Origin of the sequence: Lentzea aerocolonigenes (assembly GCF_000974445.1) — a bacterium.
Classification (GTDB): domain Bacteria; phylum Actinomycetota; class Actinomycetes; order Mycobacteriales; family Pseudonocardiaceae; genus Lentzea; species Lentzea aerocolonigenes.
Window position 1 is genome coordinate 56,818 of record NZ_BBOJ01000012.1, and the last position, 56,620, is coordinate 113,437.

At 69.9% G+C, this 56,620-nt stretch carries 56 protein-coding genes and 1 pseudogene (2 of these 57 running past the window's edge); 20 read left to right on the plus strand and 37 right to left on the minus strand.

The window, feature by feature from the left end:
- The 6 genes from AOM45_RS23015 to AOM45_RS23040 all read right to left on the minus strand — a co-directional run.
- Positions 1-378 carry the 5' portion of a choice-of-anchor B family protein gene (locus tag AOM45_RS23015; RefSeq protein ID WP_030467153.1) on the minus strand. Its footprint begins 1,275 nt before the window's first position, so the window shows 378 of its 1,653 coding nt (coding positions 1-378); its start codon is at positions 376-378; its stop codon lies beyond the left edge, outside the window.
- A gap of 138 nt (positions 379-516) precedes the next feature.
- Positions 517-1,563 carry an ABC transporter ATP-binding protein gene (locus tag AOM45_RS23020; RefSeq protein ID WP_030467154.1) on the minus strand — a complete coding sequence of 349 codons (1,047 nt, stop codon included), beginning with the start codon at positions 1,561-1,563 and terminating at the stop codon, positions 517-519.
- Complete coding sequence (gene modB / locus AOM45_RS23025; RefSeq protein ID WP_030467155.1) at positions 1,560-2,357, minus strand: molybdate ABC transporter permease subunit; 798 nt, start codon at positions 2,355-2,357, stop codon at positions 1,560-1,562. Before modB ends, AOM45_RS23020 begins: the two co-directional genes overlap by 4 nt.
- The gene (gene modA / locus AOM45_RS23030) at positions 2,354-3,106 is read right to left on the minus strand and encodes a molybdate ABC transporter substrate-binding protein (RefSeq protein WP_030467156.1); all 753 of its coding nucleotides are present in this window, start codon (positions 3,104-3,106) and stop codon (positions 2,354-2,356) included. The genes modB and modA overlap by 4 nt, the downstream gene beginning before the upstream one ends.
- A 2-nt stretch (positions 3,107-3,108) precedes the next feature.
- Positions 3,109-3,507, minus strand: coding sequence for a TOBE domain-containing protein (locus AOM45_RS23035; protein ID WP_030467157.1), 399 nt, complete (start codon positions 3,505-3,507; stop codon positions 3,109-3,111).
- Positions 3,508-3,808: 301 nt separating this feature from the next.
- Positions 3,809-4,345: a MarR family winged helix-turn-helix transcriptional regulator gene (locus tag AOM45_RS23040; protein ID WP_030467158.1), complete on the minus strand. Its 537-nt coding sequence runs from the start codon at positions 4,343-4,345 to the stop codon at positions 3,809-3,811.
- Between the two features lie 117 nt (positions 4,346-4,462).
- Between AOM45_RS23040 and AOM45_RS23045 the strand changes: the two genes are divergently transcribed.
- The 5 genes from AOM45_RS23045 to AOM45_RS23065 all read left to right on the plus strand — a co-directional run bounded on the left by AOM45_RS23045 (position 4,463) and on the right by AOM45_RS23065 (position 8,050).
- On the plus strand, positions 4,463-4,843 hold the full coding sequence (locus tag AOM45_RS23045) for a DoxX family protein (protein ID WP_030467159.1): 381 nt from the start codon (positions 4,463-4,465) through the stop codon (positions 4,841-4,843).
- 125 nt (positions 4,844-4,968) lie between these two features.
- Positions 4,969-5,847, plus strand: coding sequence for a DODA-type extradiol aromatic ring-opening family dioxygenase (locus tag AOM45_RS23050; RefSeq protein WP_030467160.1), 879 nt, complete (start codon positions 4,969-4,971; stop codon positions 5,845-5,847).
- A gap of 136 nt (positions 5,848-5,983) precedes the next feature.
- A complete protein-coding gene (locus tag AOM45_RS23055; RefSeq protein ID WP_030467161.1) occupies positions 5,984-6,592 on the plus strand; it encodes a GTP cyclohydrolase II in 609 nt (202 codons plus the stop codon).
- Between the two features lie 11 nt (positions 6,593-6,603).
- Positions 6,604-7,551 (plus strand): NADP-dependent oxidoreductase, encoded by a 948-nt coding sequence (locus tag AOM45_RS23060; RefSeq protein WP_030467162.1) that lies wholly within the window; start codon positions 6,604-6,606, stop codon positions 7,549-7,551.
- Positions 7,552-7,585: 34 nt separating this feature from the next.
- Positions 7,586-8,050 (plus strand): cytidine/deoxycytidylate deaminase family protein, encoded by a 465-nt coding sequence (locus AOM45_RS23065; protein WP_030467163.1) that lies wholly within the window; start codon positions 7,586-7,588, stop codon positions 8,048-8,050.
- Positions 8,051-8,117: 67 nt separating this feature from the next.
- On the opposite strand, the gene AOM45_RS23070 is transcribed toward AOM45_RS23065, so the two are convergent.
- The 8 genes from AOM45_RS23070 to AOM45_RS23105 all read right to left on the minus strand — a co-directional run bounded on the left by AOM45_RS23070 (position 8,118) and on the right by AOM45_RS23105 (position 17,862).
- On the minus strand, positions 8,118-8,453 hold the full coding sequence (locus AOM45_RS23070; protein WP_030467164.1) for a sunset domain-containing protein: 336 nt from the start codon (positions 8,451-8,453) through the stop codon (positions 8,118-8,120).
- Between the two features lie 8 nt (positions 8,454-8,461).
- On the minus strand, positions 8,462-9,427 hold the full coding sequence (locus AOM45_RS23075) for an OmpA family protein (protein WP_030467165.1): 966 nt from the start codon (positions 9,425-9,427) through the stop codon (positions 8,462-8,464).
- 88 nt (positions 9,428-9,515) lie between these two features.
- Complete coding sequence (locus tag AOM45_RS23080) at positions 9,516-11,024, minus strand: trypsin-like serine peptidase (protein ID WP_156093775.1); 1,509 nt, start codon at positions 11,022-11,024, stop codon at positions 9,516-9,518.
- 20 nt (positions 11,025-11,044) lie between these two features.
- On the minus strand, positions 11,045-12,235 hold the full coding sequence (locus AOM45_RS23085) for a serine/threonine-protein kinase (protein ID WP_051783165.1): 1,191 nt from the start codon (positions 12,233-12,235) through the stop codon (positions 11,045-11,047).
- A gap of 155 nt (positions 12,236-12,390) precedes the next feature.
- Entirely contained in the window at positions 12,391-13,524 is a 1,134-nt protein-coding gene (locus AOM45_RS23090) for a S1 family peptidase (RefSeq protein WP_030467167.1), read from the minus strand.
- A gap of 158 nt (positions 13,525-13,682) precedes the next feature.
- Positions 13,683-14,783: a zinc-binding dehydrogenase gene (locus tag AOM45_RS23095; protein ID WP_030467168.1), complete on the minus strand. Its 1,101-nt coding sequence runs from the start codon at positions 14,781-14,783 to the stop codon at positions 13,683-13,685.
- A complete protein-coding gene (locus AOM45_RS23100) occupies positions 14,780-15,193 on the minus strand; it encodes an acyl-CoA thioesterase (RefSeq protein ID WP_081902051.1) in 414 nt (137 codons plus the stop codon). Before AOM45_RS23100 ends, AOM45_RS23095 begins: the two co-directional genes overlap by 4 nt.
- Positions 15,194-15,204: 11 nt before the next feature.
- Positions 15,205-17,862, minus strand: coding sequence for a helix-turn-helix transcriptional regulator (locus AOM45_RS23105; RefSeq protein ID WP_081902052.1), 2,658 nt, complete (start codon positions 17,860-17,862; stop codon positions 15,205-15,207).
- A 183-nt stretch (positions 17,863-18,045) separates the two neighbouring features.
- Between AOM45_RS23105 and AOM45_RS23110 the strand changes: the two genes are divergently transcribed.
- Positions 18,046-18,897, plus strand: a complete 852-nt coding sequence (locus AOM45_RS23110) for a poly(ethylene terephthalate) hydrolase family protein (RefSeq protein WP_030467171.1) — start codon at positions 18,046-18,048, stop codon at positions 18,895-18,897.
- Between the two features lie 46 nt (positions 18,898-18,943).
- Here the strand turns inward: AOM45_RS23110 and AOM45_RS23115 are convergent, their stop codons facing one another.
- Positions 18,944-19,438: a hypothetical protein gene (locus tag AOM45_RS23115; protein WP_030467172.1), complete on the minus strand. Its 495-nt coding sequence runs from the start codon at positions 19,436-19,438 to the stop codon at positions 18,944-18,946.
- Positions 19,439-19,548: 110 nt separating this feature from the next.
- Between AOM45_RS23115 and AOM45_RS23120 the strand changes: the two genes are divergently transcribed.
- The 4 genes and pseudogenes from AOM45_RS23120 (at position 19,549) to AOM45_RS23135 (ending at position 25,225) form a co-directional block, all read left to right on the plus strand.
- Positions 19,549-20,943, plus strand: a complete 1,395-nt coding sequence (locus AOM45_RS23120) for a sensor histidine kinase (protein ID WP_051783168.1) — start codon at positions 19,549-19,551, stop codon at positions 20,941-20,943.
- Between the two features lie 18 nt (positions 20,944-20,961).
- Positions 20,962-22,683, plus strand: coding sequence for an ArnT family glycosyltransferase (locus tag AOM45_RS23125; RefSeq protein ID WP_030467174.1), 1,722 nt, complete (start codon positions 20,962-20,964; stop codon positions 22,681-22,683).
- A pseudogene (locus AOM45_RS23130) lies at positions 22,680-23,402 on the plus strand (dolichyl-phosphate beta-glucosyltransferase); the annotation flags it as partial. The gene AOM45_RS23125 and the pseudogene AOM45_RS23130, both read left to right, overlap by 4 nt.
- A 14-nt stretch (positions 23,403-23,416) precedes the next feature.
- Entirely contained in the window at positions 23,417-25,225 is a 1,809-nt protein-coding gene (locus AOM45_RS23135; protein ID WP_030467176.1) for a mannosyltransferase YkcB-related protein, read from the plus strand.
- Between the two features lie 43 nt (positions 25,226-25,268).
- On the opposite strand, the gene AOM45_RS23140 is transcribed toward AOM45_RS23135, so the two are convergent.
- From AOM45_RS23140 to AOM45_RS23155, 4 genes are read right to left on the minus strand one after another with little or no spacing between them, the layout of a single operon-like run.
- Positions 25,269-25,784 (minus strand): hypothetical protein, encoded by a 516-nt coding sequence (locus AOM45_RS23140; protein ID WP_030467177.1) that lies wholly within the window; start codon positions 25,782-25,784, stop codon positions 25,269-25,271.
- Positions 25,777-26,871, minus strand: a complete 1,095-nt coding sequence (locus tag AOM45_RS23145; RefSeq protein ID WP_030467178.1) for a hypothetical protein — start codon at positions 26,869-26,871, stop codon at positions 25,777-25,779. Before AOM45_RS23145 ends, AOM45_RS23140 begins: the two co-directional genes overlap by 8 nt.
- 16 nt (positions 26,872-26,887) lie before the next feature.
- Positions 26,888-27,277, minus strand: coding sequence for a FixH family protein (locus tag AOM45_RS23150; protein WP_030467179.1), 390 nt, complete (start codon positions 27,275-27,277; stop codon positions 26,888-26,890).
- Entirely contained in the window at positions 27,274-28,611 is a 1,338-nt protein-coding gene (locus AOM45_RS23155; protein ID WP_030467180.1) for a DUF8832 domain-containing protein, read from the minus strand. The genes AOM45_RS23150 and AOM45_RS23155 overlap by 4 nt, the downstream gene beginning before the upstream one ends.
- Before the next feature lie 135 nt (positions 28,612-28,746).
- On the opposite strand from AOM45_RS23155, the gene AOM45_RS23160 reads away from it, so the two are divergent.
- A complete protein-coding gene (locus AOM45_RS23160) occupies positions 28,747-29,889 on the plus strand; it encodes a sensor histidine kinase (RefSeq protein ID WP_030467181.1) in 1,143 nt (380 codons plus the stop codon).
- On the plus strand, positions 29,880-30,536 hold the full coding sequence (locus tag AOM45_RS23165; RefSeq protein WP_030467182.1) for a response regulator: 657 nt from the start codon (positions 29,880-29,882) through the stop codon (positions 30,534-30,536). The genes AOM45_RS23160 and AOM45_RS23165 overlap by 10 nt, the downstream gene beginning before the upstream one ends.
- Before the next feature lie 4 nt (positions 30,537-30,540).
- Here AOM45_RS23165 and AOM45_RS23170 read toward each other — a convergent pair whose 3' ends face one another.
- From AOM45_RS23170 to AOM45_RS23185, 4 genes are all read right to left on the minus strand, one after another.
- Entirely contained in the window at positions 30,541-31,155 is a 615-nt protein-coding gene (locus AOM45_RS23170) for a hypothetical protein (protein WP_030467183.1), read from the minus strand.
- 88 nt (positions 31,156-31,243) lie between these two features.
- Positions 31,244-31,888, minus strand: coding sequence for a response regulator transcription factor (locus AOM45_RS23175; RefSeq protein WP_030467184.1), 645 nt, complete (start codon positions 31,886-31,888; stop codon positions 31,244-31,246).
- A complete protein-coding gene (locus AOM45_RS23180) occupies positions 31,873-32,922 on the minus strand; it encodes a hypothetical protein (RefSeq protein ID WP_030467185.1) in 1,050 nt (349 codons plus the stop codon). Before AOM45_RS23180 ends, AOM45_RS23175 begins: the two co-directional genes overlap by 16 nt.
- On the minus strand, positions 32,915-34,021 hold the full coding sequence (locus AOM45_RS23185) for a sensor histidine kinase (protein ID WP_236703806.1): 1,107 nt from the start codon (positions 34,019-34,021) through the stop codon (positions 32,915-32,917). Before AOM45_RS23185 ends, AOM45_RS23180 begins: the two co-directional genes overlap by 8 nt.
- Before the next feature lie 131 nt (positions 34,022-34,152).
- On the opposite strand from AOM45_RS23185, the gene AOM45_RS53655 reads away from it, so the two are divergent.
- A complete protein-coding gene (locus AOM45_RS53655) occupies positions 34,153-35,742 on the plus strand; it encodes a LuxR family transcriptional regulator (RefSeq protein ID WP_051783169.1) in 1,590 nt (529 codons plus the stop codon).
- Positions 35,743-35,843: 101 nt separating this feature from the next.
- Entirely contained in the window at positions 35,844-36,464 is a 621-nt protein-coding gene (locus AOM45_RS23195) for a class I SAM-dependent methyltransferase (RefSeq protein WP_030467188.1), read from the plus strand.
- Between the two features lie 349 nt (positions 36,465-36,813).
- On the opposite strand, the gene AOM45_RS23200 is transcribed toward AOM45_RS23195, so the two are convergent.
- The 3 genes from AOM45_RS23200 to AOM45_RS23210 form a co-directional block, all read right to left on the minus strand.
- The gene (locus AOM45_RS23200) at positions 36,814-37,080 is read right to left on the minus strand and encodes an ATP-binding protein (protein ID WP_030467189.1); all 267 of its coding nucleotides are present in this window, start codon (positions 37,078-37,080) and stop codon (positions 36,814-36,816) included.
- Between the two features lie 12 nt (positions 37,081-37,092).
- On the minus strand, positions 37,093-38,490 hold the full coding sequence (locus tag AOM45_RS23205) for a type 1 periplasmic-binding domain-containing protein (protein ID WP_162185646.1): 1,398 nt from the start codon (positions 38,488-38,490) through the stop codon (positions 37,093-37,095).
- 71 nt (positions 38,491-38,561) lie between these two features.
- Positions 38,562-40,280 (minus strand): hypothetical protein, encoded by a 1,719-nt coding sequence (locus AOM45_RS23210; RefSeq protein ID WP_030467191.1) that lies wholly within the window; start codon positions 40,278-40,280, stop codon positions 38,562-38,564.
- A 1,600-nt stretch (positions 40,281-41,880) separates the two neighbouring features.
- Between AOM45_RS23210 and AOM45_RS23215 the strand changes: the two genes are divergently transcribed.
- Together AOM45_RS23215 and AOM45_RS23220 are read left to right on the plus strand one after the other, a co-directional pair.
- Positions 41,881-43,419, plus strand: a complete 1,539-nt coding sequence (locus tag AOM45_RS23215) for an NACHT domain-containing protein (protein WP_051783174.1) — start codon at positions 41,881-41,883, stop codon at positions 43,417-43,419.
- Positions 43,420-43,926: 507 nt separating this feature from the next.
- Positions 43,927-44,475: a class I SAM-dependent methyltransferase gene (locus AOM45_RS23220; protein ID WP_051783176.1), complete on the plus strand. Its 549-nt coding sequence runs from the start codon at positions 43,927-43,929 to the stop codon at positions 44,473-44,475.
- On the opposite strand, the gene AOM45_RS23225 is transcribed toward AOM45_RS23220, so the two are convergent.
- The 5 genes from AOM45_RS23225 to AOM45_RS23245 all read right to left on the minus strand — a co-directional run bounded on the left by AOM45_RS23225 (position 44,456) and on the right by AOM45_RS23245 (position 48,430).
- On the minus strand, positions 44,456-45,682 hold the full coding sequence (locus AOM45_RS23225) for a hypothetical protein (RefSeq protein WP_030467193.1): 1,227 nt from the start codon (positions 45,680-45,682) through the stop codon (positions 44,456-44,458). The two genes, AOM45_RS23220 and AOM45_RS23225, sit on opposite strands and share 20 nt — an antisense overlap.
- Before the next feature lie 38 nt (positions 45,683-45,720).
- Positions 45,721-46,353, minus strand: coding sequence for an HIT family protein (locus AOM45_RS23230; RefSeq protein ID WP_030467194.1), 633 nt, complete (start codon positions 46,351-46,353; stop codon positions 45,721-45,723).
- Positions 46,354-46,365: 12 nt separating this feature from the next.
- Positions 46,366-46,989 (minus strand): hypothetical protein, encoded by a 624-nt coding sequence (locus AOM45_RS23235; RefSeq protein WP_051783178.1) that lies wholly within the window; start codon positions 46,987-46,989, stop codon positions 46,366-46,368.
- Position 46,990: 1 nt separating this feature from the next.
- A complete protein-coding gene (locus AOM45_RS23240) occupies positions 46,991-47,431 on the minus strand; it encodes an NUDIX domain-containing protein (protein ID WP_051783180.1) in 441 nt (146 codons plus the stop codon).
- A 630-nt stretch (positions 47,432-48,061) separates the two neighbouring features.
- Positions 48,062-48,430: a MarR family transcriptional regulator gene (locus AOM45_RS23245; RefSeq protein WP_059362657.1), complete on the minus strand. Its 369-nt coding sequence runs from the start codon at positions 48,428-48,430 to the stop codon at positions 48,062-48,064.
- A 339-nt stretch (positions 48,431-48,769) separates the two neighbouring features.
- Between AOM45_RS23245 and AOM45_RS49735 the strand changes: the two genes are divergently transcribed.
- Positions 48,770-49,168 carry a DUF418 domain-containing protein gene (locus AOM45_RS49735; RefSeq protein WP_081902057.1) on the plus strand — a complete coding sequence of 133 codons (399 nt, stop codon included), beginning with the start codon at positions 48,770-48,772 and terminating at the stop codon, positions 49,166-49,168.
- 6 nt (positions 49,169-49,174) lie between these two features.
- Complete coding sequence (locus tag AOM45_RS23255; protein WP_030467198.1) at positions 49,175-49,621, plus strand: hypothetical protein; 447 nt, start codon at positions 49,175-49,177, stop codon at positions 49,619-49,621.
- Positions 49,622-49,637: 16 nt separating this feature from the next.
- Here the strand turns inward: AOM45_RS23255 and AOM45_RS53845 are convergent, their stop codons facing one another.
- Positions 49,638-49,769: an RICIN domain-containing protein gene (locus AOM45_RS53845; protein WP_081902075.1), complete on the minus strand. Its 132-nt coding sequence runs from the start codon at positions 49,767-49,769 to the stop codon at positions 49,638-49,640.
- Positions 49,770-49,875: 106 nt separating this feature from the next.
- Between AOM45_RS53845 and AOM45_RS23260 the strand changes: the two genes are divergently transcribed.
- Positions 49,876-50,628, plus strand: a complete 753-nt coding sequence (locus AOM45_RS23260; protein ID WP_030467199.1) for a maleylpyruvate isomerase family mycothiol-dependent enzyme — start codon at positions 49,876-49,878, stop codon at positions 50,626-50,628.
- 5 nt (positions 50,629-50,633) lie between these two features.
- Here the strand turns inward: AOM45_RS23260 and AOM45_RS23265 are convergent, their stop codons facing one another.
- From AOM45_RS23265 to AOM45_RS23285, 5 genes are all read right to left on the minus strand, one after another.
- A complete protein-coding gene (locus AOM45_RS23265) occupies positions 50,634-53,720 on the minus strand; it encodes a PA14 domain-containing protein (RefSeq protein ID WP_051783186.1) in 3,087 nt (1,028 codons plus the stop codon).
- Between the two features lie 181 nt (positions 53,721-53,901).
- Positions 53,902-54,168 (minus strand): DUF6510 family protein, encoded by a 267-nt coding sequence (locus AOM45_RS23270; protein ID WP_030467201.1) that lies wholly within the window; start codon positions 54,166-54,168, stop codon positions 53,902-53,904.
- 13 nt (positions 54,169-54,181) lie between these two features.
- On the minus strand, positions 54,182-54,922 hold the full coding sequence (locus tag AOM45_RS23275; RefSeq protein ID WP_030467202.1) for a ferredoxin reductase: 741 nt from the start codon (positions 54,920-54,922) through the stop codon (positions 54,182-54,184).
- On the minus strand, positions 54,892-55,491 hold the full coding sequence (locus tag AOM45_RS23280; protein ID WP_030467203.1) for a sulfite oxidase-like oxidoreductase: 600 nt from the start codon (positions 55,489-55,491) through the stop codon (positions 54,892-54,894). The genes AOM45_RS23275 and AOM45_RS23280 overlap by 31 nt, the downstream gene beginning before the upstream one ends.
- Before the next feature lie 43 nt (positions 55,492-55,534).
- On the minus strand, positions 55,535-56,287 hold the full coding sequence (locus AOM45_RS23285; RefSeq protein ID WP_030467204.1) for an SDR family NAD(P)-dependent oxidoreductase: 753 nt from the start codon (positions 56,285-56,287) through the stop codon (positions 55,535-55,537).
- 34 nt (positions 56,288-56,321) lie between these two features.
- Between AOM45_RS23285 and AOM45_RS23290 the strand changes: the two genes are divergently transcribed.
- Positions 56,322-56,620 carry the 5' portion of a crotonase/enoyl-CoA hydratase family protein gene (locus AOM45_RS23290; protein ID WP_030467205.1) on the plus strand. The gene runs 472 nt beyond the window's last position, so 299 of the gene's 771 nt are visible here — the first part of the coding sequence; the start codon lies at positions 56,322-56,324; its stop codon lies off the right edge, out of view.

Sequence of the window (56,620 nt, forward strand, 5' to 3'; positions counted from 1 at the left end):
CGGCGCGGTCGGGGTGCTCACGTCGACGAACGCGGTGCCGTTGGTGCGGCCGACGATCGCGTACTCCTTGCCGGAGGACGAGTCGGTCCAGCCCCAGATGTCGTTGCCGTTGCCGCCGCCCATCGACGACAGCGGCAGGACGCTGAGCAGGTCCACGTTCTTGCAGGGGTAGATGTCGGCCTTGCCGTCGACGCACGGCACACCGGCCGCGGTGTTCGTGACGGCGTGCCGCTCGGCGGGCTGGTAGTCGGCCATGAACGCTCTGGCCGCCGCCTGTCCTTCGGGGGTGTCGGGATCGTGCGCGGACGCACCCGACATCGTGAGGGCGATCGCCGATGCCGTCAGCACCGCGAGCGCCCCCAGGCGCAAGGTCTTCATGAAGTTGGGCTCCTCACGGAAATCCCGGCCGCTCAGGACGCGGACGGGTGCAGGGTTTCCGATCAGCCCGAAGGTAGAAGCTCGCGGTGACGGCTATGAACCCCCGATCGTCTGATCTTCGGGGAGAACTTCCACAGCTCAGACCGGGTACGTGTGCGTCTCGGTCGCCTTCACCGCCGCCCACAACCGATCGCCGGGCCGCAGCCGCAGGTCGGCGACCGTGGCCGTGGTGACGTCCGCGAGCACGGCCGGTGCACCGTCGAGCCGCACGCGGGTCGTGTGCGCGTGCGGCTCGATGCCCGCGACCGTCACCGGCCAGACGTTGCGCGGGCTTCCCGACGGCTGGGCCGAGTAGAGGCTGACGGCGGTGGGAGGGAACGCGATGTGCACCGCGCCCCAGGCGGGCTCGGCGATGGTGAGACGTCCGCCGCCGTCGAGCTCGACCGTCGTGCCGGTCGCGGTGCCGCGGTAGAAGTTCAGGCCCACGAGCTGCGCCACGTAGTCGGTGCGCGGACGGCGGGCGACCTCCGCCGGTGGACCTTCCTGCACGGCGCGGCCGTTCTCCAGGATGATTAGGCGGTCGGCCAGCACCATCGCGTCCAGCGGATCGTGGGTGACGAGGAGCGTGTGACCGGCGTAGTCGGCGAGGTGGCGGCCGAGCTCGGCGCGCACCTGCAGGCGGGTGGCGGCGTCCAGCGCGGCCAGCGGTTCGTCGAGCAGCAACAGGCTCGGGCCGGTGGCGAGGGCGCGGGCGAGCGCGACTCGTTGCGCCTGCCCGCCGGACAACGAGCGGGGCTTCACGTGGGCGTGGCCGTCGAGACCGACGCGGCCGAGCCACTCCCGCGCGATCGTGCGGGCTTCGGCCTTGCGGGTGCCGCGGGCGCGCAGTCCGAACGCGACGTTCTCCAGCGCGCTCAGGTGCGCGAACAGGAGGTAGTCCTGGAAGACCACGCCGATCGGCCGTTCTTCCGGTGGCACGAATGCGTCCGATCCGTCCCAAGTGGACTCCGCGAGTGCGATCCTGCCGTTCGTCAACGGCAGCAGGCCCGCGAGCGCGCGCAACGCCGTGGACTTGCCCGCACCGTTGGGACCGAGCAGCGCGACCACCTCGCCGGGCCCGATGGTGAGCCCGAGGTCGAGGTCGAACGTTCCGCGCGTCACGCGCAGCTCGGCGGTGAGCGTCATGACGGCCCGCTGATCCACCGGTCGCGCAGACCGGCCAGCACACCGACGGACACCAGCAGCAGCACGACACTCAGCACGATCGCCGCGTCCGGATCGGACTCCAGCGCGAGGTAGACGGCGAGCGGCATGGTCGTGGTCTCGCCGGGGAAGTTGCCGGCGAACGTGATCGTCGCACCGAACTCCCCCAGCGCCCGCGCCCAGCACAGCACCGCGCCCGCCACCACGCCGGGCAGCACCGACGGCAGCGTCACGCGCCGGAACGTCAGCCACCGCGACGCGCCGAGGGTCGCCGCCGCCTCCTCGTACCGCGGATCGGCCGCCCGCAGCGCGCCTTCCACGGAGATCACCAGGAACGGCATCGCCACGAACGCCTCGGCCACCACCACTCCGGCCGTGGTGAACGGCAGCGAGATCCCGAACCACGCGTCGAGGTACTGCCCGACCAGACCCTTGCGGCCGAGCACCAACAACAACGCCACACCACCGACGACCGGTGGCAGCACGAGCGGAACCGTCACCAACGCGCGCAAGAACCCGCGTCCGGGCAAGCCACTGCGCGCGAGCAACCACGCCAGCGGGATGCCCAGCGCGAGGCAGCAGATCGTGGCGAGGGAGGCGCAGACGAGCGAAAGCCGCAGCGCCTCACCGACTTCCGCGCTCAGCAACGTCGGCAGCGACGTCCACGGTGTCCTGACGAGCAGCCCTGCCAGCGGGACGAGCAGGAACGCCAGTCCGAGCACCGCGGGCAGGACGAGGACGACGGGCAGCCGCCCTCGGACCTGACGCCGTGTCACGGGCTGCCGAAACCGGCCGCGCCGAGCACCGCGCGTCCCTTGTCCGACAACACGAACTCGACGAACGCCTTGGCCGCGGCCGCGTTGGGCGCCTTGGCGAGCGGCGCGATCGGATAGTCGTTGACGGCCTGGCTCGCCTCGGCGAAGGTGACGCCCTCGACCTTGTCACCGGCGGCCTTGACGTCGGTCCGGTAAACCAGCGCGCCGTCGACCTCACCGAGCGAGACTTTGGTGAGCACCGCCTTGACGTCCTGCTCCAGCGTGTCCGGCGCGGGTGTCACCTTCGCGATCTCGAAGACCTTCTTCGCCGCCGCGCCGCACGGCACCTGCTCGGCGCAGAGGGCGATCTTCTTGCCCGCGTCGGCGAAGCCGGCCAGCGTCGTGATCTTGCCGGGGTTGCCCTTCGGCACGGCGATCGCGAGCTCGTTCCTGGCGAACGTCCTGGGCACGTCCGTGATCGTCTTGGTGTCGGTGACCTGCTTCATGTTCGCCGGCGCCGCGCTGGCGAACACGTCGGCGGGCGCACCCTGGTCGAGCTGCTGCGCGAGCGCCGAGCTGCCGCCGAAGTTGAACTTGACCTTCGTGCCGGGATTCGCGGCCTCGAAGTCCTTGCCCAGCTGGGTGAACGTCTCCGTGAGTGACGCGGCGGCGAACACCGTGACACCACCGGTGATCTTCCCGGAGTCCGATGTCGCGGCCGGCGCGCCGCAACCGGTCAGCAGGAGGGCCAGGACGAGAACGCCGCGCACGATCAGGCCTCCGGGATCTCGACGACCACGTGCGTCGACTTGATGGACGCGACCGCGACGCTGCCGACCTCGAGCCCCAGTTCGTCCGCGGCCTCCCTGCTCATCAGCGACACGACGCGGAACGGGCCGGCCTGCATCTCGACCTGCGCCATCACCCCGTCCTTGAGCACGCGCGTGACGATGCCCCGCATCCGGTTGCGCGCCGACGCGGCAACGGTGACCCCGGGTTCGTTGCTCTCGGAGAGGTGCTGGACGAACGCCGCGAGCTCCTTGCCGTCGACGGCCTTGCGCCCGTTCTCCGACACGGTGGCGTGCAGACGCCCCTGGTCGATCCACCGCCGCACGGTGTCGTCGCTGACCCCCAGGAGGGCAGCGGCCTCGCTGATCCGCAGATTCGGCACGCGCACATCATATGTTCCGATTCTGCGGATGCAAGGCCGCCTGGGAACCGCGTCTCAGGCGAGACCGATCTGGGGAGGACGGGATACGTCACCTGCTCCGCGTGGAGCACGACCGCGCTCGCAGCCCGCGGACTCGCCATTCTCGACCTCTACCGAATCCGCGACGGCAAGGCCGTCGAACACCGGGACGTCCTGAACCCAGTCCCCGAAACCTCAGCCAACAACAACACCATGTTCTGAACTGACCTACCGTCCCGCCACCGCGCGCCGGTCCGCCTCCTCTACGAGAGGCAGGCGCCTGTCATCGTTCGGGTGTGAGGTGGCCGGTCTCGGGGGCGGCGGTGTCGAAGGGCAGCCCGTCGAGGCAGGGGTCGTCGGGGTCGATGGCACGCAGGATGCGGCGGCTGCTGTCGCCCAGCTGGCGCTGCTGCGCCTTGGTGAGGGTGTCGAACACCAGCCGGCGGACTTCGGCGACGTGTCCGGGCGCGGTGGCGACAACCTTGTCCATGCCGGCGTCGGTGAGGATCGCCAGGGTGACGCGCCCATCGGACGGGTCGGGCGTACGGCGCACCCAGCCGCGTTTCTCCAGGCGGGCGACGACCTGCGACAGCCGGGCCAGCGAGCCCTCGGAGAAAGCGGCGAGCACGCTCATCCGCAGGGTGCGCTCGGGTGCCATCGACAGCCCGGCGATGACCTGGTACTCGAAGTGGCTGAGCTGCGCGTCGCGCCGCAGTTGAGCGTCGATTGCCGCGGGCAGGCGGATGAGCATCGCACCCAACGCCAGCCAGTTGCTCAGCTGCTCGTCATCGAGCCAGCGCGGCTCGGCAGGATCACTCATGCCCTCGAGCATAACTTAACCCGTGAATCGAATTACGCACCAAGTCACTTGCGCCTTGAAGTAAAGTGGCCTAGGGTTCACTCAACACGTTAAGTAATCTAGCGGCCGGAGGGCCTCATGAACATCATTTTGTGGATCATCGCCGGTGTGCTCGCCGCCGCGTTCGCCGCCGCCGGCGCGATGAAGCTGACCCAGCCGAAGGAGAAGCTCGCCGCGTCCGGCATGGCCTGGACCGAGGACTTCGGCACCGGCACGGTCAAACTGATCGGCGCCCTGGAAGTCCTCGCTGCCATCGGCCTGATCCTGCCCGCCGCGCTCGGCATCGCCCCGGTCCTGGTGCCGCTCGCCGCACTCGGCCTCGTCCTGGTCATGATCGGCGCGATCGTGACCCACTCCCGCCGCAAGGAAACCCAGGTCATCGGCGTCAACGTGGTCCTGCTGCTGCTCGCCGCCGCGGTTGTCTGGGGCCGCTTCGGCCCGTACTCCTTCGGCTCCTGACCCCTCGAGCCGCCACAACCGTCCGTCCAGTACCGCGGCACTCGAGGAGAGCCCCGTCCCGGTCTGCCCCGGATGGCACACCCCCTCCGACGCTCCCTGCTCCATCGACCACCCGAGGCGCGACCATGACCAGCCGCAGCATCCACGACGTGCTCAACCCCGCCACACCGGCCGGCGCCTACGACGCACTGCTGACCCGCGTGCTACCCCGAGCCCGCGACCACCGCCGGTGGGAGCCGGCCGACGGCCCGCTGCCGTCACTGTTCGTCAGCCACGGCGCCCCACCCACCCTCGACGACCCGCAATGGCTCGACGACCTGTTCACCTGGGGACAGTCCCTCCCGAAACCCCGCGGCATCGTCGTCGTCTCCGCGCACTGGGAGAACGCACCCGCCGCGCTGTCCGCCTCCGCCGCCGGCACCCCGCTCTACTACGACTTCGCCGGCTTCAACCCTCGCTACTACACCCTGCAGTACGCCACCCCGGACGCCACCGACCTCGCCCACCGCATCGCCGGCACCATCCCCAGCCCCGAAGGCGTGCACCAGTTCACCAACCGCGGCCTCGACCACGGCGCCTTCATCCCGCTCATGGCCATGTACCCGGCCGCCGATGTCCCCGTCGTGCAACTGTCCATGCCCGGCCTCCACCCCCAAGCCCTGCTCAGGCTGGGCCAACGGCTCCGCACGCTGCGCGAGGAAGGCATCCTCGTCATCGGCTCCGGCTTCATGACCCACAGCTTCGCCGTCCTGCGCCAACCCGCCCTCGCCGGCTACACCACCGCCTTCGACACCTGGGCCGCCGACGCCATCAGCCGCGGCGACGTCGACACCCTCACCGACTACCGCACCAAAGCTCCCGGCGTCGACATCGTCCACCCGACCGCCGACCACTACGTCCCGCTGCTGCTCACCCTCGGCGCCGCCACCGACCCCAGCACCGCGACCTCGACCATCGACGGCCTCCGCTTCGGCAACTCGATCCGCTCCATCCAGATCGACTGATCCCTGAGGGTTCGCAAAAAAATTCGGCTCTGCCGCTGCTCACGCGCTTGCGCGGCACGATCTCGGTGTCGACACCGAGCGTGGCCGCCGTCGCCGTCCACCAGCGGCTCAGACATCGAGATCACGAGGAGTTCCCATGACGACCGCCACCGTGCGTACCAGGGTCACCGTCCCGCTGCGCTTCGCCGACGGCTACACCGTCACCGCCGACGTGGTCACCTTCAACGGCCTGGCCGACGGCGCCGAGCACCTCGCGATCGTCCTCGGCGACCCCGGCGCCGGCACGCCTCTCGTCCGGATGCATTCCGAATGCCTGACCGGGGACATCTTCGGCTCGGCTCGCTGCGACTGCGGCCCGCAACTGCGCGAGGCGGTGCAACGCATCGAAGGCACCGGCGGGGTGCTGCTCTACCTGCGGCAGGAAGGCCGCGGCATCGGCCTCTACAACAAGCTCGACGCGTACGCCCTGCAGGACGCCGGCTTCGACACCTACCAGGCCAACGTCGCCCTCGGCCTGCCCGAGGACGCCCGCGACTACACCGCCGCCGCCCAGATGCTGGCCGCCCTCGGCATCACCGAGCTCAACCTGCTGACCAACAACCCCGACAAGGTACGGCAGCTGCGCGACCTCGGCGCCGCCGTCGCCGAGACCGTGCCCACCGGCGTGCACGCCACCGAAAGCAACCTGCGCTACCTGCACGCCAAGGTCGAACACACCCACCACACCATTGCCCTGGCCGGCTGAGAGGTAGCGTCGTGAAAGCCGTCGTCGTCACCGATTTCGCCACCGAACCCGTCCTGGCCGACCTGCCCGTTCCCGAGCCCGGCCCCGGCGAGCTCCTGGTCCGCCTGCACGCCGCCGCCGTCAACCCGTTCGACTGGAAGGTCGCCGACGGCGCCCTCAAAGACGCCGTGCCGCACGCCTTCCCCCTGATCCTGGGCTCCGACGGCGCCGGCGTCGTGGAACGCACCGGCCCCGGCGTCACCCGCTTCCAGCCCGGCGACCGCGTCTACGGCCAGTTCATGCACCTCGAACAGGGCCACGGCTCCTACGCCGAATACGCCGTCACCGACCAGAACGGCAAGATCGCCCGGATCCCCGAGGCCTTGCCGCACGCTCTGGCCGCTGCCCTGCCCACCGCGAGTGTCACCGCCTACCAGGCCGTCGAGGCCGCCGAACTCGACGACCGGCACACCCTGCTGATCAACGGCGCGAGCGGCGGCGTCGGCCAGTCGGCCATCCAGTTCGCCGCCCACACGGGCGCCCGGATCCTGGTCACCGGCACCCCCGAACTGGCCGGCTACCTCGAAGACCTCGGCGCGCACACCGTCGTCGACTTCACCCGCTCCCCCACCCACGACCAGGTCGCCGCCCTGCACCCCGACGGCATCGACGCCGTCCTCGACCTGGTCACCCCGGCCGGTGGCGACACCGCCCCGCTGGCCGGCCTGCTACGACCCGGCGGCGTGCTGATCAGCACCAACTACGCCGCCGACCCGGACGCGCTGGCCGCCCGCGGCATCCGCGCCGTCAACCTCGGCAACCAGCCCACCCCCGAGGTCCTGACCACCCTCGCCGACCTCGCCGCCACCGGAGCACTACGCGTCCGCATCACCGCCGAGGTCCCGATCGAACAGGCCCCGGCCGCCGTCGCCCGAGCCCGCACCGGCCACACCCACGGCAAAACGATCATCAACCTCTGACCGCCGGGCCGGCCACGCACACCCTGGAGCCCGCATGAGCCTCCCCACCACCCAACGATCGACCCGCACCGACCGCCTCTTGCTCACCGCGGCGATCGACCTGTCCCGGCTCTCACCACCCGCCCCCACCCACTACGCAGTGGGCGCCCTCCTGGCCGACCACACCGGCACCGTCCTCGCCACCGGATACACCGGCGAAACCGACCCCCACCTGCACGCCGAAGAAGCCGCCCTGGCCAAACTCACCCCAACCGACCGGCCGGTCACCCTCTACACCTCGCTGGAGCCGTGCACCGTACGCAAATCCCGCCCGACACCCTGCACCGACCTGATCCTCACCGCCGGCATCACCCGCGTGGTGCTCGCCCTGCGCGAGCCACTGCTGTTCGCCGACTGCCACGGCGTGGAGACACTCCTGCACAACGGCATCGAGGTGATCGAAATCCCCGACCTGGGACATCGGGTCCACGACATCAACGCCCACCTGTTCCGGCCATAGCCTCAGGGCCGACGCCCAGACGAGGGCACCGAACGAAGGCGCTGGCCTTCAGACAGCGAACTGAACCTCAGGCCTTCACGCGCGCCTTGGTCGTCCACATCCGGTACCCGGCCGCGATCGCCTCCGCCTCGGACGCGAACATCAGGTCGCCCTTCGTCCGCTTGTAGTAAGGCGAATCGGGCGTGTGGTACACGAGCGTCTTGGAATTACCCTTGATGGGCGAGGACTTCACCGGCTCGACCACCACCGGGTCCTCGGCCGCGCGCCGGGGCGCGGGCAGGGCCAGCCGCGGCTTCGGCTGCTCCGTGTGCGCACGGCCGCGCACCGACAGCCACGTCACCAGTGAGCCTGCGCCGAACGCCACCGCGCACAGCACGAACATCTGCCAGAACAACCAGAACACAAGGACTCCTAACGGACCACGACGTCGACCTGGCGGGTGGCCGGGTCGAACTCGCCGTCGGGGGCGGGACGGGTCTCGGTGGCGATCAGCGCGGGCGACACGCCTTGGCCCACGAGCACGTCGCGAACCATCTGCGCGCGCGTGGACGCCATCGCCGGGTCGGTGCCGTGTGCCACCAACGTGATTGAGGCGCGCGGTGCGACCAGAAGCATGCGGGCAACGCGTTCGACGAGCACAGTGCCGTGGCCTTCCCACGCCGTGGTGCCCTGCACGAACCGGATGGAGCCGTTGCCGTTCACCAACCGGTTGATCGAGTCGTGCAGCGCCTCGACGTTCAGGTCGCCGGCCGTCGCGGAAGGCCCGACCTCGATGCGGTCCGTGACCCGCAGACCGCTCGCCGCGTCCGCGAGAGCCTCGCGCACGGCCTTCGCCCGCGTCTCGTCCGGCACGCGGGCGCCGACCGCGATCTGTCCGTTGTGGATCGTCGTGGTCACGTCGGAAACCTTGGCGGACAACGCGGCCGCGACGACCCGTTTCACCACGGCGGGCGGGATCGGCAGCGGGCCGCCGAGCCGGAGCGCTGCCGTGACGCGGTGGTCCTCCGCCGCCACCGCGTCCAGCAGTGCCCGACGTTCGGCGTCGTCGGCCACCGCGCCGGACACCAGGATCTCGGCCCCGCGCACCGCGACGAGCAGCTGCGCGGGACCGGCGGGCCGCACCTCCGCGCTGCCGACGCCGGACACGCTGGAGACGACCGCGCGCACCGCCTCCACCGACCGCGGCGAGACCTCGCTGACGACGACCGAACGGCCGTTGACCTCGACGACGCCGTCGAAACCCGCCTGCGCGAGCGCTGACCGCACCTCGGCGTGCAGCGTCCGTTCAATGCCACCGCCGTGGACGACCACACCGGTGGCGGCGAGCAGCGCGGGCACCAACAGCCCGCCGATCCAAACCGCGTGAGGCAAGCGCACGGCCGAGGGATTACCGGATCTTGGAACCGGAAATCCAATCGCCCCAGTCTTTCGGACCGAACTTCACCCGGTCAGGTGTCCACAGAGGTCAGTCCGGCAGCACCAGCTGGATCTCGCGCTGCAGGCTCGTCGTGACCGACGGGTAGAGGCTGACCTCCCCGTCGGACCACCGGACCAGGACGGAGTTGCCGCGCCCGGACACCACCGTCGCGTGCGTCCACAGGTCGTTCGGCGCCTGGAGCCGGTGCTCCTGCCCGAGCCCGCCCGCGACGTCGGCGTAGAGCGTGAACTCGCCGTCGCTCCACCGCACCAGCAGGTCCGCGGCGCCGGAGCCGGTGTAGAAGCCGCCGCTGATGCTGCGGGCGTGCGTCCAGACGGACTTCGGGGCGGCGAGCTGGGTCTCGTTGCCCAGGCGGTTGCCGGCGATGTCGTTGTAGCGGGTGACCTCACCGTCGTTCCACACCACGACGAGGTCGCGGCCGACTCCGGCGAGGAGCTGGGCGTGGTCGCGCCACAGGGCGTTGGGGGCGGACAGCTGGGTCTCGCCGCCGAACCCGTTCTCGGTCACCGAGCTGTAGTAGGTGACCTCGCCGTCGCTCCACGTCACGGCGAGGCCGCGGTTGACGGTCGCGATGGCCTTGGCGTGGCTCCAGATGGACTTGGGCGCGGCCAGCCGGGTCTCGCCGGAGTAGGGCTTCTGCGGGTCGCTGGTGTCGCCGCCGCGGTAGAGCGTGACCTCGCCGTCGCTCCACTTGACGATCGTGTCGGGCTGCTGGGCGCCGGTGAAGTCGCCGGACGTGATCAGGTCGGCGTGCTTCCAGGTGGCGCCGCTGCCGAGCGGGTAGCCGAGGTTGCCGTTGCCGGGCGGAACCGCCGCCGCGACCGCCTTGTCGTAGACGGCCTTCACGGTGGCGTCGAAGCGGACGCTGTAGTTGCGCGGGTCGGAGGCGGGCAGGTTCTGGCCCTTGCCGCCGATCACGCCGATCAGTTCCTTCGTGCCGCGGTTCATCCACGGCCCGCCGCTGAAGCCGCCGGGGATGCCGGTGCACTGCAGGGTCTGCCAGGAGGCGCCGTCGCGGGAGCTGGTGCTGTCGCACGCGTACGGTTTGTCCTGGTACGTGTTCGTGTCGGACGGGTAGCCGACCACGGTCATCGCCGCGGGCAACGGCGTGTCGATCTTCAGGCGCAACGCCGAGCCGGTCACCTCGGCGACGTTGCGGCCGTTGTGCGGCTCCAGCACGAGGAACGCGAAGTCGTAGGGCGAGCCCGCGCCGTCGATGTCGTTGTTGGTCTTCCAGCGTTCGTCGACGTACGTCGCCACGGCACGCCACGTGCCGTAGGGCGCCTGACCGTCGTGGTAGCCGGGCGTGAAGAAGACGTTCCTTCGGCCGTAGACGCAGTGTGCGGCGGTGGCGACGATGTTGCCCTTGGGGCTCTCGACGATGCTCGCCGAACAGCCGTGCTTGCTCGGGTTGCCCTCGGACAGGGCGCCGATCTCCGGACGCGGGGACGTGACGGCGCTCTTCGGGGTGGCCGCGGCCGCCGTTCCCGGTAACAGGGCGACGACCAGCGCCACCGCTGCGAAAGTTCTCACCATGAGTCGATCATGCCCGAAGATCAGGTACCGCAGCCCTCCGGCGACCACGACTGGTCGCTCGCGTTGCTGCTGTCCGATCGCACGACCCGCACCTGGACGCACAGCGCGCCCGGCGCGTAGAGGTCGAGCGTGGGCGTCTGGGTCGTGCCGGTCTTCAGGTCGTCGTTGGTGCGCCAGGCGAAGGTGTCGGTGGGCAACTGGGACGGGTAGGTCCACGAGAACCGGAGCGTGTTGGAGTCCACGCGCGTGACGGTGACGGTCACCTTGCTCGTCAAGCTGGTCTCACCACCGGCCGCGCTCTGCGGTTGCACCTGCTCCGGCTGTCCCGTCAGACGGTCGTTGTTCTGCAGCAGCAGCACGCTGGTGACGATCAATCCGGAGACGAGGACGGCGGTGCCGGCGTAGATCGGCCACCGCGACCGCCGGCGCGGGGACGGAGCCACAGGCACGACCACGGCATTCCCGGTGGCGGACGTCGGCGCCGACTCGTGCTGGATCTGCCGCAGCCGTCGCGCGAACTCCTCAGCCGACGGCGGACGTGCCGCCGGATCCGCCGCCATCGCCTGGCGCAGCAGGACTTCCAGCGACTCGGGAGCTCTGCCGGTCGGGGGCGGGCTGCCCTGCAGGATGCGTTGCTCCAGCGCGGCGTGCGTGTTGTTGCCGCGCGGCACGACGAACGGCGAGTGCCCGGCGATCAGGTGCCACAGTGTCGCCCCGAGCGAGAAGACGTCCGCGCGGACGCCGTGGCTGCCGCTGGTGAGCACCTCGGGGGCCGTCCAGGGGAGCCGGTCCCTGCCGAGCACTCCGAAGTCGGTGAGGCACGCGTTGCCGTGCTCGTCCAGCAGGACGTTGGCGGGCTTGACGTCGCGGTGCACCACGCCGGCCTGGTGCGCGACGTGCAGCGCGTCCGCGACCTGCACGCCGATGTCCACCGCGCGCTCGAAGCGCATCGGTGCCGCGGCGGCGAGATCGCCGTTCGGGTAGTGCTTCATCACGAGGTACAGCACGCCGGCGCCGGTCCGCCCGGCCCGGTGCACGGTGACGATGCCGGGGTGCCCGAGTCCGAGCACCGTTCTCAGCTCGGCCGCGCGCGCCGGACCGGCGAGCAGCTTCACCGCGACCTCGCCGTGCGCGTCGCGGTACAGATGAACGTTCTTGCCGAGCGGTCGGACGTACCGGAAGCCGGGGATCTCCGGTAACTCCTCTGTCATTCGCCACCTCGTTGCCAACGGCATCGGTCCGGGTGGCCCCGCCCACCCGATGTGACTGAGTAATCCACCTCGAGTCGACTGTCAACCGTCAACCACCTGTTGAGACGGCCGGACCGGCTGTCCACCGCCAAGTGGCGGACAGCCGGATCAGGTGATTACGCCGTGTGCAGCGTCAGCCCGTAGACGCTCAGGATCTCGTTGATCGGCTGGAACCACGTGCGGCCGCCACTCGAGCAGTTGCCGTAGCCGCCGGACGTCACGCCCTGCGCCTGGTCGCCGGTGATGAACGAACCGCCGGAGTCGCCGCCCTCGGCGCACACGCTCGTACCCGCCATCTGGTGCACGTCACCCTGTTCGTAGCGGATGGTCTCGTTGCGGCTCTGGATCACGCCGCAGTGCCAGTGCGTCGTCGAGCCCGAGCGGCACACGGAGGTACCGACCGGCGCCTCCCAGGAGCCGCGCACCAGGGCGTCGCTCACCTGTCCCCAGCCGAGCACGACGGGCACGGTCCACCAGCCACCGCCGGTGCGGACCCAGCCGTAGTCGTTGCCGGGGAAGGAAGAACCGACGAACTCGCCCTGCCAGGACCGGTCCCAGCCGTAGACGTTCCAGGCGCCAACGTTGCAGTGCCCGGCGGTCACGTAGCCGCCGTACACGGAGAACCCGATCGAGCACCGCACGTTGCCGGTGTAGAACGGGTCGCCGCCGACGGTGCCCGCCGCGAACGGCTTCGGCTGCTGGACCCCTTCGGTGCGCACGGTGATCGTGCCGAGCTGACGTGCCTTGTCCAGGAACGCGGCGACCTCGGCGGTCTGCTTGCCGGCCTCGACGTTCACCACGACCGTTCCGGTGCGCGGGTCGGGGTGCCAGCTCGCGACCGCGCGCGGCACGGCACCGGTGGCGGACAGGGCGTCGAGGCGGTTCTTCTGAGCCGCCATCGATCCGGCCGAGCGGCCGACGACCGCGGTGTCCGCGCCGACGGCCTCGACCCGGCGGGCGGCCGCCTGGTCGGTGACGGCGACGACCAGCCTGTTGCGGGCCTCGTCGAACCAGCTGCCCGCGTAGGCGGTGCCGGCTTCGGCTTCCGCGCGCGGTGCGAGCACCGACGCGCGCTGTTCTTTCTCCAGACGTAGTCGAGCCTGCTGTTCGGTCAGGCCGAACGCCGAGGTCATCGCGGTGAGCAAGCCGGGTGACATCTCTTTCGCGGACGCCTGGGCAGGAGCGGTGAAGGTCGACCCGACGAGTACGAGTGCCAGCGCGGGAACGATTCTGGGCAGGGTGAAGCGCATGCTCTTCTCCTTGTCCGTACAGGGATCGCTGCCCGCCCAGTGGCGAGCAGCGGCGAACATGAGAGCGCTCCCAAGGTGCAGCAGGCAGACCTCGGCGGTCAACGGCTGACACAAGACCTGTCCTGTCCGGTTCCTGCCCGGACAGACGGAAACGGGCGTCAACCCATCACGACGACCTGGCGCACGGCCTCTCCCGACGCGAGCTTCGCGAACCCCTCGTTGATCTCGGTGAGCGTGAGCCGTCCGGACAGGAGTCCGTCGACCGGCAGTCGTCCGGCGCGGTACAGCTCGACGAACCGCGGCACGTCCCGGCGCGGCACGCACGAGCCGAGGTAGCTGCCCTTGAGCGTGCGTTCCTCGGCGACCAGGTTCAACGCGGGCAACGTGACGGTCCGGTCCGGGTGCGGCAGTCCGACCGTGACCGTGGTGCCGCCGACGGCCGTTGCGGCGTAAGCCTGTTCGAACACCGCCGCGACCCCGGTGGTGTCGATGACCTTGTCCGCGCCACCGCCGGTGAGGTCCCGCACGTGCGTCACCACGTCCGGTCCCCCGGCCGCCTCGTGCGTCGCGCCGAGGGTGAGCGCCAGCTTCCGCTTGTGCTCGACCACGTCCACCGCGACGACCTGCGTGGCACCGGCCGTGATCGCCGCGAGCACCGCGGCCAGCCCGACACCGCCGAGCCCGAACACCGCGACCCTGTCCCCCGGCACGACGTTCGCGCTGTAGAAAGCCGCTCCCGCACCGGTCAGCACGGCGCACCCGAACAACGCGGCGACGTCGAGCGGCAGGTCCGGCGGCACGAGCGTGGCGGACCTGCCGGAGATCACGGTGTACTCGGCGAAACCGGACACTCCCAGGTGGTGGTGGGGCCGCGTGCCGTCCGGCAGGGTCCACCTGCGGTGCCCGCCCAGCAGCGTGCCGTCGCGGTTCGCAACAGCGCCCGGTTCGCACAACGCCTGCCGTCCCGACGCGCAACGACGACAGGCACCGCACGCGGGCACGAACGACATCACGACGTGGTCGCCGGGCGCGAACTCGGCATTGGGCCCTGCCTCGACGACCTCGCCCGCCGCCTCGTGGCCGAGCACCATGGGCAGCGGCCAGAGGCGTGAGCCGTCGATCACGGACAGGTCGGAGTGGCACAGCCCGGTGGCGTGCACGCGCACCAGCAGCTCGCCGGGGCCCGGCGGGTCCAGTTCGAGGTCGACGATCTCCAGCGGACCACCGACTCCGGTCAGCACGGCACCTCGCGTCCTCATGCGACCAGCCCTTCCATCCGTGCGCGCAGGTCTGCGGGAATCTCCACCGGTTTGCGGGTCGTCCTGTCCACGAACACGTGCACGAAGTGGCCTTCCGCGACGACGTCGTCCCGCCCCTCCAGGAAGAAGCCGACCTCGTAGCGCACGCTCGACCGGCCGAGGTGCCCAATCCGCAGGCCCGCGTCCACCGCGTCCGGGAACGACACGGAGGCGCGGTAGTTGCAGTGGGACTCCACGCACAGGCCGATCGCACCGCCGTCGTGGATGTCGAGCCCGGCTTCGGTGATCAGCCACGTGTTGATCACGGTGTCCATCCACGCGTAGTGGACGACGTTGTTGACGTGCCCGTACACGTCGTTGTCGGCCCACCGCGTCGGAATCCGCTGCCAGTGCCGGTAGCTGTCGCGCACACACTCTCCTCTCACCCGAGCATCCTGCTGAGCTCGACCCTCGACCGCACGCCGAGCCGCGCGAAGATGTTGCGCAGGTGGTGCTCGACGGTGCGGTGGCTCAGGAACAACCGCGCGGCGATCTCGCGGTTCGTCGCACCCTCCGCGACCAGTCCGGCGATCTGCGCCTGCTGCGGCGTCAGATCGGGGTGGTGCCGCGGCTCGCCGGTGGGGTCGCCAGCCGCGCGCAGTTCGGCACGGGCGCGGGCGACCCAGTGATCGGCCTGGTAGGTCTGGAAGATGCGCACGGCGTCCCGCAGGTGTTCGCGCGCCGCCTTGGGTTTGCGTCCGCGCCGCAACCGGTTCCCGTACAGCAGCTCGGTCTTCGCGAGCTCCAGCGCGGTGCCGCTCGCGCGGTGCAGCCGGATCGCTTCCTCGAAGTGCTCGTCGGCGGTTCCGCTCTGCAGCAGCGCGTGGCAGCGGTGCGACAGCGCCAGCCGGGCCGCGCTGCCCGTGGCACAGGCCCACTTCTCGTACCGTTGCAGCGCTCTGTCCCCTGTGGATGGTTCGCCGCACGCGACGGCGGCCTCGACCACGTGCGGCGCGGCCATGACCTTGATGCCGACGTGTCCGGAGTGCAGCCGCAGCCGCCCCAGTGCGTCGGCGGGCCGGTCGCGCGTGAGGTCGACGCACGCGAACGCCCACGCGCCCAACGTGCCCGGCCTGATGAGCCCGCGCTGGTTGATGTGCTCGGTGGCGGTGCCCATGCGGTCGAGCGCGCTGTCCGCGTCCCCGCGCAACGCCGAGAGCAGCGCGAGGATCGTGAGGTGGTCGACCACGGCGTTGTGCTGGCCGATCGCCGTCGCCGCGTGCACGCCCTCGGTGGCAGCGGCGAGCGCGGCGGCGTGCTGGTCCAGCAACAACGCCGACAGCGCCCGGTACACCAGCGCCCACGGCACCAACGCGTTGAGCCCGCTCTCCCGCGCCGACGTGACCGCACTGGTCGCGAGCTCGTGCGACCGCCGCGCGTCCCCCAGCACGTACGCCGCCTGGCTGGCCCAGATCCGCGCCTGCGGCCCAGGCACCTCACCGGCGAGCTCGACCACCTCGCGCAGCACGGGCAGCGCCTCGTCGTGCCGCCCGCCGAACGTCGCCGCCATGCCGATCAGGTGGTCGAGCGTGAGCCGCGTGGCGAGCGGCTCGTCAGCGCGCCGGATCTGTTTCGCGAACTCCGCCGCTGTGGCGTGCCTGCCGTGATCACCCGAGATGTTCGCCGCCTCACCCGCGAACCCGAGCGCCGCGACGGCAAGGGTGCGCCGCGTCCCGGCCAGGCTCTTGGCGGCACGGATCAGCCGGTCGGCCGCGACGTCTGGAAGGCTCTCTCCCAGGTCGATGCCACCCATGACGAGGTCCACGAGCGCCCTGAGCTCGGGCGTGTCGGTGAGCGTGAGCGCGGTGCGCAGGGCGTTTCGAGCCCGGTGCGGCGCCCCGTGCGTCCAGTGGTCCCCGGCGGCGTGGAGCAGGCTCTTGGCCTTCTTGCCGGGGTCGCTCGTCAGCCGGGCAGCACGGTCGTGGTCGCGAGCTGCGGAGGCGTAGTCACCACGTCGGCGGGCGTCCTCCGCGTGGTTCGTGAGGACTTCGGAGAGCCTTTCGTCGTTGTTGACAACCGCCTGGTGCCACGTGCGTTGTGGACCTGGCGGCAACCACTCGGCGAGCTCGGCGTGTGCCTTGCGGCGCAATTCGAGCGGAACGTCCGCTCTGAGCGCGGACCGGACCAGCCGGCGCGAGTCGAGCAACTCGCCCGCCTCGACCACGGCTTCCCAGTCCCGGCGGGCCAGCGCTTCGGCGTCGAGGTCCTCGTCGACCGCGGCCAGCGCCGTGATGAGCTGCGCGCGGGGCGACAGGGCGGTGAACTTGGCGCGGAGGCGGGTGCGCAGGGCGCTGTTCTCCGGCAGCACGTCAGGGGCTGGCTCGGTGGCGCCGAGCTGGCCGTGCGTCAGCGCTGTGGCCAGCTCGACGAGCGCCAGCGGGTTGCCGCAGGCCAGATCGGCGAGGTCGACGGCGAGGGTCGCGGGGATGCCGGGTACGAGGTCGTGCAGGACGCGCATGCTCGTGGCGCGGTCGAGGGGGCCGAGGGTGATGCAGGGCAGGCCGCGAGGGTCGCCTTCGGTGGCGATGAGGAGGGCGGCGCTCGTGCCGGCGACGTCGTGGGCGAGCTGTCGCAGGTCGTCGTCGATGGCGGGGACGTCTGCGCACAGCAGTGGGGTGTAGGTGTGGCGTGCGGCGTTGAGCAGGGAGGTTTTGCCGGAGCCGGGCTCGCCTCGCAGGACCAGGGCTCCGCCTCGGCCTGCTCGGGCGCGTTCCAGCAGGGAGTGGATGGCTTGGAGCTGGTCGGCGCGGCCACGCAGGACGAGGGGCTCGCCGCTGGCCGCCGCATTAGTGGTTGCGCGCTGGCCGTCGCGGGCCAGGCGCTCGCGGTCGACGAACGCGCCGTCGGTGACGTCTCGCCCGTCGCTGTCGATGCGCGCACGACCGCCCAACGCGCCGTGTGCTTCGCCTCGCCCGTCACCGCCCACACGCGCACGTCCCACCAACGCGCCGTCGCCTGCATCCTGCCCATCGCCGCCCATGCGCGCACGACCACCCAACGCGTCGTCGGCGACGCGCTGCCGGTCCCGCCCACGCAGCATCTGGCCAGTCTTACGGCCCCACGACAACAGACGGAAGAGCTCAGGCCGAAATTCACCTACCACCGTTAGTTTTGCCACCGAAGTTGTCCGCGACAGACCGGTGGTTCCACCGATGCGGACGCGCGAACCGGGGTTGCAGGGTCGAAGCCTCACCGTCCCCTGCCGAATGAGGTGTACAGCGCCGTGCAACTCCGAACCCTGATACCCATCGCGCTCACGATCCTGCTCACGAGCACCGGCACCGCCCAGGCCGCGGCCAACCCGTACGAACGCGGGCCCGCTCCCACCGTCGCGAGCATCGAGGCGGCTCGCGGGCCGTTCGCGACGGCGGAGACCACCGTGCCGGCGACGGTCGGGGGCTTCGGTGGCGGCACGATCTACTACCCGACCAGCACCGAGCAAGGGACGTTCGGCGCGGTCGCGATCTCGCCCGGCTTCATCAGCACGCAGGCCAACATCTCGTGGCTGGGGCCGCGCCTCGCGTCCCAGGGCTTCGTGGTGATCACCATCGACACGATCACGATCTGGGACCAGCCCGACCAGCGGGCCACCCAGCTGCTCGCGGCGTTGGACTACCTGACGCAGCAGAGCACCGTGCGGTCGCGGATCGACGCCACGCGGCTCGGTGTCATGGGGCACTCGATGGGCGGTGGTGGGTCCCTGCGCGCCGCCACCCAGCGGCCGGCGCTCCAGGCGGCCATTCCGCTGACCCCCTGGCACACCACGAAGAGCTGGCCGGCGGTCACCGTCCCCACGATGGTGATCGGCGCGGAGAACGACTCCATCGCGCCGGTCGCGCAGCACTCCGAGCCGTTCTACACGAGTATGCCGTCCACACTGGACAAGGCGTACCTCGAGCTCAACAACGCCTCGCACCTCGCACCGAACTCGGCCAACGTCACGATCGCCAAGTACAGCATCTCGTGGCTCAAGCGGTTCATCGACAACGACACCCGCTACGAGCAGTTCCTCTGCCCGCCACCGAAGCCCAGCACGCTGATCGAGGAGTACCGGGACACCTGCCCGCATTCCTGAGAACGCAACACCGTGTGCGGACAGAACCGTCCGCACACGGCTCGCGTCACCTCGTGGGCGGCGCCTGCTGCTGACCCTGCTGCTGACCGCGCTGCCCCGGCTCGACCACGCTCGACGCCACCGCCTTGCCGTCCTCGGTCTCGGCGATCACGGTCACCGTGTCGCCCTGCGCGACGCCTTCCATCACCGTGTCGGCATCCACCACGTAGGTCTTCGTGTACCCGTCGGTCGACTTGACCTCGATGGACGTGTCGCTGAGCGAGGTCACGGAACCCGTCTGGAACTCGCCGTGGGTCGCCGAGCCGAACGCCTGTCCGCGCGGTCCCCCACCGCCGTCCGGTGGGGTGCCGCCCATGCCGCCCATGCCGCCGGGGCCGCCCGTGGCCTCGGTCTGCGTGCCGCTGGCCGCGTAGATCGCCACGCCACCGGCCGCCGCGATGCCGACGGCGATGGCCACCGCGGCGACGGTCTTCTTCACGTTCCACCCCTGGCGAGGGGTGGTGTCGGGTGAGCCCCACTCCTGGGGTTGCTGTTCGGTCATGACGACCACCGTCGCGGCGGTTTCTGTGCTGAGCCTGTGCGGCACGTCAGCACCACCTGTGGACCGTTCACAGCTCGTGCACAGCAACAGCGGCCACGATGGCGCGAACCATGACCTCACCACTGCGGCCCCGCACGTTGCGCGGCAAGCTCATCGCCGGCCAGATCGCCCTGCTCACCGTCGTGTGCCTGGTGATCGGCGGTGTCTCCGCGCTCGCGTTGCGCGAGTTCCTCGACAGCAACCTCGACCGCGAGGTCACGACGCTCAAGCAGCCGCCGCCCGGATCACCGGGGCCCGCGCTCGGCATCAACGCCGCGATCGGCCCGGACGGGACGATCTCCGGCACGATCGAGCTGCCGGAGTGGTCCGCACCCCGCCAGCTCTCCCCGTCCGGGATCGAAGCACTCGCGCAACTGCCGGGCGGCCTCCAGACCGTCGATCTCGGTGAGGCGGGCGAGTTCCGGGTCGTCACCGACCGGATGCGGATCAAGGGCCTCTCCACGGGCGCGGCCGACGCCGTGCTGTGGAACATGATCTGGCTGTTCCTCGGACTGGCCACGGCCAGCGCGGCCGCCGTGGTGCTCGTGGGCAGGAAGATCGTCCAACGAGCACTCGTGCCGTTGGACCGCGTCGCCACGACCGCAGCCCGCGTCTCCGAACTCCCGTTGCACGAAGGAGAAGTCGCGCTCGCCGAACGCGTCCCGGACGAGGACACCGATCCGCGCACCGAGGTCGGCAAGGTCGGCGCGGCGGTCAACCGGATGCTCGGGCACGTCGGCGACGCGCTGAAAGCCAGGCACGACGGCGAACTGCGGCTGCGGCAGTTCGTCGCGGACGCTTCGCACGAGCTGCGCACCCCGCTGGCCTCGATCCGCGGGTACGCCGAGCTCGCCCGGCGCGCGAACGAGGACGTGCCACCGCACTTCGCGCACGCCATGAGCCGGGTGGAGTCCGAGGCGCTGCGCATGACGGCCCTGGTCGAGGACCTCCTGCTGCTGGCACGGCTCGACGCGGGCCGTCCGCTCGAACGCGAGGACGTCGACCTGTCCCGGCTCGTGCTGGACGTGGTCGGTGACGCCAGGATCGCGGGCCCGCAGCACCGCTGGCAACTGGAGCTGCCCACCGCCCCGGTCGTGGTCGTCGGCGACGGCCAACGGCTGCACCAGGTGCTCGCCAACCTGTTGTCCAACGCCCGCACGCACACCCCGCCGGGCACCACCGTCACCACCGGCCTGTCAGTCCACAACGGACGGACACAGCTCACCGTCACGGACGACGGACCGGGCATCCCGCAGAACCTCCAGGTGTTCGAACGGTTCGCGCGCGGCGACGGGTCACGGTCGCGCGCGGCGGGCAGCACCGGGCTCGGGCTCTCGATCGTCGCCGCCGTGGTCGGCGCGCACGACGGTGACGTGTCCGTGGCGAGCGTGCCGGGGCGGACGACGTTCACCGTCTCCTTGCACACAGGTCTTTCACAGCAGAGGCACACGACCGACCCAGGATAGGCCGCGAACCTCGTCCGCATGAGACGAGAACGCCTGGCGCCGGCCGCCCTGCTCATCGCCACCGGAGCGCTCTACCTGTGGCGGCTGGGCGACTCGGGCTGGGCCAACGCCTACTACTCCGCGGCGGCCCAGGCCGGCGCGACGAGCTGGAAGGCGTGGTTCTTCGGTTCGTCGGACGCCTCCAACGCGATCACGATCGACAAGACGCCCGCCTCGGTGTGGGTGATGGGCCTGTCCGCGCGGCTGTTCGGCGTCAACGCGTGGAGCATCCTCGTGCCGCAGGCGTTGATGGGCGTCGGCAGCGTGTGGCTGCTCTACGCGACGGTCCGCCGCTGGTTCTCCCCCGCCGCCGCGCTGATCTCCGGCGCGGTGCTCGCGCTGACGCCGGTCGCGGTGCTGATGTTCCGGTTCAACAACCCGGACGCGCTGCTGGTGCTGCTCCTCGTGGCGGGCACTTACTGCGTCACGAGAGCTGTCGAGAAGGCCAGCCCGTTCTGGCTCGCGCTCGCGGGCGTCGCGGTCGGGTTCGGCTTCCTCACCAAGATGTTGCAGGCGTTCCTGGTGCTGCCGGCGTTCGCGCTGGTCTACCTGCTCACCGCACCGACCTCGATCCCCAAGCGCGTCGCACACCTGCTGGGCGCGACAGGCGCGATGGTGGTCGCGGGCGGCTGGTGGATCGTCGCCGTCGAACTCACGCCGGACCGTCCGTACATCGGCGGTTCCCAGACCAACAGCGTGCTCGAACTGGCCCTGGGCTACAACGGGCTCGGCCGGATCACCGGTGACGAGGTCGGCAGCGTCGGCGGCGGCCGCGGCTGGGGCACGCCCGGCTGGAGCCGTCTGCTGAGCTCGGAGATGGGCAGCCAGATCGCGTGGCTGCTCCCGGCGGCGGTGGTCCTGCTGATCGCCGGGCTGTGGCTGATGAAGGGCCGCACGCGCACCGCGCTCGCGTTGTGGGGAGGCTGGCTCGTCGTCACCGCGGCGGTGTTCAGCTTCATGAACGGGATCATCCACTCCTACTACACCGTCGCTCTCGCTCCAGCGATCGCCGCAGTCGTCGGCATCGCCGCCACCGAGCTGTGGGCTCGCCGCAACGAACCCGTTGCGGCAGCGGTGCTGTCCGGCTCGGTCGCGTTGAGCGCGATCCAGTGCTACCTGCTGGTCGAGGGATTCTCCACGGCGGTCGCGGTCATCGTGCTGATGACAGGGCTGATCGCGGCGGTCGGGCTGGTGCTCTCGATGCGGGCGGCCATCCCCGTCGCCCTCGTGGCCGCGTTGCTCGGCCCCACCACGTACTCGTTCGCCACCGTCACCACACCGCACACCGGCGCGTTGCCCGTCGCGGGCCCGGCGAGCGGCCGGATGCGCGGCGGTGGTGGCGGGCTGCTCGACGCCACCACACCGGACGCCCAGGTCGCATCTCTCCTGCAGGGCAACGCCAGCGCGTACAAGTGGGCCGCCGCGACGATCGGCTCCAACAACGCGGCCGGGCTGCAGCTCGCCAGCGGGCAGCCCGTGATGGCGCTCGGCGGGTTCAACGGCACCGATCCCGCGCCGACCCTGGAGCAGTTCCAGGCGATGGTCCACAACGGACAGATCCACTACTTCGTCGCCGCCGGACGGATGATGCGCGGCGAGAGCGGCAGCGACAGCGCCCACCGCATCGCCGAATGGGTCGCCGCGAACTACACCGCGACGACCGTCGCCGGTACCACTCTCTACGAACTGGACGCGTCATGACGACTCTCGACGTGGTGATCCCGGTCTACAACGAGGAACGCGACCTCCCGCGTTGCGTGGACCGGCTGCTCACCGAACTCCCCGCGCTGTTCCCCCACTCCTTCCGCATCACCATCGCGGACAACGCCAGCACCGATCGCACGCTGACCATCGCGGAGGAACTGACGCGGGCGCACGACCAGGTGCGTCACGTCCACTTCCCGCGCAAGGGCCGCGGTGGCGCGTTGAAGGAGGTCTGGTCGGTCTCGGACGCGGAAGTGCTGGCGTACATGGACGTCGACCTCTCCACCGACCTGCGCGCGCTCGCGCCACTGGTCGCGCCGCTGCTGTCCGGGCACTCCGACCTCGCCATCGGCAGCAGGCTCGCGCACGGCGCCCGCGTCACCCGCGGGCTCAAGCGCGAGGTGATCTCCCGCTGCTACAACGTGTTGCTGCGCGCCACGCTCGCGGTGCACTTCACCGACGCGCAGTGCGGGTTCAAGGCGATCCGCACGAGCGTCGCGCGCCGGCTGCTGCCACTGGTCGAGGACACCTGCTGGTTCTTCGACACCGAGCTGCTCGTGCTCGCCGAACGCGCGGGGCTGCGCATCCACGAGGTCCCCGTCGACTGGGTGGACGACCCGGACTCCAGCGTCGACATCCTCGCCACCGCACTCGCCGATCTGCGCGGCATCGCGCGGTTGCGCCGATCATCGCCGGCCCTGCCGGTCACCGAACTCGGAAAGGTCCCGGCATGACCGCCACCCTCGCCCCCGCGCCCACCGCCCCACCGGCACCGGACACACGCCCGAAGAGGAACGTGTCCCATCGCATCGCGTTCTTCGGCCTGCTCGCCGGCACAGCCTTCCTGTACCTGTGGAACCTCACCGCCTCCGGCTACGGCAACGACTTCTACGCAGCAGCAACGCAAGCGGCCTCGCAGAGCTGGAAAGCGCTGCTGTTCGGCTCGCTCGACCCCGGCAACACGATCACCGTCGACAAGCCGCCCGCGTTCCTGTGGGTGAGCGGGTTGTTCGCGAAGGCGTTCGGCTTCTCCAGCTGGACGGTGCTCGCACCCCAGGCGATCGAGGGCGTGGCGGCGGTGGCGTTGCTCTACGCGACGGTCAAACGCACGTCCGGCGCGCACGCCGCGCTGTTCGCCGGAGCCGCGTTCGCCCTGACCCCGGTGGCCACGCTGATGTTCCGGTTCAACCTGCCGGACGCGTTGCTGGTGCTGCTGATGGTCGCGGCCGCGTACTGCACCGTGCGGGCGCTGGAGGCGGCGAGCCCGTGGTGGCTCGCGCTCGCGGGCACGGCGATCGGGTTCGCGTTCCTCACCAAGATGCTGCAGGCGTTCCTCGTGCTGCCCGCGCTCGCGCTGGCCTACCTGATCGCCGCACCGACCTCGGTGCCCAAACGCCTCCTCCACCTGCTCGGCGCCGGTCTCGCCGTGGTCGTCTCGGCCGGGTGGTACATCGCGCTGGTCGAGCTGTGGCCCGCGGACAGCCGCCCGTACATCGGCGGGTCGACCAACAACTCGTTGTGGGAGCTCGCGATCGGTTACAACGGTCTCGGCCGGATCTTCGGCGACGAGGGTGGCGGACCCGGCGGCGGAGGCATGGGCGGCAACGGCAACATCGGTTTCGGCGGCTCGACGGGCATCGGCAGGTTGTTCGGTGCCAGCATGGGCCCGGAGATCTCGTGGCTGCTGCCCGCGGCGTTGATCGGTCTCGCCGCCGGGCTGTGGTTCACCCGTCGTGCGGCCCGGACCGACGGCACTCGTGCGGCGCTGGTGATCTGGGGCGGCTGGACGCTCGTGAGCGGTGCGGTGTTCAGCTTCATGAGCGGTATCACGCACCCCTACTACACCGTGGCGCTGGCGCCGGGGATCGCCGCGCTGGCCGGCGTCACCGGAAGTGAGCTGTGGCGCGGCCGCTCGCACTTCCCGGTGCGGATGGCGTTGACCGCGATGGTCGCGGCGACCGGGGTGTGGGGCTTCATCCTGCTCGACCGCACGCCGGCGTGGATGCCCTGGCTGCGCTGGGTTCTGCTCGCCGTCACCGCGATCGTGGTGCTGGCGCTGGTGTTCGGTGTGAACGGACGTCGCTGGCTCGTGGGCGTGCTGGTGGCCGCGGCGTTGCTCGGCAGCTCCGGTTACGCGTTCGCCACCGCCGCGACCACGCACACCGGGTCGATCCCGCTGTCCGGCCCGCGCACCCAGCAGGGCGGCGGCGGCATGCGGGAGGGACAGTCCTCGACGGCGGTCGTGCAGTTGTTGAAGGGCACGGACTCCGAGTGGGCGGCCGCGACGGTCGGTGCGCAGAGCGCGGCGTCGTTGCAGCTCGCGTCCGGACGGCCGGTCATCGCGATCGGAGGGTGGAACGGCAGCGATCCCGCGCCGACGCTGGACGAGTTCAAGGCACTCGTCGCCGCCGGGAAGGTCCGGTACTTCGTGGCGGGCGGCGGCGGCCGTGGCGGGAACAGCGAGATCGCGGAATGGGTCGCGGCCAACTACCAGGCCACCTCGGCAGGCGGGCAGACGCTCTACGACCTCTCGCTGTGAGAAGACGCGCCGGCCTGCGGGGGAGACGCAGGCCGGCGCAGGTTCACACCACGGTCCGGGTCCGGCGCCACGCGATCACGATGAGCGCGATCAGGCCGAACAACGGGATCGTGCTGATGGCCCAGGACAGTCCCATCGGCGGGCCGAGCTGGTCCATCACCTGGAGGTCCTTGAGCTCACCGGTCGCCGGGCCCGCGGGACCGTCGATGGCGAACTTGAACGTCCACGTCCCCGGCTCGGGCAGCGCGAAGACGTCGAGTCCCCACACCTCCCGCTTGCGGGGGTGGCGCGCCAGCGGGCTGTCGTCCACCAGCTTCGTGCCGCGGACGAGGGTCAGCGTGCCGGTCTTGCTCGTGATCCCGTCCGCCGGCGCGAACGTGAAGTCCAGCGACTGCATGGCTCTGACGGGCCACGTGCTGAAGCCGACGGTCAGATCGTACGGCCCGGCCTGCACCTTCTCGGTGTGGACGACGTTCACCGGCTCGAACGCGAGCGCCGGGGACGCGAGGCCCAGCAGGAGGCCGGCCGCGCCCAGCAGTCCCAGAATCGTCTTACGCATGGCGGCCTTCCCTTGCCGGTGCGAGGTGGCGGAGCATCTGGCCGAACCGCCGGCCGAGCATCCCGGCGGCGGCACCGAAGATCACGCCGGCCACGACGGTGGCCAGGTACCTGTCGAGGTGCGGGAACGGCACGCCGTACGTGAGCATGCGCTGGAGCGGCGAGCACGCCGTGATGATCAGGCCGCCGACCGCGCCGGGAATCCACGCGGGGAGCCTGTGCAGCAGTTCCGCGGCGATCGCGACGACGATCAGGCACATCGGGATCATGTTGGGCAGCGCGGGAATGCCGTCGGTGTAGTCGCGCAACGGCAGACCGGTCGCGTCGGCGTAGACCTCGGTCGCCCACGGCGAGAACCACCAGAAGACCGCCTGCAACACCGCGACGATCACCGCGACGGTCAGGGCGGCGCCGCGGCGCTTCAGCAGGTGCGCGCCCATGAACAGGATCATCACCGAGAAGAACGCGCTGCCCACCGAGACCGTGTTGACGATCCCGCCGGGCAGGGCCCGCAGACCGAGGACGGTGACCATGCTGAACACCAGCAACACCGCCGCGGTCCCCGCCACGCCGTACGTTCCCCAGCTCTGCTCACGTGCCACCGCGAAGACCATGACGGCGCCGACCATCGTGATCGAGACCGACAGCAGCAGCCCGATGTGCGGCGGAGAGTCGATCACCGCGTCGAAGCCGTACAGGCCGTGCCACCACTGGTCCCACAGGCCGTAGATCAGGAACAGGGCCGCGCCGATGCCGGAGATCAGGTAGCCGACGGGCGCGGCGAACGTGCGTCCGAAGACACCGACCGCGCGGCCGCCGACGATCGGGTCGACGGCCTTGTCACGCTTCTCGTTCGCCGTCGTCATCAGCACGACGGCGAGGCTCGCGAGGCCGGAGACCGCACTGCCCGCGTACAGGAACAGGTGCGGCATCGTGAAGAACGTGTCGGGCCCGACGTCGGAATGCCACTGGATGTCCCAGGTCAGGCCGATGAGCGAGAGCAGCGTGCCGCCGAGCACGACGCTCGCCGGGACCAGCCCCCTCGGCGCACCGACCCTGACCGGCGCCGCAGCCGCCGTGATGTCCACTGGTGATCCTCCCCCTTCAGGTGAGCAGCAGCGGGATGACGACCCGCTCCGCGCTGAGTGACACGGTGATTTCCCATTGCCCGGCCATGAACAGGCCGACGTCGGCGGCCTGGTAGTGACCGGGTTCGAGCTGCCGCGCGGTGATCGGGGCGATCGCGTGCCCCATCCGCGGCATCGCCGGTTCGACCGTCACGTCACCGCCGGGCACGGGGTTGCCCGCGCGGTCGGTGATCCGCAGGTCGAACGTGTTGCTGCCGGACTTCGTGCTCGCGGGCGTCAGCACGAACCTGAGCTGCGCGCTCTCCGCAAGCTGCGGCTGGGCCTCGACGGCACGCGGCCACAGCACGACCAGCGCACCGGCGGCCGCGACGACCACGGCCAACGCGATCAGCACCGCACGCTTCACTTCTCCGCCACCCCCTTCGCCGCCGGAACCTCGACGACCGCGGGCACCGTCACGACCGAGTAGTCCCGTTCGACCTGGATCCACACGAGGTACTTGCCGGGCAACGGGAACGAGTACGTGAACGGCACGTCCGGCCCGTAGGCGGCGACGCTCTCGTCGGGCTGGTCCGGCAGGCCGGGCGTCGGCGGGATCATCGAGTGCACGTGGGCCCAGATCGGCGCGTCGGCGGCGGCGCCGGTGACCGGGCCGACGACGATCATGTGCCCGAGCATGCCCAGCCACGGCTGCAGATCACGCTCGCCGAACCGCGCGGTGATCGTGCTCGGCCTGCCCGCCTCCCGGATCTCCTCAGTCAGCTCGGCTTTCCCGTCGTGCGGGGTGGCGGCGGCCGTTCCGGAGACGTCGACGCGGGAACGCAGCAGCTGCACTCCCCCACCGCGCCGGGCGATCTCCGCGGCGATCGCGTGCGTGCCCTGTTCCGGGTCGCGCAGCCGGGCGCGGTACTCGCCGGGAGCGGTGCGGACCGGGTGCAGGTGCCGGAGGTTTCCCGCCGGGGACACCACGACGAGGTGGATGAACGCGCTGTCGTGCACGAGCAGGTCGTCCACCGGCCTGCCGGACGATCCGTCGGTCAGGCTGAGCACGAGGTCCTGCCCCTTCAGGCTCGGCACGAGGTTCACCGGCGGGCGCGAGAAGTCCGCTGTGGACGTCCGCTCGTAGGGGTTCATCACGTTGTCGTAGGTCGGATCCAGCTGCGTGCCAGGAGCGGCGACCGGCGGAATGCTCGGTGACAGCAACGCCGCCGTCACCCCCACGGCGATCGCGGCGACCATGCCCGCCGTGGGCACGAGCGCGAGGCCCGGCCTGCCGAACACCGCGAAACCCAGTGCCACGAACAACAACAGGCCGGCGGCGATGAACCCGCCGTAGGTCGTCTTCTCCCACGGCGACGCCACCACCGCCGGGACGACGAACGGAATGGTCGCCTCGTCGACCGCGAGCTCCCACGGGCCGGGCCTGTCCACCTGCACGACACCCGAGTAGAAGCCGGGCGTGGCACCGAGAACCACCTTCGCCGTGCTGGTCGGCGCACCCGCCGCACGCGCGGTCAGCGTGACCTCGCCCGGTGGTGAACCGGCGTGCGTCACCACGTCGACGTGCACCGGTCCCGGCACCTCCGCGACCCTCCGGATGATCACCGTGAGGTCGCGGTCGCCCAGGCTCTGCGCGACGTGAACGTCACCGCCGGACATCACGCCGTCGGCCGCCGCCGGTGCCGCGATCCCCAGGATCGCCCCCAGCGCGAGCAGCAAGATCACACCACTTCGCTTCATCGTGGCAGAAAGTAGCGATCACGACGGCAAGGAGGCGTCACGTTTCCGGCTGAAACCGGGTCCCCCGCGCGGGGGATTTCCGACCCCTGCGAAGCGGGAAGACCTCAGGGCCTCGATCCGGCAAGATTCACGGTGATGGACCCGATCAAACTGCCGTTGAAACACCAGTCGTGGCTGGTCGCCGCCGTGTGCATGATCACGGACGGCGGGTTCGTGCTGCTCGACCGCGAACCGGCGTGGCAGACCGCGATCGTGCTCGCCATGACCCTGGCGGTGGACGCGATGCTGGCCGGGCCCGCCAAGTTGTCCGGCTGGGTCGCGGCGGCCCAGGCGGCGGTCCCGGTGATCGTCCTCCTCTCGATCGGAAGAGGGATCGACGCCAACGACGCGGGCCTGCTGATCGCCGGTTACCGCGCGGGGGCCTGGCTGCGCGGCACCCCGGCGTGGGCGTCGCTCGGCGTGCTCTCGGCCAGCCTGGCCATCTGTTCGTTCGCCGCGCACCACACCCCGCCGACGACGTTGCTCGTGGTGGCCAAGGCCGCGGTGCTGCCGTGGCTCGTCGGCCGGTACACGACGGCACGCCGCGCCTACCTCGCCGAGCTGGAGAAGCGTTCGGAGATGGAGAAGAGGGACGCGACGGCGGCGGTCACGAAGGCGATCACCGAGGAACGCAGCGCGATCGCCCGCGACCTGCACGACGTGATCGTGCACCACGTGAGCGCGATCGGCCTGCACGCCGGCGCCGCCCGGCTCAGCCTGCCGGACGGCGACGCGAAGCCCGCGCTCTCGTTGCGGTCGGTCGAGATCGCGAGCCGCGCGGCCATGGTGGACCTGCGGCACCTGCTCGACCTGTTGCACGGCGACAAGCCGGAGGGCGCGCGGCAGCCTGGACTCGACAACCTCGACGAGCTGTTCGACAACGTGCGCGCGGCCGGCACTCCCGCCCGTCTCGAGGTGAGCGGGCAGCACCGCGCCGTGCCGGAGTCGTTGGACGTCACCGTCTACCGGATCATCCAGGAGATGCTGACGAACGCCCTGCGGCACGGCGACTCGTCCGGCGTGACCGTGACCCTGGAGTACGGGCGGAAATCGCTCACCGTCGCCGCGCAGAACACGGCGGGTGCGGGCAACGGCCACTCGGGCTCCGTGCGCCGCGGTCTGGTGGGCATCCGCAACCGCGCGGGCATGTTCGCGGGCACGACCCGGTCCGGTCTCGAACCGGACGGCCGGACCTGGCGCACCGTCGTCACGTTCCCCCTGGAGGCGTCATGCCGCTGACGGTGCTGCTCGCCGACGACCACGCGATGCTGCGCTCGGGCATGCGCGCGATCTTCGACACGCAGCCCGACCTGGAGTGCGTCGCCGAGGTCGCCGACGGCAAGGCGGCCGTGTCCGAGGTCGCGCGGCTGCGTCCGGACGTGGCCGTGCTCGACATCAGGATGCCCAAGCTCGACGGGCTGGGCGCCACGGAGATGATCCTCTCCGACCCCGCGAACCGCACCAAGGTCCTGCTGCTCACGACCTACGACACCGACGAGTACGTCTACCGCGCGTTGAAGGCCGGCGCCAGCGGGTTCCTGCTGAAGTCGCTGCCGCCCGAGGAGCTGATCTCCGCGGTCCGGGTGGCGGCACGCGGCGACGCGCTGATCGACCCGTCCGTGACGCAGCGCCTGATCGCACGGTTCGCCGTGAGTCTCGCCCCTCCCCCGACGCCGCCGGAGCTGGAGTTGCTGACCGCGCGCGAACGCGAGGTGCTGCACCTGGTGGCGGAGGCGTACAGCAACGCGGAGATCGCGGCGCGGCTGCACGTCGGGGACGAGACGGTGAAGACGCACGTTTCGCGGGTGCTGGCGAAGCTGGGGCTGCGGGACCGGGTGCACGCCGTCGCGTACGCGCACGTCAACGGGCTGGTGCAGAGGCGTTAGCGGTTCAGCTCTGCCACAGCACGGGCGACTTGTCGTAGCCGTCACCGCGGTTGTACTCGGCGGCTGCCACTGCCAGTCCGTCCGGCGCGCCGCTGAGCACGCAGGTCTCGTACGTCGCACCCGCCGTGGAGAACGTCTTGGGCGCGCTGCTGGAGTCGCACTTCGCCGTGTCACCGCTGATGATCACGCCGGTGCCCTTGCCGTCGGCGCCGAGGCCGCGCACGGAGACCGACGTGTAGCTCAGGTCGGTGCCGCTCAGGTTCTCGACCTTCACCCGCAGGTAGAACGGCGTGATGTTCTTGGCCTTGTCGCCGAACTTCGCGAGGTCCTCCTTGGCGCCCGCCTCGATGGCGGTGACCGTGACGGCGATCGTGCCGTTCTTGCCGCTCGACGCGTACGGCAGCACCGCGCGGGCGCCGACCTTCAGCTTCGTGCCGGGAGCGGTGACGTCACCGCCGGCGGCGACCGGTGCGGCGGAGGTCGTGGTGGCGGTCTCCTTCGTCGTCGTCTCGGTGGACGCGGGAGCCGCCGTGCCGGTGGTCTCCGAGCCGCACGCCGACAGCAGCAGTCCCGCCGTCGCGGCGACGACGATGAACAAGGGGCCACGGGCGTGCGTCACTGCGGAACTCCTCGGTGCGGAAGCGGGGATGCCGAGGAGGCTAGGCCGGTGGTCCGAGTGGCGGTATCGGTCGTTCACACCACACGGCTCAGAGGTCGTCGAGGCCGATCAGCCCGTCCTGAATTGCCCGCGCGACCAGGGCGGCCTTCGTCGGCGCCTGCCTGCCGATCGCGGCGTACTTCACCCTGATCCGTTCCAGGTGCGAGTTCACCGTGCTGAGCGTGATGTTGAGCCGTTGGGCGACGAACTCCTTCGACTCGGACTGGAACCACTCGACGAGGACCTCGGTCTCCCGCGGTGACAACGCGGGACGGGTCTCGGACCTGTCGCCCGCCAGCGCGCCCGCGAGCGCCGGTGGTGTGTAGGAATGACCCGCTGCCGCCGCGCGCACGGCCTGCACGAGGTGGTCGGCGCCCTCGGCCTTGGTCAGGTAGCTCAACGCCCCGATCTCCAGGCACTGCAAGGCGATCTCGTCGTCGGCGCGCATCGAGTACACGACGACCTTGCGCCCGTCCTCGACGAGCCTGCGCAGCGCGGACGTCGCGGGCGTGCCGCCGGACAGGTGCAGGTCGAGCACGACGACCGACGCGCCGGCACCGGGGCCGGTCCACGCCACCTCGGCGCTCTCACCGCTCGCCACGAGCGTGATGCCCGCGGAGGACAACCAGTGCGCCACCCCCGCGCGCACCACGGGATGGTCGTCGACCACGACCGCCGTCACGTCGTCCGCCATCTCGCCTCGCTCCTCACCAGTCCGCTGTGGACACTCGTCTCGACCGTGACCACCGTTCCGCGGTGCGGCAGCACGTCCCCGGCGTCCGCCACGACGGCGACCCGCACCTCGGAAGGGGTCCGCAGGAGGCTCACCTTCGCACGTCCGGTCGCGGCGGCGAGCGCCTGGGCCATCGGCGCCACGAGCTCGCGCCGCACCTCCGTCGGCACCGGCGTGGCCGTGCCGCTGACCGCGAGCGACACGGCCACACCCCGTCGTTCGGCGACGTCCACGCACGCGGTCAGCTCGTGCAGCAACGGGTCGGGCACGTCGTCGTTCTCCGCGAACAACCTGCGCAGCTGCACCGCCGCCACCGAGCACCGCAGCCGGGTCGCCTCGTCGGCCACGCTCACCCGTTCGTCGGCGAGGTCCGCGAGCAACGGCAGCAGCGCGCCGAGCTGGCCTTCGAACCCGGCCTTGAGGTCCTGTTCCCGTTGGCGGGCAAGCTCTTCACGGGTGCGGGCGTCGTCGTGTTCCGCCGCCGCAGCAGCAGCGAGACGGGCGTCGCGCACCAGCACCCCCGTGATCACCAGCACGCCGACCTGGAAGCTCGTGCCGCTGAGGATCACCACCCCGGCCGTGCCGACGTCCCCGTTGCCCGCGTGCGCGAACCACGCGACGGAGAAACACACGTGTGCTGCGAGGGCGGCAACGAGCAGCACGGGCCGTTCGACGAGCACGAGCAGCAGGTACCAGCCGATGAGCCCGAACGCCCAGTCAGCGGGCCCGAAGGACGCTCCTTCGGGCAACGCCGTCGTCGCGAGCACCGAGGCGGCGAGCACGACCGCGCCTGCGACAGCCGGGAACCGCTCCGACCGGCCGGCCGCGACGTGCCCGGCGACGATCGCGAGGACGCAGCAGAGCAGGGCGTACGCGATCCACGGCGCGGGGCTCCCGTGCTCGACGAGGGCGGGAAGGGCGAGAACGAGCTGGGTCGCGACGACCACGACGAGCAGAACCCGCCGGGTGGTGGTGAAGACCGCGTGGTCAGTCATGCGGCCACACCAGACTGGCGGTCGTGCCGCGGCCGGGTTCGGAGTCGATCGACGCGGTTCCTCCGACGGCCCGCAGCCGGTCCACGACGGATCCGCGCAGCCCGCGCCGGTGCTCAGGCACGTCGTCGGGAACGAACCCCTGCCCGCGGTCCCGGATGACCGCAGTCGCACCACCGGGAACGAGCCGACCCCCGCCCTCCGCGTCGACCACCGCCGCGCCGCCGCGAATCACCCCTCGCCCGCCCGCACCGACCACCGCCGCACCCCGCGACACCGTCAGCTCCGCCTCGCGAGTGCCAGCGTGCCGCTCGACGTTCACGAGCAGCTCCCGCACCGCCCGCACGAACGCCAGCGCCACACCCGCGGGCACCGGCACGACCTCGGCGGACATCCGCACCGCCACTCCGCTGTCCCGTGCCACCGCCGCGAGGGCCGCCCCGAGGTCCACGGTCCCCTCCGCCTCACCCCGTTCGGCCAGCACCACGAGATCACGCCGTGCCTGCGCGGCCACCTCCACCGGATCACCACCGTGCGCGGCCATCAGGAACGTCGCCGCCGCCGTGTCGTGCAGCAACGCCAGGTACTCGCGCTCTCTCCGGCCACGGTCCAGAGCGACCGCCGCCGCCCGGCTCTGCTCCGCGGCACGTTCGCGCACCACGTCGACCCGCCGGCTCGACCGCCGCAACAGCTCGTACGCGACCTGCGCCAGCACCGACTCCAGCACGGCCCGCACCAGCACCCCGGGCCCGGCCACCGCCACCTGCACCGCCAGCAACGCCGCCGTCGCCGGCACCGTGACCCGCAACGGCCACTGCCACTGCCAGGTGATCAGCGTCGTGGTGAGGACGGTCAGCACCCACTGCCCCTCGCCGCCGAGCACCACCGACAGCACGACCACGCGCACGAACGCCACCGGCAGCGCCACCCGCGGCAGCCAGAAGTCCGCGACCGCCGTCACCGCGACGAACGCGAACAGGGCCCACCCGAGCGCCGAAGCCGTCGAGAACGCGCCGAAGAGGCTGATCAGGACGACACCGGCGCCGCGGACCGGGCCCGCGAGACGGGACACCGTCGCGAGGAGCCTCGCCTCCAGCAGCACGACCGGCATTCTGCGTGAGACGTCCGCCGCGCACCCTACGGGGGCCGCCGCCGGCCTTGTGAGACCGCCTTGAAAGACCCGTTGAGGCGTTCGCCGCGCATCCGGCCGGGGCGCGCCGTACCGTTTCCCAGGTGGCGGACGAGGCCGCACTGGCGCGGGGACGGGCCGCGCACGCACGGCGGGACTGGCCGGTCGCGCACCGGTCCCTGGCCGGCGCCGACAGTGCCGACGACCTCGTGCTGCTCGCCGAGGCCGCGTTCCTCGCCGGCGAGGACACCGAGAGCGCCGGCGCGTGGGCCCGTGCCTTCCAGCTGACCTCCGGTGACGCGCCCCGCGCGGTGCGGTGCGCGTTCTGGCTCGCGTTCGGCCTCATCAACAAGGGCGACTTCGCGCGTGGCGGCGGGTGGGCCGACCGCGCCCGGCGGCTGCTGCACGAACGCGAGTGCGTCGAGCAGGGCTACCTCAGGTACCTGACCGGGTTGCGGTCCGTGCTGCAGGGTGAGGTGGTGCCCGCGCACGCCGCCTTCACGCAGGCGGTGAAGATCGGGGAACGGTTCGGTTCCGCCGAGCTGACCACGCTGGCCCGAGCCGGTGAGGGGCGCTGCCTGATCTACCTCGGCGACGTCGCCGAGGGGCTGGCGCTGCTCGACGAGGCGATCGCGGCGGTCGCGTTGCACGAGATCTCGCCACTCGCCGTCGGTGACCTGTACTGCACCGTGATCGAGGGCTGCGGCGAGCTGTTCGACGTGCGCCGGGCGCGGGAGTGGACCGAGGAGCTCAGCAGGTGGTGCGAGGGGCAGCGGGGGCTGGTCCTGTACCGCGGTCAGTGTCTGGTGCACCGCGCCGAACTGATGCGGCTGCACGGCGACTGGACGGCCGCGGCCGGTGAGCTCGACCGCGTTCAGGAGCTGTTCGCACCGACGGCCGGGCCGGCGACCCTCGCCTCCGCCGGCTACGAACGCGCCGAGTTGCACCGGTCGGCCGGGCGATTCGCCGACGCCGAGGAGGCCTACCAGGAGGCCGCGCTGTGGGGTCGTGATCCCCAGCCGGGTCTGGCGTTGCTGCGGCTCGCCCAGGGCAGGACCGACGCCGCTCACCGCGGTGTGCGCCGGGCGCTCGACGAGGCGGGCGAACCACTCCGCCGCTGCGCGCTGCTGCCCGCGTTCATCGAGATCTCATTGGCGTGCCACGACATCACAACCGCGCGGGCCGCGGCGGACGAGCTGGCGGGACACGCCGCACGGCTCGGCACGCCCTTGCTGAAGGCACGGGCGGGCACCGCCACCGGCGCGGTGCTGCTCGCCGCGAACGACCCGGCCGCCGCGCTAGCGGCATTGCGACCGGCGGCAAGCGTCCTGCTTTCGCTGGGCGCGGTCCACGAGAACGCGCGCGCACGCGTCCACATCGGACTCGCCTGCGAGGCTCTGGGTGACAGGGACGGCGCCGCGGCCGAGTGGGACGTGGCGCGATCGGTGTTCCGCGCGCTGGGAGCCGCTCCCGACCTGGGCCGGCTCGACAGCGCGAACACCGGGCTCCTGACGAGCCGCGAACGCGAGGTGCTCGCCCTGGTCGCGGCGGGACGCACCAACCGCGCGATCGCCGCGCACCTGGTGATCAGCGAGAAGACCGTCGCCAGCCACGTCAGCCACATCCTCGCCAAGCTCGGTCTGCCGAGCAGGGCGGCCGCCACCGCGTACGCCTACGAGCAGGGCCTCCTCTGAAGTACTGACGACCCGCCGGTCGCCACGTCCACAGTTCTCCCGATGTGGGGACCGCTCTCCGGCTCCTAACGTCGGTGGCCCCGGCTCGTCAGGAGGACGTCATGCACTACCAACTGGCTTACTCGATCGGTTTCCACCCGTGGGAGGACGCGGCGACCGACCGGCCGTTCGTCGACAAGCTCTCCGAGCTCTTCGACCGCGAGGAGGCGGGACGCGAACGCCCGTTCGGCCCCGCGCTCGACCTCGGCACCGGCAGCGGCATCTGGGCCGTCGAGATGGCGAAACGCGGATGGCAGGTCACCGGGATCGACCTCGTCGAGAAGGCGCTGCGCCGGGCGCGGGACCGCGTGGCCGAGGCGGGCGTCGACGTGCGACTCGTCCACGGCGATGTGACCGACCTGCGCTCCGCCGGTGTCGGCTCCGGCTACCGGCTGATCGTGGACTCCGGCACGTTCCACGACTTCGACACCGACCAGCAGCGCGCCATGGGCAGGGAGGTGACTGCGGTGGCCGCCGCCGACGCGACGCTGCTGCTCATCGCCTGGCCACGCCGCAGACGCCCGCTGATCCGCGGTGCCGACCGCGAGGAGATCGAGCAGGCGTTCCCGCAGTGGTCCATCACCGACGTCGCACCGTCGCAGATCACGCTGCCGAAACTGATGGAAGCCGTGCTGCGGCCCGACGAGCAGTGGTACCGGCTGCGGCGTCGGCCAGGAAGGTGACCCGGCATACCTCGACACTGAGTATCGGCAGGACGGAAGTGATGGGGAACAGGCAGTCGGTGCCGCACGGCGGCTCCGGTGGCCTGCGGTACCCGGCCGACACCGCGAGCGCAGGCGGCCCGGCGAGACCGGCACCGCCCGAACGGCGTTCGTCCACGTCGGTGCCCCGCTCTGGTGAGGCGGTTCCTGCTGGTGATCAACACGGCGCAGCCCGAACCGCTGGGTAGCAAAGGCCGGACACCAGAAACCCGTACAGGGCCCGCGAACACGTCACCGCCTCGTGGGAGCCGAACCCGCGGAGGTCGTAGTACAGCTGGCCGTCCGGGAACTCGGCGCGCGCGGAATGAGCCTATTGCAACACCAGCGCCGTCTTGCCGATGCCGGCGGCTCCGCTGATCACCGAGCCGGTTCCGGCGTGGCCGTCGAGCCACTCCAGATCACGGCGACGACCCACGAAGTCCGGTGTGGGAGCGGGCAGCTGGTGCGGCGTGAACCGCGCGGCGCCTGCGTCGTGCCGCACGTGGACGTCGCCCTGGACAATGCCTGCCTGGAGCACCGCACCGGTGATGCTCGCCGACATGTCGTTGCCGATCCGGGGCGTGTCCTCGTGGTCCATTCGCGCCCGCCCTCACGACGACGACAAGCCGAGGAACTCCAAGGTACCGTTCGGGCGCAGCGTCATGATGGGCACGGCCTTGGCGACCGCGGTGCCGCGTTCATCGAAGGAGAGCCGTCCGCTGGCTCCGGGCACGGACATGGTGTCGTGCAACCGGTTCTTCACCTGGAGCAGATCCGCTGTGCTGACCACACGACCGGAATTCCCCGCCGCGAAGCGAATCGCGTAGGCAGCAGTGAGCACCGCGTCGTAGGACATGATCGCGCTGGCGTCGTCGAGCGTGTCCTTGGGGAACAAAGCGGGAAAACAGACCGAACACACCCTCTCCACGAAGGGGAACGTGGCGGCGTTCTCGAAGGCCTGGGGCGCGAGACGCCACGCCTCGGGGTGTGCGAGCGTGGTGAACACGACCTGGACCCCGGAGTCCAACGCCCTCCCGAGCTCACCTTGGCCGAACAGGGTCGAGGAGACGTCGTCGCCCGTCAGAACCGTGATCCGGTGATCCTTGCACCGCCGCCCCGTCAGCTGCGTGACGAACGACGCGAGGTGCTTGCCGCGGCCGGCGAAGTACACGACCTGTGGCTTGCTGTTGCAGATGTTCGGGATCATCTGCAGAAAGGTGTTGTCCACACTGGACAGGCTGGAGTCGTACAGCTCGGTCTGCCCGAGGATGCGGTGCTGCTCGTCGACGAAGGTGTCCGCGAACGACTTGGCAAGCGTCGCCGGGTACAGATCGTTCTTGCTGCCGTCCTGCACGAGCATCGCCGTGGCCGCCGTCGGCTTGATGTAGTTCGCCGCGGCTTTGGCCTGCCCGGAGTTGGTGGGCGCCATGCGCAGGAGCAGAGGGATGTCCTGCAGGTCGTCCGACGTCACGGTCGCGCCCAGCATCAGCACGTTCATCTCGGCCAGGCGACGCATCGCCTTTCTCGCGTTGTCCGTGCTGATGCCCATCCCGGCGACCGCGACGAGGTTGTCCGGTGCGGCCCGTCTGGTCGCCAGCTCAGTGATGGCGGGCTCCCACAACGCGATCTCCGTGCCCGGGTTGACGAGCAGCAGTCTCACCAGCGGCAGATCTCCCGCGACGTGGTGGTGGTTGGCCCGGAACTGTGCGAGATAGGCGCCCTGCAGCTGGTGCCTGACCCACGACATCGGCACCGTGTCGTTCTCCGTCAACGTCATCTGCACGAAGAAACCCACGGTGACGTATGGCTTCTTGGCACTCAGGACCTGGTCGTTCTCGTCCTTGATGAGGCGTTCGACGTCTGCGAGATCCGGGTCGAACACGTAGCTGCCATCCGTCACGCCGACGCACTCACCGTTCTCCCCGTGCTTCACGACGCCGTCGGCGCAGGAGCTCGCGGCGCTCAACACCATCGGCACCGAGACGGCCACACCTCCAAGGATCAACATCACCAAGATGACGATCCACGGCGTCATTCGGCGCCACCAGGGCTTCGGAATGTCGGGGTTGATCAACGAGCTCACAACAGGCCCTTTCGGTACGCTTCCGCGCGATCTTGGAGTACCAGTGCGCCCGCGCCGTGCACTTGAATCGCGACGTGGTCGAGCGCAGTCGCGATCGTCTGCCGCAGCGCCCGGGAGGGATCCGCCAGCGGGTCGCTGTACAACCACAACGCCGCTACGAGACGGGACAGCGCTCTGGAGTTCCTGGCGTGGGGGATGGTCTCGATGAGCTGCTCGACCTGGTCGCGCGGGTCTCGGTCAGCCGGCAGTCGGTTCGGTGCGGCCGTGATCGCGTCCAGATCCTGAAGCCACAGCCTGCCCGCCTTGTCACCGAAGAGGACGTCGTCCGCGTCGAGCGGACCGCTGAGGTGTACGACGACGGACTCCACGTCCTCCAGCGCGAGGCGGTGGTAAAGCGCCTCCACCTGGCTGCCGTGCTTCTCCTGCCGCGTCCGGCACAAGGTGTGGACCTTGGCCCAGCTGGCGCGGTGGTCGTCGGGACGCGTTGCCAGCAGGTACAGCAGCACGCGACGCAACCAGGGGTTCAGGACCAGGCGTTCGCCTTCTCCGCGCACCCAGAAGTTGTTGACCAAAGGTGCACGCAGCTCACCGAGTCCGTAGGGCATCTCGGAGCCGAGCACCTTCGGGTCCGCCAGGAACTCGATACCCCTCCCGGCGCTCGCGGTGATCAGGTCTTCCTGTTCGGTCAGGCTCTCGAACTCCTGCAGCAGGTACTTCGCGCTTTCATCAGCGAGCCCGGCGAGCACTGAACGCAGGTCGCGCACTGACGGAGAGTCCGGCAGAGCAGAAACCACCCGCCGCACCGCCCACGGCAGGCCTCCGGTCAGCCGGTGCACGAACGACGCGTGCGACGGGGCCAGCTCAGTCGTGTCCTGTTCGGTGAGCTCTCCGAGCAGCACGAGGTACCAGTCCTTGCTCAGCCGCTCTGCGTCCACGGCGTCGCCGCCGGCCTGGTCCGGACGGCGCGGCGGCGGCAGCCCGGAACCGGGTTCGTCCGCGATTCCCGGACGCCGCCACCGGTGGCGCCACGAAGCGTTCCACTCCCGGCTCGTCGCGACGAAAGCCACCGGATCTTCACCCCTGACCTGCTGCAGCACGCTCAGGAACGCCTGACCTGCCGGCAAATGGCTGTTGTCCAGCAGCACCAGGCAGTTCGCGGACCTGCGGGCGCTGTTGACCCAGCCGTCGAAGGCGCACCGGAGATCGGCGCAGAACGCCTTGCCGAACGTCTTGTCGACGGCCTCGTTGTCGACGTCGTCGCGGACCGCCGTGATCAGGTCGGTGAGCACCGCTCTGGCGTCACCGGCACCGATCTTGCGGAACCGGTTCGACAGCCGTCGGCCCTCCGCCATCGCGATCAGCTTCACCAGCACGTCCACCGCGCCGCCCAGTTCTGGCGCACTGCCCGCCTCGGAGACGCTTCGCGCCAGATCCGCGATCCTGGTGGCGAATCCGATCGTCGGGCTGGTCTGGGCGATCGCTTCGCGCAGCTCCTCGGCGACCCGCGGCCCGATGGCGACATCCGGTTCTCTCGCGACGACCGCCGAACACAGCGACACGAGCGGAAACGGAAGCCTGCCGAACTGCGGACAGTGCCTGCTGAGTCCGACAGCGAGCTTCGAGAAGACTTCGAACGGACGCGCGTCCGGGTGTTTCTCGAAGTCGAGAACCACCTGCGGTACGTGCCCCGCGAAGCTGTCCTCGATCGCGCGCACCAATGTGGTCTTACCAGCCCCTCGCGGGCCGAGTGCGACCACGATCGGCAGTGGGCGACTGTGGCGGTCTGGACGGCGGACGAGTTCACCGACGAGCTGACCGATCCCCCTCACCCCGGCAAACCGGGGTTCGTTCACGAACATGACCCTCTCAACAGGAAACCCCCGGATGAATGAAGTGGGCGAGAGTATGACCCCGCCGTTCTTCACATGTAAAGACCCCTGAAGAAATATTCGGCACTGCCGGAAAACCGTTCTTGACACGAGTCACATGGAATAGGTGAACCGTGAACCAGGTGTCCACCGAGGTAACGCGGAGACGATGTCGAGCGACGTCACGGAGATCCGTGAATCCCGCCGAGAAACGGCGAACGGTCAGCTCACCTGCGCGCTACGCACGCAATGCGCAGCATCGCGACTACCGGCGGTAACAGTTTCACGCGGACGGGGAATACCACCGGGGAAATGGCCACAATTTGTCCACTTCCACCGCAAGGCAAGGTTGTCAGCGCAAACCGTACGGCCGTTACCGGTCTTATCCGTTAGTTCACTGACCCGAAAGGAAACAGTCGCGCTGATCAGCCGAACAGGCCGGAAACCGCCATTCGGCGCCCCGTACCCGCCGTTCACCTGATCGGGACGCGTCGTTGGTCATGACGCACGGCCTTGGTCCGCCATGCTGACCTCGTTCGGGTGACAACAGCCGCCCACACAGCCTCCTCCGCCAGCAGGAGGCTGCCGTTGTTCAACCTGCACTACCTGGTCTGACTGTCAGGAGCACCAGAGGAACGCGCGTTGAGTCTAGGACTTCGCGTGCCAGCAGGAGCAGTCACGATCCGGTGATGCAGCCGCTCAGATGTTCGACATCGACGACGCCTCTGCCGATAACCCCAGCTCGTCGTCCACCGCAGAACGGAAGCTTTCCTTGGCACGGCAACACGTTTCGTCGCACCTGCATCCTCCCGGCACCCTCGTGAGAGGGCCGTGCAGACATGACAGCAGGTTGGGGACTTCGCTCATCGCGACGGTAGAGGGGGAACGGCCGTGCGACGGCCTGGTGTGGCAACAGCCGCTGTTGTCGCAGTTGTACTGGCAGTGGTGGTCAATCTCGCGACCGACACGATCGCGCTGCCGTCCTGGTGCGGCCCCGTCGTGTGGGGCGCGCTCATCGTGCTCGCGCTGGGTTCGGTCGTTTTCGAGGTGCGGCGCACTTCGTCGGCACCGACGGACCGCGCGATCACCGATCGAGACCGGTTGAACGACGTCGCCGACAACCTGGCGGCGACGATCACCTCGCAATGGCGCTACGAGGAGGAGCGCCGACGCCTGCACGACCCGTTCCCGCTGACGCTTCGGTGGACCACGGTCGACGAGAGCCTGACCGACCACTGGGCCAACATCTGTCAGCTCCCGGGTGGGAAGACCTGCGGTCCACTGGACCTCAGCGGGGAGCTCAGCGAGATCGCCGAGACCTACCAGCGCATCCCGTCCCGCCGGCTGGTGATCCTGGGCGGTGCCGGATCGGGCAAAACGGTGATCGGCACTCCACCTTCTGCTGGACCTGTTGAGCCGACGCCGACGCGGCGGCTTGGTCCCGGTCATGTTCAACCTGAGCTCGTGGAATCCGGCCACCACGACGTTTCGCGGCTGGCTCGTCGGGCAGCTGCTCCGCGACCACCCCGGACTCGACGTGCCCGGCACCGGAATCGAGAACTTCGCCGCCGAGCTGGTGGACCGACGCAAGATCCTCCCGGTGCTGGACGGCTTCGACGAGATGGCGGCCGGACTGCGCACGGCAGCACTGGAAGCCCTCAACCGCAACCGGATGGCGGTGATCGTGACGAGCAGGACCGAGGAGTTCGTCGCGGCGGCGCGGTCGGCGGACGTGCTGACCGCTGCAGCAGCCATCGAGCTCTCCGACCTGGAACTGACCGACATCGCGTCGTACCTGCCACGCACCTCGGCACAACGGTTCGCCTCCCCCGGAGAGAGAGCGGACTGGGAGACGGTGCTCGCGGAACTGCGCGAGCACCCGGACGACGGTGCAGCAGCGAACCTGACCGCCGCGTTGTCGACGCCGCTGATGGTCGGACTCGCCCGCACCATCTACAGCGACGCCCCGGACGCAAACCCCAAGGAACTGCTCGACGCCAGCCAGTTCCACTCGCGCGCGATGGTCGAGGCACACCTGCTCAACGCATTCCTCCCAGCGGTGTACCGCCAGCCCCGTCGCCGCAGGTCTGCCGCCACCCGGCTCGGCAACAGGTACACCGCGACCAACGCACGCAGGTGGCTGACTCACCTCGCTCACGGACGCGGCCAGGAGGTCGCCTGGTGGAGACTGAGCCGTCGCGTCTACCCGGCGACCGCCCTGGTTCTCTACACGGCGATGTTCGCGGCTGTGTTCGGCGCTCTCTTCCGCGTTGACGCTGCCGCACTGCTCACCGTGATCTGCGCGGCGCTCTTCACCATCACCATCAAGCGGTCTCCGCGCCCCGCCCAAGCGCACTTCCAAGTGCGTGAGTTCCTGTCCGCGATGCGGCGCGAGGTCGCGAAGGGCACCCGTGGCAACCTCGACGAGGGCTTGTTGTTCGGCGGCGTGGTCGGCCTCGGGTTCGGGCTGATGACCGCGGGCAACTCTCCCGATCACGGAGCCGTCAGGGGTGTCGCGTTCGGACTGGTGTGCTGGATCGCGGGAGCGCTGGCGTACATGGGAACAGCACTGTGCCAAAGGGTGCTGAGCAAGTCCGTCAACACGCATGCGGCGCCGTGCCCCGTTCGGATGATCTCGGACGACCGCAAGTGCGCGATCGTGCGATCACTCGTCTACGGTGTCGCCGCGAGCGTGCCCACGTACAGCCTGTTCGACTTCCGCCGCGCGGTTGAGGTGGCCGGCGCCGTCGCGATCGTCTTCGCGTTGAGCGGAACGGCGTGGGGACGTTGGGTCGTGATCGTGCGCTTCTGGCTCCCACTGACCGGGCGACTCCCGTGGAACCTCAACGCCTTCCTCGACGACGCCTGTGACCGGGCCGTGCTGCGGCAGACCGGGGCGGTGTACGAGTTCCGCCACATCGCGTTGCGCGACAACCTTCGCGCCACCGCGCGAGTCGAAGACGGCTCCGGCGATCCGGACACCTGATGGTGACCGCCGCGGATTCGGGGTAGCAGCTCGGACGCCTGGACCCCACCGCGAGGGCGCGCCGCGGGGCTCGACAGTGAAGTCGCCGCCTACGCCACCTACGACCCCGAAGCCCAGCTGCCGCACCGGCTTCCAGCCTTCGAGAACATCACGTGCCGTACCTCCCAGGCGACCGACCCGATCGCCGCCCGCTTTCCCCTCACCAGACCGCGGACGCGCAGGTCTCGGCGGAACGGCCGGTGCGGCGGGGAGGGTGGTCATCGCCCCCTGGGCATGCGTTCGCGGGCACGCCCTGACGCTCCTCGATGGAGGTGTGCTCACCAGCGGTGACCACAGGCGAAATCCGTCTGCTCGGATACGCTGCGACGTCCGCACCTCAATCATGTCCGCATGCCACGGAGACGGTCAATGGCGAACCAAGCCCCGTACTGGGACGACCTGCATCGCGCACACAGACTGACTCCGTCGGCGACGGGACCCTCGAACCTGGCTCTCGCGACCGGGAGAATGCTCCATCACCCCGGGCTCGTCCTCGAGCTCGGGTGTGGCAGCGGGCGCGACGCGCGCTACTTCAGCGAAAAGGGTCACTCGGTGGTGGCAACCGACATCTCCCCGGTTGCCCTGCGCGAAGCCAGGTCCGGTGGCAACGGTGGCGTCACCTACGTCGCCGCTGACACGGCAAGTCCTCTGCCGATGCGTTGTGAGCGCTTCGACGTCGTCTACAGCCGATTGTCGTTGCACTACTTCACCGACAGCGTGACCAGGCAGGTGCTGGCCGAGATCAGCCGGGTGCTCAGACCCGGTGGCGTATTCGTGGCTCTCTTCAGGTCTACCAGGGATCCTCTGTACGCCAGAGGAACCCGCCTGGAGCAGGACATGTACGCCCTGGACGGCCATGTGCGGCACTTCGTCGACCCGCCTTACCTCCACGAGGTGACGGCGCTGCTGTTCGACGTGGAAGACCTGGGTCAGAGCGATGGTGACGCGTTCGGGTACTCCAGCTCGTTCACCCGGCTCACAGCACGCAAACGGCGGTCTAGCGGCGGAACCGGTTGAGAGCGATCTGGCCGAGCACCAGCACGAACGTCGCGAGGAAGTTCGGGGTGAGCTCCGCCGCCGAACTCCGATCGTCCGCCCACCACTGCACCGTGGTGATCACCACCACTGCGCTGATCAACAGCCACAACACGATCGCGGCCGTTCTCGAGTACGCGAACCGGGTGGCGTTGTTGATCAGCTGGCTGGCCATCCGCATGCGCGGCACGCTCGACAGGCGACCACGGATCTCGTGAAAGAGGTTGCACACCGTGCCGTACGTCCGGGTCGACAGAGCGCTGCCGGACGCCGGATACCGGAACCCGTCCGGTGAGTTGACCGCTGCGATGACTCGGAGCAGGTGGTCCTGGACGTACGAGTGGAAGAAGCGGCTCGTCGGGTGAAGCCGCACGGTGAGCTCGACCAGGTACAACTGCCACGGAATCCGCACGTAGTACTGACGTTTTCCAACGGTGTACTCGTAGTTGGCCTCCGCGAACACACCGAGATCGGCACGGAGCTCACGAGTGAGGCGCTTGAACTCGTTCTCGATTGCCGGGCGATGAACGTCGGCATCGCAGTATGTGAGCGCCAGCAAGGCGAAGCACCGGACGTACTTGTCCGTGTCACGCGTCTCTCCGCCAAGTGCGGCTTCGAACAGCGCGTCCGTGTCGGCTGCCCGCACGGGAACAGCCGCGGCACGGATCGCACGCACGACATGAGCTGTCGCAAGGGGATCGAACGCACCTGACTCCTCGAGCCGCGTCGCCCAGCCACCCTGGGGCAGCCGAGCCTGCTCGATCCGCCGCGTCAGCGATCGCAGCAACTCGTCCCGCCGGGACACGGCCGCGGGGACGAAGGACAACGCGAACACCAGATCCGCTGTTTTGAACGTGTCCAGCTTCTCGACCTCGATGCGACGGCTGATCTCGATCGATTCCTCGGCGGAGGCGGCGAGTCGCGGCTCGAGGCAGGCCCGGTCGTGCAGGTAGTCCACGAGGACCTGGATCGTCTCGATCGACTTCTCGTCCTGCCCGGCCTGGGCGAACACCAGGATCGCCGCGGCGGTGCCGAAGAGACCGCGCTGTTCGAAGTCGTGGCGGTCGAGGTACTGGCCCGCCGCCATCAGCGGCCCTGGCAACCGCTTCGCCTGGGCCCCCACTGCGAGGAGGACCTCGAACCGCCGCTTCACCGCCGCCAAGGAGATCCTGACGAGGTCCTCGTCCACGCATCGGTACTGTCGAACTGCGGGCAGAAGTCGCGTACTCATGTCATTGTGCCCTGGCTCCGGCGCAACAGGCGGACCACGGTCTCCCTCATGCGCGTCTCTCCTGGCACCGCCGCGTAGTCCCAGGAATGCGGCTCGCCCGTCCACTGGGCCAACTGCCGCCGGAAATACTGCGGCACACCGATGTCGGAGCTGAGCGAACACTTCCTGTCCGTACCACCTACGAGGAGGTACGGGCGTGCCGACCAGTCCGCGTGCGCGGCGTCCAGCAAAGCGACGAGATCATCAGATTCCACAATGGACGGTGAGGGCAGGGTCAGTGGCGGACTGCCGGGCACAACGTGGAGATGGGCGTGGTCGACGCACGCGGAAGTCGGCGAGCGGAAGTCGGCCGAGGTCCCTCCGTGCTCCCAGTAGGTCAAGGGCCCCAGAGCTTCCTGAAGGAAATCCAGCGCCGTCGAGAGGAACTCCGCAAAACCGGATCGCAGGGGAACAGCGCACAGGCTCGGAGAATGCGTGGTCGGGGCGATGAGGACGTACCCCGCCACCAACGCCCCCGCCCCCGGCACCACCGCACCGAACCTGGGATCCAGGAACAACGGTCGGTCCGTCCACGGAATGTCCCGGTCACCCAGGATGGCGCCGCACAGGAAGCATCCCTCATGGTGCATGTCGGCTCCTCGTCAGGATGGTCGATCTGCCAGCAGGCCCTCTACGTCTCTCATCAGGACTCTCTGAAAATCGCGGATACCGCGGTCCGAGTCGTCCACTGTGGGTGTGCGGATGAAGCCGGAGTTGTCGCACCGCAGGTCGAAGACCTCGGGCGAGTACGAGAAGGAGATCCCATAAAGGCGAGCGAACTGCTCTCTGGAGAACAAGTCCTTGGCTGCGACGAGGTCGCTGCTGGCGGCGAGCGAACGCTCTTCTCCGTTTCGGAGAAAGGACACCGCGCACTTCATGGCCCTGCTGCGATGGTCTGACTCGAACCACACGTTGACCGCGGTGCCGGCCGGCTGGAGCCAGGGCTGGAGCCACGCGTCCACCACGACCTTCTCCTGGCCTGCGATGAACTCCGTCATCCGCTCGTCGGCGACACGGTCGATCCGGACGTCGGCAGCACGCCGGGCATCGAAGCCGGGCTCCCATTCCCGGGCCTGAGCGGTCACACCGAGAAGTTCGCGCATCACGGTGGACATGCCCACGTAACGCCATCCCAGCTCGCGTGCCAGCAGCCGTGCGTGCGTGGTCTTGCCCGCCGCCGTGCAACCCGAGATGACGATGCGCGCAGGTCTACCGGGCAGGTCCATGTCAGCGAGACGCGCCCAACAGCGACGCCGCCACGATCTCCCGCAGAACGTGCTCCTGGCTCGGGATGACGTCCCGCCCGAGCACCGCGTCGAGCGGCACCCACTCGCTCTCCGCCAGGTAGTCGTCCTCGTCCCGGTTGTCCTCTGTGATCGTCCCGTCCAGCACATCGCAGGCCCTTGCGACAGCGACCACGGTTACGGCGCCGCTCCCGCCGTTCATGGTCCACGACCAAATCGAAAGAGGCCGCCCAGGGGCGACCTTCAGTCCGACCTCTTCCCAGATCTCACGACACAGGTGCTCGTCGATCGACTCGTGCGACTTCATGCGACCCCCCGGGAGCTCCCACCGGTTCGGATTGTGCGGGTCTTCCGCGCTCTTGCGAACCATGAGAAGGGCGCCGTCCTGGATCACGACAGCCTTCTGGGCGAACTGGAAGTTCATGCTTGTCCCGCGTTTGAGTCGTGGCGGAATCCGCTGACCGGAACGTCAGCAAAACCGCCGGATACGGTGAAGGGCTGGCGATACACCGGACATGCGCTCCATGCAGAATCGTCATGGCATTCCAAGCGCCGAAGCGAAGGGCCTCGGGCCTGGCTTCTGCCTGACGAACTGTTGTCGCGGAAGTTCGAGCACCGCTCGTTTGGACGAGAAGTAAACCACAGCGAAGGGATCGGGTGAAGGCAGCGGGCAGGCGCCTCCCCGTCCGAGTGCCCCGACAACCCAGTCACTCTCGGAAGTCGCCAGCTCAGCCGCATTCCACCGCCAGGTCCCAATGTTGCAACAGATTCACCCGGTACGGTGACGGAGTGCGGGCCGGCCTCGACACATCGGCGGTGAGCGCTATAGATATTCCACCGATGCACAGAATCGACAGCCAGTCACCTTCTCCGTGAGGTTCTCGAAAAATCACCCGGTGGGTGTCCAGTTCCGGAACTGAGGATGGCCTGTGTCGACCGTGGGCTCGGGGTGCCCGGTCTGCGGGATACCGCACCTCGTGGGAGCGGTCGCCTCCTCCCACCGAACATCTCCAGCTTCCTGGTGAATGGCAACGCAACCCAGGAACCCGGTAGCTCACGGCAATCGCCGGCTCGTTCCTGGCTGGGTCAGCGAACAGCCGGCACCACCGCACCTCTGACCACTTTCAGCGCCCTGGGCGATCGTGCCACCAGCGCTCGGCGGCCTGGACGAGTTCCTCGCCGATGCGGTCCAGGAACTCTGCCGCCCCGGCGACACGAGCGCCGGCCGGACGAGTCCTTGCCCCTCCAGGAAAGCCACCGCCTTGGAGATCGATGCCGGGCTGACCCGCAGCTGCCGCACCAGCTCGGCCGCAATGAGGCTGCCGGAGTCGATCACGTACAGGCAGGCGAACACACTCGCCGCCATCTGAGGGAGGCCTGCCTGCGCCAGCATGGAGGTCGGCTCCTCGAACGCGTCGGCCACCGCGTCAGGATCGCGTCCGTACGGATCCGCGAGCACCGGCGCCGGACGCGTCGAGCCGTTCTTCGGCCGGCGCGTCGGACGGAGGCCCGCTGCGCCTCCCCCTTCGCGCAGTTCATGCAGTCCAGCTACGGCGCGCACGTGCTCGCCAACGTGACCAAGGCGCGCTACCGGGTGTCGTGATGGTGCTGCTGGGCATCTGGGCGGCCCGCCGCAGATTTCTGGACCACCCCGCCGATCACCGCTCGACACTGCACCGTGCTGCTCTCGGCCTGCTCACCCTGACGTTGATCGGCCACCCCCGGCTGCCCTGCTGGCCGCCGGGGGTGGCGCACCAACACCATCGGTCTACAGTGGACGGTCACCGTCGCGCACGACCTGACCGGGTTCGCCGGCGGCATCGGCCTGGCCACCGCGGTCGGCCTGGCGTCAGCTCGGATCGGGGACAGGCCCGGACGGATCACCACCGCACTGGCCGCGCCGGGCCAGCGATCACTGACGTTCCACCTGTTCCAGTCCGCGGTGTGGCTGGCGCTGTTCTACCCGTTCACCTTCGACCTGCGCGACGAAGTGAGCTTGGCCGGCAGCTGTGGCATCGCCGCTGTCGTCTTCGCCGTCTCGGTACTGCTCGCCGAATGGATGCGCCGCACCGGACAGCGCGGGCCGATGGAGGTGCTGGTGCGCCGGATGTCCTACCCGCGCGCTACACCGATTCCCCGGCGCACTTCACCTACGATCTGACACATCATGTGCGAGCGCGCCGACAACCCCGCAGACGAAGACGAGGCCTCGATCAACGACCCCCTGCTCACCACTCCGACAGCCAGGCTGATGGCATTGGCGATGGGCACCGGCATCCGAGTGTTCGAGGTGCCCGCGGCCCGCAGTGCGGGACTCGCGGGCCTGGTCGGCCTCGGTTCCGACCACGACGGCGAGCCGCAGTGCAAGATCGGACTCACCGACGACCTGGACGACGACCTGAGCGCCGACGTGCTGGCGTTTGGCCTGGCGGTGCTCGTCGGCACGCCGGAGATCCTCGACGAGAGCCCGGACGGCATCCTCGGGATCAGCAGGCAACGACTTCTCCAAGCCGACAACGGCCCTGGCAACCTGGCCTGGCACATGCTGCAGACCTGCGGACGCGAGTCGCCGTCGGCAACATTCCGACTGGTGATCATCCAACCCGACCAGTAGGGGTGGGCTCAGCAGATCAGTTCGTCAGCGGAACCAGCGACCACTGCTGCTCTGGCAGGTTCTGGTCCGGCCACTGGATCACCTGTGCACCGTCGGCGGTCGACCCGTCCGCGACGGTGACGAGCTCGCCGCTGTGCCGTGCGCGGATCTCGTGACTGTGTAGTCACACGATCACCGACCTGGTGACCACCGGCTGCGCGCGCCCTCGCTGAAATTCGCTGTCCGCGTCACGGCCGCGGTGGTAGACAACCGCAGTGCATGATCTTCTGGCCTTCCCCGATCTGCTGCGCCTGATCGAGGACCGGTCCACCGCCTTCCGCGCCGCGATCGCGTCCGCGCCGAGCCTCGACGTGCAGGTGCCGACCTGTCCGGAGTGGACACTCTTCGAACTGGCCGAACACATCGGCGAGGGCCGTGTGGCCTGGGCCGCGACCGTCGCCGCGGGACCAGACGCCACGGCCAAGGCCACGACGGACGCCACCGCGCCCGCCGATCGCGAGGCCCTGCTGGAGTGGCTGGCCGACTCGACGCGGCAGCTGGTGGACGCCCTGCGCGAAGCGGGCCCCGACCGCGGCTGCTGGACGTGGTGGGGCGACTCGCAGTCGCCGCGGACCTGCCGCGCCGTGGCCCGCCACCAGCTCCAGCAGATGGCAGTGCACACCTACGACGCCCAACTCGCGGTGGGCGCCGCGCAGCCGTTGCCGGACGACATCGCGCTCGACGGCGTCGACGAGTTCCTGACCACCTGCGTCTCCACGACGAGTCCCTGGCCGCACGAGCCCACCACCGTCGACTACCACGCCACCGAGGGCCGCTCGTGGCGCGTCCAGCTCTCCGCCGAGGGCGCGCGGATCACCGCGGCGACCGGTGACGCCGACTCCTCCGCCACCGGTGCCGCCCGCGACCTGGTCCTGTGGTTCTACGGCCGCATTCCGCTCGACTCCGTGAAGCTCGACGGCGGCCGGGAGGTCTTCGACCGCCTCGTGGCCTGGGACCCCGGTGCCTAGCACCATCAGGAGCTGACGCGGACCTCCTTGATCGCTCCGTGCCAGAAGTCCGCGTTCTGACCGCCGAACTTCGCCCGTCCCACCGACAGCGCACCGGTGCTCACGAGCGCCGGTCCCGCCGGAGCGGTCGCGACCAGCGTTCCGTCCACGTACAGCCGGATCTCGTCACCCCTGCGTTCACCCTTGAGCTCGTACCAGCGGCCGATCTCCGGCGTGATCTCGTACCGGGCCCGGTTGCCGCCCGGCGTGCTGAACGCGAACGCGCCCTGCCCGTACTGCAGGTAGAAGGGGTTCTCCCGTTCCCTGCCGTCCTGGCTCACCGCCGTGGCGAAGTTGCCGGGCACCTCGTCGAGCCGGACCTTCGCGGACACCGTGTAGTCGCGGGTCGTGTCGATCACCGGGCCGTAGGTGTCCGCGGAGCCGTTGGTGAACTCCAGCGCACCGTCCTTCCAGGCGGCACCGGTCGGGCTCAGCGTCAGCGGGTTGCCGCCGCCGCTCGAGTCCTCCGCGGTCGTTCCCGCGTCCTCGTCGAGCTTCCACTCGCCGCGTCCCGCGTAGGGGTACGGCTTGCCCGCGTTCTCGCCGGCCTCGATCACCCGCCTGTTGATCTCGCGGACGGGACCGGGATCGACCTTGATCCTCTTGCGGTCGTAGGTCCACATCCCGTTCAGCTCGTTCTCGAGGTCGGTGACCTGCGTGTAGACCGACGCCGACAGCTCAGCGCGCGCCTGCCCCAGGTAGAACGAGCGGGTGTTGTCGACGTACTTCGCGGTCAGCGCCGCCTTGTCCGGCACGCCGCTGTAGATCACCGTGGGCGCGCCCGGCCACTGGTGTCCCGGCGTGCGCAGGGTGAAGCCGCCGTGTTCGCCGTCCATCACGACCCGCCTGCCGTCCGGGCGTGCCGGGTCGGTGTTGTTGTAGTCGTGGTGGTCGATCACGTCACCCTTGCCGGAGTCACCCTTGGAGGCACAGCAGTTCACGCCGCTGTGCGCGTTGACGATCCGGCTCGGGTCGGCGGCCTCGACGCTGTCGGTGATCTCGCCGGTGACGGTGCGATCCCACTCGCCCCAGCCCTCGTTGAACACGATCCACGCGTAGATCGACGGGTAGTTGTGCAGCTGCTTCATCAGTTCGCGGTTCTCGTCGAGGAAGGCCTGCCGCGCCTCGACGGCACTTCCGTCCTCAACGGACACGAAGTCCTGCCACACCAACAACCCCAGCCGGTCGGCGTGGTAGTACCAGCGGGCGGGCTCGGCCTTGATGTGCTTGCGCACCGAGTTGAAGCCGAGGTCCTTCTGCGCCTTCAGGTCGAACACCAGCGCCTCGTCGCTCGGCGCCGTGTTGAGGCCGTCCGGGTAGAAACCCTGGTCCAGCATCATCAACGAGAAGATCGGCTTCCCGTTGAGCGTCAGCTTGGGCTGCCCGCCGACGTTCGTGATCCCGGTGGACCGCATGCCGAAGTAGCTCTTGACCCGGTCGCCGCCCAGCTTGATCTCCAGCTGGTAGAGATACGGGTCGTCCGGCGTCCACAGGTGCGGGTCGGCGACCGTCAGGGACAGCTTGGTGTTGGCACGCCCGGTGACAGTGCCGACCTGCTTCCCCTTGGCGTCCTTGGCAACGGCCGTGACGGTGGCGTTCCCTGCCGACCTGACCTCCAGTGCGAGCGAGCTCGTGGCGAGGTCGGGCGTCATCTTGATCTCGTCGATCGCCTTGTCCGGCACCGGTTCCATCCACACGGTCTGCCAGATGCCCGACGACGGCGTGTAGAAGATCCCGCCGGGGTCGCGGGACTGCTTGCCCTTCGGCTGGTGCGGGCCGGTCGTGTCGGTGACCGCGACGACGATCTCCTGCTCGCCGTTCTTGATCGCGCTGGTGATGTCCGCGCTGAACGCCGTGTAACCGCCGGAGTGCTCAGCCACCAGCTTGCCGTTGACCCACACCCTGGCCTCGTGGTCGACCGCTCCGAAGTGGAGCTTCACCCGTTGCCCCGACCAGTCCCGCGGCACGGTGACCGTGCGGCGGTAGAACATGTGGTCCTCGTGCCGCTCCAGTCCGGAGAGCTGCGACTCGATCGGGAACGGCACGATCACGCGCTCGGGCAACCGTTGCCCGAAGACCGGCTGCTGCCCGGCCTTCGCGCCCGCGAACTCCCACGGGCCGTTCAGGTTGAGCCACTTCTCGCGTTCCAGCTGCGGCCTCGGGTACTCCGGCAACGGGTTGCGGGTGTCCACTTTCTCGCCCCAGGGCGTCCTGAGCCTCTCCATCGAAGAATTCTTAACGGTGCGCGCTGTCTTCTGCACCTTGGCGCCGTCCACGGCAAGCGCCCCCGCACCGTCGTAGAAGAGCCGAACCCGTTGCCCCTTCAGCACTTCCTCCGCCAGCCGGACGGTGACACGCGTGCGGTTGGGCATGATCGCCGCGATGGGCATCGGCGTCGAGTCCGCCTCGACCCGCAGGTGGTCCTGGAGGTCCGCGGTACCCGTGACGCGCCCGCCGAAGTCCGCCGTGAGCACCCGCCCGTCCGCCGACACGCTCGCGTCGCGCGGCACGACCTGGAAGTCCGCGGGAGGTGTGAACGCGGACTCCGGCACGATCTGCTTGGCGATCGAGGCGCTCGACCAGCGCAGGAACATGTTGGCGCCACCGGTGTCCTGGAACATCTCCAGCCGGAAGTCGTACTTGCGGCCCGCGGTGAGCGCCACCGGCGCGCTGGTCTGCTCGCGATCCCAGTCGCCGACCCAGTGGTCGATCACCGGCTTGCCGTCCACGAACAGCCGGAAACCGTTGTCACCGATGGCGTGGAACGTGTAGTCGCCGGTCCGCGGCACGGTGATGCTGCCGGTCCAGCGCGCGGTCGTGTGTTCGGTGCGGCCGGCCAGGAACCCGAAGACCGACGTCAGGTCCGGGTGGTTCACCTCGGCGTCCAGCACGGTTCCCGCGAGGGTGGCGAAGTCGCGCGCACCCGGCGCCGACATGCTGAAGTACTCGCCCTTCAGGCCGTGCACGGGCTCGGCGGCATCGGCCGGTGACGTGCCGGGCGCGACGCCCAGCGCCATCAGCAGAGCGACGAGTGCGGGGGCGGCTTTTCTCATCGGCGAGATCCCCTTCGTTTTACAACGTTGTAAGAGCGCTCCCATCTATCCAGGCACAGGCCTCCGGGACCGGCTACGGCCGATCGGGGGTAACGGGCACGACAAACCGGACAGGTTTCTCACGGGCGGTGACTGGATCACCCGAGCACCACCGCCCCGGACGGTGGTGGCACGCAGCGCTCTACGACGGCAACGGAATCTCCAGGCTCACCGTGCCCCGCAGGTCCAGCCACGCGCGGTCCCGGCCGCGCACCAGCCGCAGCACGACCTCCTCGCAGTGCGGACAGCGCGCCACCAGCCCCGGCGCGTTGCGGTAGACGCGCAACGTCGCCACGGATCCCTGATACCCGCAGCCCGCGCAGCGTCCCGTCGCCGCGGTGAGGTCCACCGCGAAGATCTCCCGCAGGTCGCCCGCGAGCGCGTTGCCGTCGACGTGGTCGTCGCTCATCGGTGGTCTCCTGTCAGCCGAAGCGTTCGGTGCGGATGCGCCGCGGGTCGTGGCCGAGCGCCACGAGCACGTCGGACACCGTCTCGACGAAACCGGTGGGCCCGCACACGAAGCAGTTGGGGGTGAACTCGGCGGGCCAGGCGTACGTGTTGATTGTGGCCACACCCAGCCGGCCCGGCGGCTCCGGAGAACCTTCCGGAGTCCGCCGGGTGTACACGAGTTTCACGTCGAGGCCCGCGTCCTCGCGCGCTCGGTGCCGCAGCTCGTCGGCGAAGTACACGTCGTCGGGCGTGCGCACCGAGTACACCAGGCGGAACGGCACGCGGCTGCCCTCGGCTGCCCGTGTGCGGATCATCGCCATCAGCGGCGCGATGCCGGAGCCGCCGGCGACCAGCGTCACCGGTGCCTGGTCGGCGGGACGCCACACGAACCAGCCGCCCACCGGGCCGCGCAGCTCGATCTGGTCGCCCGCGGCCAGCACGTCACACAGGTACGGCGACACCTCGCCGTCGGCCACCCGCTGCACGGCCAGTTCGATCCGGTCGCCGTCGGGCGCGGACGAGATCGAGTAGCTGCGCTGCACCGAATAGCCGTCCTCGGCGGTGAGCCGGAGGTCGACGTGCTGGCCCGGCAGATGTCCCGGCCAGCCCGGCACGTCGAACACGAGCCTGCGCGCGCTCGCGGTGAGATCGGCGGTCTCGGCCAGTTCGGCCACCCGCCAGGTCAGTCGCCCTGATACCGCTGTTCGCGCCATGGATCTCCGTAGTCGTGGTAGCCCGCGCTCTCCCAGAAGCCGGGTTCGTCCTCGAGAAGCAGCTGGATCCCGCGGACCCACTTGGCCGACTTCCAGAAGTACAGGTGCGGCACCAGCAACCTGGCCGGTCCGCCGTGCTCGGGCGTGAGGTCGTCGTCGTCGTAGCGGTAGGCCACCCACGCCTGCCCGTCGAGCAGGTCCTCCAACGGCAGGTTCGTCGTGTAACCGCCGTAGGACTGCACGAGCGCGTAGTCCGCCGCCGTCTCCACGTCCTCCAGCAGCACGTCCAGCGAGACGCCCTTCCAGCGGGTGCCGAGCTTCGACCACTTGGTGACGCAGTGGATGTCCGTCGTGATCTTCTCCGCCGGCAGCTCCATCAGCTGCTGCCACGACCAGTTGTACCGCTGCCCCACCTCGGTGCTGACGGTGAATTCCCACCGGTCGGTCGTCACGCGCGGGGTCGGTCCGGCGGTGAGCACCGGGAAGTCCTCCGCGAGGTACTGCCCCGGCGGCAGCTGCGCGTCGGGTGACCGGCGCCGCCCGGTGAAGCCGGGAGAGACGATTGCCATGCGTGACAGTAGACGACAGCCTGGACGCGAACGCCACAGCGGATCATTGCGCGGTGGCGCCGCCGTCGATCGGGAGCGCCGCGCCGGTGATGAACGCGGCCTCGTCGCTGAGCAGGAACGCGACGAACGCGGCGATCTCGGCAGGACTCGCGGTGCGCTTCGTCGGGTTCGGCGCCTCACCGAGGTCGTCCTGAGGTCCGGCACCGAGCAGGCCCCGGTACAACGGCGTGTCCACGTTGCCGGTGATCAGCGCGTTCACCCGCACACCGCGCTCAGCGCACTCCAGTGCGACGGACCGGGTCAGGCCGACGACGCCGTGTTTGGCCGCCACGTACGGCGACAGTCCGGGAATGCCGATGCCGGCGGCCATCGAGGCGTTGTTGACGATGGAACCGCCGGTCCGCATCGCGGGGACCTGGTGCTTGAGCCCGTAGAACACCGCGTCGAGGTTCACGGCCAGGTCGGCCGCCCAGTCCTGCGCGCTGATCTCCTGCACGGGACCGGACGCCGTGACCGTCCCCGCGTTGTTCACCGCACCGTCCAACCGGCCGAACTCGGCCACGGCGGCGGCGACCAGTGCCTGCGCGTCGGCCTCGACCCGGACGTCGGTGGGCACGAACAACGCCCGGCCGCCGTTGGCGCGCAGCTCGTCGGCGAGGGCGTGCCCGACTTCGGCCCGGCGGGCGCCGATCACCGCGGCGGCGCCTTCCGCGACGACTCTGCGCGCGATCGCCTCCCCGATGCCGGAGGTTCCGCCGGTCACGAGGACGACCTTGCCCGCCAAGCGTTCGGTCACGCAGACCTTCCTAGCAGCCCTCTACGCTCGGCGCATGGACGTGCGGATCGAGAAGACCGGCACCACCACCCTGATCTGGATGGACCGCCCCGACCGTCGCAACGCCGTCGACGGCCCGATGGCCGCCGAGCTGCGCGAAGCCTTCCTGGCGTTCGAAGCGGACGACTCCCAGCGCGTGGCGGTGCTCGCGGGGGCGGGCGGGACGTTCTGCGCCGGTGCGGACCTGACTTCCGTCGCGGATCCGGCCCGCCGCAACGAGCTCGATCCCGACGGCGGCAGCGCGGCGCCGATGGGGCCGAGCAGGTTGCGGTTGAGCAAGCCGGTGATCGCGGC

Bases quoted from the DNA above. Each gene is read 5' to 3' on its own strand.
- AOM45_RS23095 (WP_030467168.1), bottom strand. From the start codon at position 14,783: ATGAGGACGCGAGGTGCCGTGCTGACCGGAGTCGGTGGTCCGCTGGAG.
- AOM45_RS23040 (WP_030467158.1), bottom strand. From the start codon at position 4,345: ATGAGTGATCCTGCCGAGCCGCGCTGGCTCGATGACGAGCAGCTGAGC.
- AOM45_RS23280 (WP_030467203.1), bottom strand. From the start codon at position 55,491: ATGGCAATCGTCTCTCCCGGCTTCACCGGGCGGCGCCGGTCACCCGAC.
- AOM45_RS23085 (WP_051783165.1), bottom strand. From the start codon at position 12,235: ATGACAGAGGAGTTACCGGAGATCCCCGGCTTCCGGTACGTCCGACCG.
- AOM45_RS23215 (WP_051783174.1), top strand. From the start codon at position 41,881: ATGTTCAACCTGAGCTCGTGGAATCCGGCCACCACGACGTTTCGCGGC.
- AOM45_RS23050 (WP_030467160.1), top strand. From the start codon at position 4,969: ATGACCAGCCGCAGCATCCACGACGTGCTCAACCCCGCCACACCGGCC.
- AOM45_RS23220 (WP_051783176.1), top strand. From the start codon at position 43,927: ATGCTCCATCACCCCGGGCTCGTCCTCGAGCTCGGGTGTGGCAGCGGG.
- AOM45_RS23255 (WP_030467198.1), top strand. From the start codon at position 49,175: ATGTGCGAGCGCGCCGACAACCCCGCAGACGAAGACGAGGCCTCGATC.
- AOM45_RS23120 (WP_051783168.1), top strand. From the start codon at position 19,549: ATGACCTCACCACTGCGGCCCCGCACGTTGCGCGGCAAGCTCATCGCC.
- AOM45_RS23045 (WP_030467159.1), top strand. From the start codon at position 4,463: ATGAACATCATTTTGTGGATCATCGCCGGTGTGCTCGCCGCCGCGTTC.
- AOM45_RS23240 (WP_051783180.1), bottom strand. From the start codon at position 47,431: ATGAACTTCCAGTTCGCCCAGAAGGCTGTCGTGATCCAGGACGGCGCC.
- AOM45_RS23115 (WP_030467172.1), bottom strand. From the start codon at position 19,438: ATGACCGAACAGCAACCCCAGGAGTGGGGCTCACCCGACACCACCCCT.
- AOM45_RS23065 (WP_030467163.1), top strand. From the start codon at position 7,586: ATGAGCCTCCCCACCACCCAACGATCGACCCGCACCGACCGCCTCTTG.
- AOM45_RS23235 (WP_051783178.1), bottom strand. From the start codon at position 46,989: ATGGACCTGCCCGGTAGACCTGCGCGCATCGTCATCTCGGGTTGCACG.
- AOM45_RS23265 (WP_051783186.1), bottom strand. From the start codon at position 53,720: ATGAGAAAAGCCGCCCCCGCACTCGTCGCTCTGCTGATGGCGCTGGGC.
- AOM45_RS23140 (WP_030467177.1), bottom strand. From the start codon at position 25,784: ATGCGTAAGACGATTCTGGGACTGCTGGGCGCGGCCGGCCTCCTGCTG.
- AOM45_RS23155 (WP_030467180.1), bottom strand. From the start codon at position 28,611: ATGAAGCGAAGTGGTGTGATCTTGCTGCTCGCGCTGGGGGCGATCCTG.
- AOM45_RS23275 (WP_030467202.1), bottom strand. From the start codon at position 54,922: ATGGCGCGAACAGCGGTATCAGGGCGACTGACCTGGCGGGTGGCCGAA.
- AOM45_RS23105 (WP_081902052.1), bottom strand. From the start codon at position 17,862: ATGCTGCGTGGGCGGGACCGGCAGCGCGTCGCCGACGACGCGTTGGGT.
- AOM45_RS23175 (WP_030467184.1), bottom strand. From the start codon at position 31,888: ATGGCGGACGACGTGACGGCGGTCGTGGTCGACGACCATCCCGTGGTG.
- AOM45_RS23270 (WP_030467201.1), bottom strand. From the start codon at position 54,168: ATGAGCGACGACCACGTCGACGGCAACGCGCTCGCGGGCGACCTGCGG.
- AOM45_RS23180 (WP_030467185.1), bottom strand. From the start codon at position 32,922: ATGACTGACCACGCGGTCTTCACCACCACCCGGCGGGTTCTGCTCGTC.
- AOM45_RS23020 (WP_030467154.1), bottom strand. From the start codon at position 1,563: ATGACGCTCACCGCCGAGCTGCGCGTGACGCGCGGAACGTTCGACCTC.
- AOM45_RS23165 (WP_030467182.1), top strand. From the start codon at position 29,880: ATGCCGCTGACGGTGCTGCTCGCCGACGACCACGCGATGCTGCGCTCG.
- AOM45_RS23135 (WP_030467176.1), top strand. From the start codon at position 23,417: ATGACCGCCACCCTCGCCCCCGCGCCCACCGCCCCACCGGCACCGGAC.
- AOM45_RS23160 (WP_030467181.1), top strand. From the start codon at position 28,747: ATGGACCCGATCAAACTGCCGTTGAAACACCAGTCGTGGCTGGTCGCC.
- AOM45_RS23205 (WP_162185646.1), bottom strand. From the start codon at position 38,490: ATGTTGATCCTTGGAGGTGTGGCCGTCTCGGTGCCGATGGTGTTGAGC.
- AOM45_RS23195 (WP_030467188.1), top strand. From the start codon at position 35,844: ATGCACTACCAACTGGCTTACTCGATCGGTTTCCACCCGTGGGAGGAC.
- AOM45_RS23125 (WP_030467174.1), top strand. From the start codon at position 20,962: ATGAGACGAGAACGCCTGGCGCCGGCCGCCCTGCTCATCGCCACCGGA.
- AOM45_RS23200 (WP_030467189.1), bottom strand. From the start codon at position 37,080: ATGGACCACGAGGACACGCCCCGGATCGGCAACGACATGTCGGCGAGC.
- AOM45_RS23090 (WP_030467167.1), bottom strand. From the start codon at position 13,524: ATGCGCTTCACCCTGCCCAGAATCGTTCCCGCGCTGGCACTCGTACTC.
- AOM45_RS23055 (WP_030467161.1), top strand. From the start codon at position 5,984: ATGACGACCGCCACCGTGCGTACCAGGGTCACCGTCCCGCTGCGCTTC.
- AOM45_RS23080 (WP_156093775.1), bottom strand. From the start codon at position 11,024: ATGGTGAGAACTTTCGCAGCGGTGGCGCTGGTCGTCGCCCTGTTACCG.
- AOM45_RS23230 (WP_030467194.1), bottom strand. From the start codon at position 46,353: ATGCACCATGAGGGATGCTTCCTGTGCGGCGCCATCCTGGGTGACCGG.